Raw genomic sequence first — 57671 nt, 5'->3', positions numbered from 1 at the left:
TCAGGATGCCCTTCTGAGACGGACTCGGACGTAAAAAGGTGTTTTGCCATATTGTGTTTTCACCCTGGAATAATACGGTTGGCTTAGACACTGTGTCAGGATGCCTTCACGGTTGTTCCGCGAGGACGTGCAGGTAGCGACACGGACTGTCTAAGTGTTAATCAGTATAGATGGATTAACATCTGGATGGCTATTCTAGGTTAATTCTTAATCCCATTGCCAGCGTTTTTTGAGTCTCCACAGGTTCTGTCTGAATTGGTTACAGAAATTTTCCCTATGGATGGCGCCAACGTAATTTTTTATTTTGCATTTTCACCCCGTTATCGGTATAAAACGCCGCGCGCGGCTCATATTAAAAGCGCACGGGACTTCTCGTGTTGCCACTTCCAGCCGGGTTAAGCAATTTATGGCTTTGGCTTGTCGCAGGTCGCAAGACGTGTGTGGAGGTGATACGAGATAATGAACCGTTGCTTTCAGCAGAATCCGTTGCGTCGTTCTGACGCGCGTTTATTCCCCGCAACCCGCATTTCAAATCTGCAAACCTGCCGATGTTATACCCATTTCGGCGCTTCTCAGGACTCCCGGGCCGGTATGGCACAGTGATGACTGAACAAGGGCTCTCCTGTTGATTCAGGGGTTTTCTCGTGGTTTCGCCGAACCGTCATATTTCGTTCGGTCACGTGTTTTACAATGTTATGAACAAGAAACCGGTCGCACAGTCGGCGTTTCAGCATCTTATGCTGCATAGCCAGACTGTTTATGGGTTGTTATCGCAACGTAACGTTGTGATAGTAGTTAACTGTTTTACACTTAATACAAAGAGTTGAGGTTCGCTATGTCTGACGACATGTCTTCATTTTCGCCTTCGTCAGCAGGCGAACACGGTGTACTACGTTCCATGCAGGAGGTTGCGATGAGCTCCCAGGAAGCCAGCAAGATGCTTCGTACTTACAATATTGCCTGGTGGGGTAATAACTATTATGACGTCAACGAACTGGGCCATATCAGCGTATGCCCGGATCCTGATGTCCCGGAAGCCCGTGTTGACCTGGCTCAACTGGTAAAAGCCCGTGAGGCGCAAGGCCAGCGTTTACCTGCGCTGTTCTGCTTCCCGCAGATCCTGCAACATCGTCTGCGCTCTATTAACGCCGCCTTTAAACGCGCGCGCGAATCCTATGGCTATAACGGCGATTACTTCCTGGTTTACCCGATTAAAGTAAACCAGCATCGTCGCGTTATTGAGTCGCTGATCCATTCCGGCGAGCCGCTGGGTCTTGAGGCCGGTTCGAAAGCCGAATTAATGGCGGTTCTGGCCCATGCGGGCATGACCCGCTCGGTGATTGTCTGTAACGGCTATAAAGACCGTGAATACATCCGTCTGGCACTTATTGGCGAGAAAATGGGCCACAAGGTCTATCTGGTCATTGAGAAGATGTCGGAAATCGCGATTGTGCTGGAAGAAGCCGAGCGCCTGAATGTGGTGCCGCGCCTGGGTGTGCGTGCGCGTCTGGCGTCGCAGGGCTCCGGTAAATGGCAATCCTCCGGCGGCGAGAAATCCAAATTTGGTCTCGCGGCGACGCAGGTTCTGCAACTGGTGGATATTCTGCGTGATGCCGGTCGTCTGGACAGCCTGCAACTGCTGCATTTCCACCTTGGTTCGCAGATGGCCAACATTCGCGATATCGCCACCGGCGTGCGTGAATCGGCACGTTTTTATGTTGAACTGCATAAGCTGGGTGTCAACATTCAGTGCTTCGACGTGGGCGGCGGTTTGGGTGTGGACTATGAAGGTACGCGTTCCCAGTCAGACTGCTCGGTGAACTATGGCCTGAATGAGTATGCCAATAATATTATCTGGGCGATTGGCGATGCCTGTGAAGAGAATGGTCTGCCGCATCCGACAGTGATTACCGAGTCGGGCCGTGCGGTGACAGCACACCACACTGTGCTGGTGTCTAACATCATCGGCGTGGAGCGTAACGAATATACCGACGCGACACCTCCGCCAGAAGACGCTGCCCGCCCGCTGCAAAGCATGTGGGAAACCTGGCTGGAGATGCATGAGACCGGCAACCGCCGCTCGTTGCGCGAATGGCTGCACGACAGCCAGATGGATCTGCACGATATTCACATCGGTTACTCCTCTGGCACTTTTAATCTTCAGGAGCGCGCCTGGGCAGAGCAACTGTATCTGAACATGTGCCATGAAGTGCAAAAGCAGCTCGACCCGAGCAACCGCGCGCATCGTCCGATTATTGACGAACTGCAGGAGCGTATGGCGGATAAGATTTACGTCAACTTCTCCCTGTTCCAGTCAATGCCGGATGCCTGGGGTATCGATCAACTCTTCCCGGTGCTGCCGCTGGAAGGTTTGAATCACGCGCCGGAACGTCGTGCGGTGTTACTGGATATCACCTGCGATTCCGACGGCGCTATCGATCACTATGTGGATGGCGATGGTATTGCGACCACCATGCCGATGCCGGAGTACGACCCGGAAAACCCGCCGATGCTGGGCTTCTTTATGGTTGGCGCGTACCAGGAAATTCTCGGCAACATGCATAACCTGTTTGGCGATACCGAAGCGGTGGACGTCTTTGTCTTCCCTGACGGCAGCGTGGAAGTTGAACTGTCGGATGAAGGCGATACCGTGGCCGATATGCTGCAATATGTGCAGCTCGATCCGAAAACTTTGCTGATTCAGTTCCGCGATCAGGTGAAACAGACCGATCTGGACGATGCGCTGCAACAGCAGTTCCTCGAAGAGTTTGAAGCAGGGCTGTACGGGTATACCTACCTCGAAGACGAGTAATCAGAACTCACCTTTAACTGACCGGTTTAATCATGTAAATCGGTCAGTTTTTTATTTATAGCGTCCTGGAAAGCATGAAGCGCCTGTTCGGCTTATGGATAGTGTGGAGAAGGATGTGACCGACGCGCGTAACTCGTAGCCCCGGTAAGCGCAGCGCCACCGGGGATGTTATATGTCAAATTACTTAATACCGTCCGCCGCCAGGCGATCGCGGATATGTTGCGCACGTTCAGCCGAGGCCGGGTGATCGTCAAACATAGAACTCTGGCGACCCTCTTCGAGTTTTGCTAATTTTTCGAAGCTGGTGGCCAGCCCAATTGGGCTAATTCCACGTTTGCGCAACAGATCATAGGAATAATCGTCTGCTTCGGACTCCTGACGCTGTGAGAACTGCGAATTCACCAGTTTCTCGCCCAGGTCACCCAACTGAGATTGCGATAAATTGCCTACGACGCCGCCCGCCGATGCGGCCGCGGCACGCACGGCATTGGTGCCAAGCGCCACCTGCATGCCTTTCTTCACGTGACCAAGCGCAACGTGGCCCATTTCATGGCCAATTACCGCCTCGACCTCGTTGTCATTCATCATATCCATCAGACCGCTATAAACACGGATACAGCCATTCGCCATGGCAAAGGCGTTAACATCTTTTGCTACGTAAACCTTGTAGTTCACCGGCTGGCCGTTGATATTATCGCCCAGTGCGGCGGCAATCTTGCTAAGTCTCTGATTATACTGACTGCCCGCAGGGGCTATCGTTGCTTTACTGTCCATCTGCTTACAGGCTTCGTCACTCAGGCTTTTAACCTGAGCGTCGCTCAATGTGTAGGCCTGAAAAGCTTCTGCACCGGAGGTCATAAAACCGTTAGAGTCCATATTCTGGCAACCTGCCAACAGGGTCGCTGTTGTCAGAGCAAGCAAAGCCGGGCGAATTTTCATCTCTTATCTTCCACGCAGGTTAATTCATAATTCTGATAATGCGCCGCGCACAAACGAGCCGGTGCAGTTGCACAAGTATAAAGAATAGAAGGATTACGGGGCGAGTCCATTGCGCAACGACCATGCACCTTCCAGAGATTTCTTAATCCTCAAAAGGATGCTCCATGTACATGACTTGCCGCTTGGGTTACATTGTTGGCACTTTTTTCCGGCGTAGCCCATAACGCGCTGTAGTCAAGTCGTTCCGGGCATGGCCTTTAACAGTCCGATCTGGAGTCAAAATGTCCTCACGTAAAGAGCTTGCCAATGCCATTCGTGCGCTGAGCATGGACGCGGTACAGAAAGCCAAATCCGGTCACCCGGGTGCCCCGATGGGTATGGCTGACATCGCCGAAGTCCTGTGGCGTGATTTCCTGAACCATAACCCGCAGAACCCGGCATGGGCTGACCGCGACCGTTTCGTGCTGTCCAACGGCCACGGTTCAATGCTGATTTACAGCCTGCTGCACCTCACCGGTTACGACCTGCCGATTGACGAGCTGAAAAACTTCCGTCAACTGCATTCAAAAACCCCGGGTCACCCGGAAGTGGGTTACACCGCAGGTGTGGAAACCACCACCGGCCCGCTGGGTCAGGGCATTGCCAACGCTGTGGGCATGGCGATTGCGGAGAAAACCCTGGCGGCGCAGTTTAACCGTCCGGGCCATGACATTGTTGACCACTTCACTTACGCGTTCATGGGCGACGGCTGCATGATGGAAGGTATCTCTCACGAGGTATGCTCCCTGGCAGGTACCCTGAAACTGGGCAAACTGGTTGCGTTCTACGACGACAACGGTATCTCCATTGACGGCCACGTTGAAGGCTGGTTTACCGATGATACCGCCGCACGCTTTGAAGCCTATGGCTGGCACGTAGTACGTGGTGTTGACGGTCATAACGCTGACTCCATCAAACGTGCAGTAGAAGAAGCGCGTGCAGTCACCGACAAACCGTCCCTGCTGATGTGCAAAACCATCATCGGCTTCGGTTCGCCGAACAAACAGGGTACTCACGACTCTCACGGCGCGCCGCTGGGCGACGCGGAAATCGCACTGACCCGCGAAGCGCTGGGCTGGAAACACTCGGCATTTGAAATCCCGTCTGAAATCTATGCTCAGTGGGATGCAAAAGAAGCAGGTCAGGCGAAAGAATCCGCCTGGAACGAGAAGTTCGCAGCCTACGCCAAAGCCTTCCCGCAGGAAGCCGCAGAGTTCACCCGCCGTATGAGCGGTGAGCTGCCGTCTGATTTCGACGCAAAAGCCAACGAATTCATCGCGAAGCTGCAGGCGAACCCGTCCAAAATCGCCAGCCGTAAAGCGTCCCAGAATGCGATTGAAGCCTTCGGCCCGCTGCTGCCTGAGTTCCTCGGCGGCTCCGCAGATCTCGCGCCTTCTAACCTGACCATCTGGTCTGGCTCTAAAGCGATTAACGAAGATACTGCCGGTAACTACATCCACTACGGCGTGCGTGAGTTCGGTATGACCGCTATCGCTAACGGTATCTCCCTGCACGGTGGTTTCCTGCCGTACACCTCCACCTTCCTGATGTTTGTGGAATATGCCCGTAACGCGGTGCGTATGGCGGCCCTGATGAAACAGCGCCAGGTGATGGTCTACACCCACGACTCTATCGGTCTGGGCGAAGATGGCCCGACTCACCAGCCGGTTGAGCAGGTGGCAAGCCTTCGCGTAACCCCGAACATGAGCACATGGCGTCCGTGTGACCAGGTAGAATCTGCGGTGGCATGGAAATACGGCGTTGAGCGTGCCGATGGCCCGACCGCGCTGATTCTGTCCCGTCAGAACCTGGCGCAGCAGGAGCGTACCGCTGAGCAACTGGCAAACGTGGCCCGTGGTGGTTACGTGCTGAAAGATTGCGCTGGTCAGCCAGAGCTTATCTTCATCGCCACCGGTTCTGAGGTTGAACTGGCGGTTGCCGCATGGGAAAAACTGACTGCCGAAGGCGTGAAGGCGCGCGTGGTTTCCATGCCGTCCACCGACGCGTTCGACAAACAGGATGCGGCCTACCGTGAATCCGTACTGCCGAAAGCGGTTTCTGCACGTGTGGCAATTGAAGCGGGTATCGCTGACTACTGGTTCAAATATGTGGGCCTGAACGGCGCTATCGTCGGGATGACCACCTTCGGCGAATCTGCACCGGCAGAGCTGCTGTTTGAAGAGTTCGGCTTTACCGTAGACAACGTAATCGCTAAAGCGAAAGCGCTGCTGTAATTGCTATTGGATTGAGGGCTGATGCCCTCAATCTGCCCCTTTCCCGGTGGGAGAGGGGACGGATACAAAAACGGTAACCGACAGGTTACCGTTTTGTTTTTTACCTCGACGTATTCCCGCAAAAAATGTGACGCAAGTCAGATAAATGGTCGCCAGGGCTGGACATGGATTCCTTTTATTCTGTGTTTCGCTTATTCTAGCTGAAGCGTTTCAGTCGCTTAAATGTTCGACAATTAATCAATCAAACGCAGTTTGTGACAGGCGAGGTTCCCCTGTAAAGGTTGCTGCATTACTCTGTGAGCCACCTCAAATTGGGTAACCTTGCAGGAGATCTATGAGCGTACGCATAGCGATTAATGGCTTCGGTCGCATCGGGCGCAACGTGGTTCGTGCTTTGTATGAATCCGGGCGTCGGGCGGAAGTCACCGTGGTGGCAATCAATGAACTGGCAGATGCGGCAGGCATGGCCCATTTATTGAAATATGACACCAGCCACGGGCGTTTCGCATGGGATGTACATCAGGAGCGCGAGCAGCTGTTTGTCGGTGAAGACGCGATTCGTATTCTTCACCAGCGCGATATTGCCGCGCTTCCCTGGCGTGAGCTGGGCGTTGATGTAGTGCTCGATTGCACTGGCGTGTTTGGCAGCCGTGCCGATGGCGAAGCGCATCTGGCGGCGGGGGCGAAGAAAGTGTTGTTCTCGCATCCCGGCGGTAACGATCTCGACGCGACGGTCGTTTTTGGCGTCAACCAGGATGCCTTAAAAGCTGACGATCGTATTGTGTCCAACGCCTCCTGCACCACGAACTGCATTATTCCGATTATTAAGCTTCTTGACGACGCCTGGGGAATTGAATCGGGTACTGTCACCACGATCCATTCCGCAATGCACGATCAGCAGGTGATTGACGCCTATCATCCTGATTTACGCCGTACGCGTGCAGCCAGCCAGTCTATTATTCCTGTGGACACGAAACTGGCGGCGGGTATCACCCGTATTTTCCCGCAATTTTATGACCGGTTTGAGGCGATTGCGGTACGCGTACCAACCATAAATGTGACGGCCATCGACCTGAGCGTGACGGTGAAAAATCCGGTAAAAGCGTGTGAAGTCAATGCCTTGCTGCAAAAAGCAGCACAGGGAACATTTCATGGTATAGTTGACTATACGGAATTACCGTTGGTCTCAACAGATTTTAACCATGATCCGCACAGTGCCATTGTTGATGGCACGCAAACACGGGTCAGTGGCGCGCACCTTATTAAAACCCTGGTATGGTGCGATAACGAATGGGGCTTTGCTAACCGAATGCTCGACACGACGTTAGAGATGGCCGCAAAAGGTTTCAGGTAGGGCGCACATTGCGTTCGCAAAACTTTATGAATCATTGAGAGGATTCACCATGTCTGTAATTAAGATGACCGATCTGGATTTGGCAGGTAAACGCGTTTTCATCCGTGCGGATCTGAACGTACCGGTTAAAGATGGCAAAGTGACCAGCGATGCGCGTATCCGTGCTTCTCTGCCGACCATCGAGCTGGCGCTGAAACAAGGCGCGAAAGTGATGGTTACCTCCCACCTGGGTCGTCCGACCGAAGGCGAGTACAACGAAGAGTACTCTCTGCTGCCGGTTGTTAATTACCTGAAAGACAAACTGTCCAACCCGGTACGTCTGGTTAAAGACTACCTGGATGGCGTTGAAGTTGCTGCAGGTGAACTGGTTGTTCTGGAAAACGTTCGCTTCAACAAAGGCGAGAAGAAAGACGACGAAGCGCTGTCCAAAAAATATGCTGCACTGTGCGACGTATTTGTGATGGACGCTTTCGGTACTGCTCACCGTGCACAGGCTTCAACTCACGGTATCGGTAAATTCGCAGATGTTGCGTGCGCAGGCCCGCTGCTGGCTGACGAACTGGAAGCGCTGGGTAAAGCACTGAAAGAACCTGCTCGCCCGATGGTCGCTATCGTTGGTGGTTCTAAAGTTTCCACTAAACTGACCGTTCTGGACTCCCTGTCAAAAATCGCTGACCAGCTGATCGTCGGTGGCGGCATCGCCAACACCTTCGTTGCTGCTCAGGGCCACAACGTGGGTAAATCCCTGTACGAAGCTGACCTGGTTGACGAAGCAAAACGCCTGCTGGGCACCTGCGATATTCCGGTTCCGACAGATGTTCGTGTTGCTACTGAGTTCTCCGAAACCGCGACCGCTACCCTGAAATCTGTTTCTGACATCAAAGACGAAGAGCAGATTCTGGACCTGGGCGATGTTTCTGCGCAGAAACTGGCTGATATCCTGAAAAACGCGAAAACCATTCTGTGGAACGGCCCGGTTGGCGTGTTCGAATTCCCGAACTTCCGCAAAGGTACTGAAATCGTTGCTAACGCCATCGCTGACAGCGAAGCGTTCTCCATCGCAGGCGGCGGCGACACTCTGGCGGCTATCGACCTGTTCGGTATCGCTGACAAAATCTCCTACATCTCCACTGGTGGCGGTGCGTTCCTCGAGTTCGTGGAAGGCAAAGTGCTGCCGGCAGTCGCAATGCTCGAAGAGCGCGCTAAGAAGTAAGTATTCAATGGGCAGGGAAACCTGCCCAATTTTCAGCGCGCATCATGCTCGCGAACTTTTTTCCAACGGTCGAAGATACAGATACAGGACTCGAAAACATGTCTAAAATTTTTGATTTCGTAAAACCGGGCGTCATTACCGGTGATGACGTACAGAAAGTGTTCCAGGTAGCGAAAGAAAATAACTTTGCGCTGCCAGCAGTTAACTGCGTGGGCACCGATTCCATTAACGCCGTTCTGGAAACCGCTGCGAAAGTGAAAGCACCGGTTATCGTTCAATTCTCCAACGGTGGTGCTGCATTCATCGCGGGTAAAGGCGTGAAAACCGACATTCCTCAGGGTGCTGCTATCCTGGGTGCGATCTCTGGTGCGCATCACGTACACCAGATGGCAGAGCACTACGGTGTTCCGGTTATTCTGCACACTGACCACTGCGCCAAGAAACTGCTGCCGTGGATCGACGGCCTGCTGGACGCGGGTGAAAAACACTTTGCTGCTACCGGCAAACCGCTGTTCTCTTCTCACATGATCGACCTGTCTGAAGAGTCCCTGGAAGAAAACATCGAGATCTGCTCCAAATATCTGGCGCGCATGTCCAAAATCGGCATGACGCTGGAAATCGAACTGGGTTGCACCGGTGGCGAAGAAGACGGCGTGGACAACAGCCACATGGACGCTTCTGCACTGTACACTCAGCCGGAAGACGTTGATTACGCATACACCAAACTGAACGCAATCAGCCCGCGCTTCACCATCGCCGCTTCCTTCGGTAACGTGCATGGCGTGTACAAACCGGGTAACGTGAAACTGACCCCGACTATCCTGCGCGACTCTCAGGAATATGTTTGCAAGAAACATAACCTGCCGCACAACGCCCTGAACTTCGTATTCCACGGCGGTTCCGGTTCTACTGCTCAGGAAATCAAAGACTCCGTAAGCTACGGCGTTATCAAAATGAACATCGATACCGACACCCAATGGGCGACCTGGGAAGGTATTCTGAACTACTACAAAGCCAACGAAGCGTATCTGCAAGGTCAACTGGGCAACCCGAAAGGCGAAGACCAGCCGAACAAGAAATACTACGATCCGCGCGTATGGCTGCGTGCAGCGCAGTCTTCTATGATCACGCGTCTGGAACAGGCTTTCAAAGAACTGAACGCGGTTGACGTTCTGTAATTTTTGCCTTGTTTCCTGAATCAGGCCCGCTTATGCGGGCCTTTTTTATTTCCGATTCAATAGCCTGCACTCATCATTAAAGGTGATCCATTTGGCAAAATCGTCCCTTATTGTTTACCCTTTAGGTGTCTGTCCGCCACCGTCGGGAAGGATTGTTCTCGTACGGATCAACATAAGGAACAAAGAATGGAAGATCTTCACGTCGTCGATAGCATCAATGACGCAGGCTCCTGGCTGGTGACCAATCAGGCGTTACTGCTGAGTTACGCTGTTAACATCGTTGCCGCCATTGCCATCATTATTGTGGGTATGATCGTTGCCCGCATGATTTCAAACACCGTCAATAAACTGATGCGGGCGCGGCACATTGATGCCACCGTTGCCGATTTTCTCTCTGCGCTGGTGCGCTACGGCGTCATTGCATTTACCCTGATAGCCGCACTGGGGCGCGTGGGGGTACAAACCGCCTCAGTCATCGCTGTACTGGGTGCCGCCGGTCTGGCAATTGGTCTGGCGCTACAAGGGTCACTCTCAAACCTGGCCGCCGGGGTACTGCTGGTGACATTCCGCCCGTTCCGTTCCGGGGAATATGTTGATCTGGGGGGCGTCGCCGGTACCGTTCTGCAGGTGCAGATTTTCTCCACCACGCTGCGCAGCGCCGATGGCCGCATAATCGTGGTTCCCAACGGTAAAATTATCGCCGGGAACATTATCAACTTTTCCCGCGAGCCGATGCGTCGTAACGAATTTATTATTGGCGTTGCGTACGATTCCGACATAGATCTGGTCACGAAACTACTGACCGATATCATCCAGGATGATGATCGTATTCTGAAAGACCGTGAAATGACGGTGCGTCTGAATGAACTCGGGGCGTCTTCCATCAACTTTGTGGTACGCGTCTGGAGTAACAGTAGTGATCTGCAAAACGTTTACTGGGATGTGCTGGAGAAAGTGAAACGCAGCTTTGATGAGCACGGCATCAGTTTCCCTTATCCGCAAATGGATGTGAATTTCAAACGGGTAAAAGAGCCTGTCGAAGAGTAAAGAATCAGGTCGGCACTGCCGGCCTTTTTATTGCTTTCTATTATTAGCTTAGCTTATTACTCATTAAAATATTCAATTTCCGCTAATGATTCTCGCGCGTTATAGTCTGCATCCAGAAAAAGATGAGTGAGAATCTATTGTGATAACCTATTATTTTCAAGGGCTTATATTGGGTGCGGCGTTGATTTTGCCCCTGGGGCCGCAAAATGCCTTTGTCATGAACCAAGGGATCCGTCGCCAGTACCACATCATGACGGCTTTGCTGTGTACGTTGAGCGACTTGCTGCTGATTTGCGCCGGGGTCTTCGGCGGCAGCGCCTTGTTAATGCAATCTCCCTGGCTGCTGGGGCTGGTCACCTGGGGCGGCGTCGCTTTTTTGCTGTGGTATGGCTATGGCGCGCTGAAAACCGCATTCGGCAGTCATATCGAGCTTGCCAGCGCCGAAGCGATGAAGCAGGGACGCTGGAAAATCATCGCGACCATGCTGGCGGTGACCTGGCTTAATCCTCATGTCTATCTGGATACCTTTGTTGTACTCGGCAGTCTCGGCGGGCAACTGGAGGCAGAGCCGAAGCGCTGGTTTGCGATGGGGACGATCAGTGCGTCTGTTATCTGGTTTTTTGGCCTGGCGATGCTGGCGGCCTGGTTTGCCCCGCGTCTGCGTACGGCAAAAGCGCAACGTATCATCAATCTGATCGTCGGGGCGGTAATGTGGGTTATTGCCGCGCAACTGGCAAAAGAGGGCGTGGCCCATATGCAGGCGTTATTAAACTAAGTCTGGTCTGATAGACAAACCAACGGTATCCGCTAAGCTTTTGCCTGGCGTGCCGTTTTGTTACGGACGTAATAAGCAACATGGAGGAGCAACCGTGAAATTCAAAGTGATGGCCCTGGCGGCATTAGTGGGACTGAGTGTCATGTCGGTACAGGCAAGTGAACTGCCTGATGGCCCGCACATTATTACCTCGGGTACGTCGAGCGTGGACGCAGTGCCGGATATTGCCACCCTGGCGATTGAAGTGAACATCCAGGCGAAAGATGCTGCAACCGCCAAGAAACAGGCAGACGACCGCGTCGCCGAGTATCTCTCCTTCCTCGACAAGAATGGCGTAGTGAAGAAAGACATCAACGCCGCCAACTTGCGCACCCAGCCGGATTACGATTACCAAAACGGTAAAAGCGTGCTGAAAGGCTGGCGCGCCGTACGTACGGTGGAAGTAACCCTGCGCGATCTGGAGAAGCTCAATTCTCTGCTGGATGGTGCGCTGAAAGCCGGTCTGAATGAAATCCGTTCCGTTTCGCTGGGCGTTGCGCAACCGGATTCTTACAAGGATAAGGCGCGTAAAGCCGCCATTGATGATGCGGTTCATCAGGCCGAACAACTGGCAGCCGGTTTCCACGCGAAGCTTGGCCCGGTGTATAGCGTGCGTTACCACGTTTCCAATTATCAGCCGAGCCCGATGGTTCGCATGATGAAAGCAGATGCGGCGCCGGTATCCGCACAGGAAACGTATGAACAGCCGACCATTCAGTTTGCCGATCAGGTGGACGTTGTGTTCCAGCTTGAGCCAACGCAGAGCCAGACTCAGCAGCCAGCAACAACGGACAAAACGCAGTAATTTCAAATGAGTGGGATATGTGGCCGCGTCTGGGAAATCCCCAATGCGCCACGCTTACCGGGGGCTACATTTTGCACGATATGTCGCCCCGGTAAGACAATGTTTTAATCTTGCCTTAGCACCTTGTGGCCGTACGCCAGCAGTGCGTCGGTGACGTTGCGCATCATGCGGCTTTCTGGCGCAAACCGGTGCCAGAACAGCATTCGGCGCTGGAAGAGACCCGGCGTCAGATCGATCAGCTCTCCGGCATTCAACTCTCTTTCGATTTGCAGATGCGGGATCATACAGCAGGTCGTTCCCTGCCTTGCCAGTTGCACAAATGCTTCCGACGAGTTAACGATATGGCAGGGTACGCTGCCCGGCGGCAGATCGAAGTTTTGCTGTAAGAAGGCCTGGTGCATATCGTCGAGATGATCAAACGCCACGGCAGGCGCTTTAAGTAACGCCGAGCGGGTTACGCCATTCGGGAAATAACGTTCAGCAAAGGCTTTTGAACCGACAAACAGGTAATCAAGCGCGCCAAGCTGGTCAACGAGGCAACTTGGCAGAGCCTGCGGCTGAATACTTACCGCACCGACCACTTCGCCGCGACGCAGACGCTCCTGAGTGCGGGTTTCGTCTTCAACCTGTAAATTCAGACGAATTGGCGAGTCGGCCAGTACCGGCGCCAGCGCGGGCAGCAGCCATGTTGCCAAGCTGTCGGCGTTCACCGCCAGCGACAGCAGGAGTGGGGTGGAGCCGGTTTGCTCATCACCCAGCCACTCTTCTTCCAGCAGTTCTACCTGACGCAGCAGCGCCAGCAATTTTTGCCCTTGTTCAGTGGGGCGCGGTGGGACGGTGCGCACCAGCAGAGGCTGACCAAACATATTTTCGAGCTGTTTAATACGCTGCGATACGGCGGACTGAGTGATACACAGCTTCTGCGCGGCGCGCTCAAACCCACGTTCCCGAATGACCGCATCGAGCGCCTGTAACGTTCTGTAGTCCGGACGTTTCATCTGACTGACATACTCCTGCAAAATAATTACTCAGCACTATGACATAATTTTTTGTCTCTTACAGACGAAAATGTACCTGCTGGTAATGTGACACAGCTCACAGGGACTTTTCCCCCTTCCATGTTCTATAATGCGCTTCGAATTCCACACCATTCTCACCACAGGCGAACGACGATGACGCAGGACGAATTAAAAAAAGCAGTGGGTTGGGCAGCGCTGAAATATGTTGAACCGGGTACTATCGTAGGTGTTGGTACCGGCTCCACCGCTGCGCACTTTATTGACGCGCTCGGTACCATGAAAGGTCAGATTGAAGGGGCGGTCTCCAGTTCCGACGCCTCGACAGAAAAACTAAAAGGCCTGGGTATCACCGTATTCGATCTGAACGAAGTCGATCGTCTGGGAATTTATGTTGATGGCGCGGATGAAATCAACGGCCAGATGCAGATGATCAAAGGCGGCGGCGCCGCGTTAACGCGCGAAAAGATCATTGCCTCGGTAGCCGATAAATTTATCTGTATTGCCGATGCGTCCAAACAGGTCGAGATCCTCGGTAAATTCCCGCTGCCGGTGGAAGTGATCCCGATGGCACGAAGCGCCGTAGCGCGTGAACTGGTGAAGCTGGGCGGTCGCCCTGAATATCGCCAGAATGTGGTCACCGACAACGGCAACGTGATCCTCGACGTCTTTGGTCTGGAAATTATCGATCCTGTTGCGCTGGAAAATACGATTAATGGCATTCCGGGTGTGGTAACCGTGGGCTTGTTTGCCAACCGCGGCGCGGATGTGGCTTTGATCGGCAGCGCCGATGGCGTCAAAACCATCACAAAATGATCTGTGTGGGGGACGTGTTCCCCCATGAAAAAAATCTCAAAGAGCAAATTTGGTGACATCTGTCACGTTTCTGGATTCGCCCTGATAATCCTCCCGCCTCTGTGGCTATTTCCAGCATATTCCTCTGCCATTTCTTACTGTATGACATTCCTTCACAGGGCCGACGCAAACGTTCATATTGCTGCAATAGTTTTTTTTGATATGTTGACTACAGCGGATGAATATCCACACAACATCAGTTATGACAAAAAACAGGGTCGGGTAAATGGCAAAGGTATCACTGGAGAAAGACAAGATTAAATTTCTGCTCGTCGAAGGGGTGCATCAGAAAGCACTCGATAGCCTTCGTGCAGCAGGTTACACCAACATCGAGTATCACAAAGGCGCGCTCGACAGTGAGCAGCTCAAAGAGTCTATCCGTGATGCCCACTTCATTGGCATTCGATCCCGTACTAACCTGACCGAAGATGTTATTGCCGCCGCTGAAAAACTGGTTGCGATTGGTTGTTTCTGTATTGGTACCAACCAGGTCAATCTGGATGCGGCGGCACAGCGCGGTATCCCGGTATTTAACGCCCCGTTCTCTAACACGCGTTCCGTGGCGGAACTGGTGATTGGCGAGCTGTTACTGCTGATGCGCGGTATTCCGGAAGCGAACGCCAAAGCGCACCGCGGAATCTGGAACAAACTGGCCGTGGGCTCTTACGAAGCGCGCGGTAAAAAATTGGGCATCATTGGCTACGGCCACATCGGTACGCAGCTTGGCATTCTGGCTGAGTCACTCGGTATGCACGTTTATTTCTATGATATTGAAAGCAAACTGCCGCTGGGTAACGCGACCCAGGTTCAGCACCTGTCCGATTTGCTCAATATGAGCGATGTTGTCAGTCTGCACGTGCCGGAAAATGCCTCGACCAAAAACATGATGGGCGCGGAAGAGCTGGCGCTGATGAAGCCGGGATCACTGCTGATCAACGCCGCACGTGGTACGGTTGTTGATATTCCGGCGCTGTGCGATGCGCTTAAACGTAAACACCTGGCGGGCGCGGCAATCGACGTGTTCCCGACTGAGCCTGCAACCAACAGCGATCCGTTTAATTCACCGCTTTGCGAATTCGATAATGTGATTTTGACGCCGCATATTGGCGGTTCAACCCAGGAAGCGCAGGAAAACATCGGTCTGGAAGTAGCGGGTAAGCTGATTAAGTACTCTGATAACGGCTCAACGCTCTCTGCCGTTAACTTCCCGGAAGTATCGCTGCCGCTGCACGGCGGTCGTCGTCTGCTGCATATCCACGAAAACCGTCCAGGCGTGCTGACCGCAATCAACCAGATCTTTGCTGGCGACGGTATCAACATCGCGGCTCAGTATCTGCAAACGACGCCGTATATGGGCTATGTGGTTATCGATATTGAAGCCGAAGAAGATGTGGCGCAAAAAGCGCTGCAGAGCATGAAGGCGATCCCGGGTACGATTCGCGCACGCCTGCTGTACTGATTTTGCAGTACTGGATGGCGAGATAAATGCAAAACGGCAACCTGAGGGTTGCCGTTTTTATGTGTTCTCACTCACCCTGTGGTTTCACCAACTCCACAACCTCGACGGCGTCACCACCGCAGGGAGCGGAATATCCCACTCTTCCACTGGAAGCATATCAACATGCTGGCAATCATGCGCATAACCCACTGGCTGTAACCCGTACTGTTGCCAGTTTTGCAGCGTTCTGTCGTAAAAGCCACCGCCCATTCCCAGCCGTTGCCCCTGGCTGTCAAAGGCAACCAGCGGGGTTATCAGGACATCTAACTGCGCAAGCGGTAAAACATCGCGTACGTCCAGTTTCGGTTCCTGAATTTTCAGGCGATTGATAACCAGCTCGCTATGCGGATGGTATTGCAAAAACAGCAGATTGCCCGGGCTGAACGGATGCAGAACCGGCAGATAAACGCGTTTGCCGTTGCGCCAGAGTTGTTCGATAAGCGGTTGGGTGTCCAGTTCGCCATCGAAGGAGAGAAAAAGGGCGACGGTATGCGCCATCACGACCGGCGGATACGCCATCATGCGCGCTGCCGCTGCAATCGAAAAGTGTTCCTGTTCCCCGGCGGTAAGGGCGCGACGACGCTGCCGTATGATTTTACGGATTTCCTGACGTGATGGGGGAAGAGCAGAAAGTTGTGTCATGGTACCAGGTAGAAAGAAGGGAATCTCCGAGATGCCGCCGCAGGCTGTAACCCTTGAACCCTTGGTTCAAGGTGAATGTGTCGTCATAGTTTTAAGGCTTCTCGGACGGACCGAGCATGCTCACCAACCATGGAGCGCCACATTCTTGTGGTATGAAATATCGGCTCAGGGGACTGGCCCGCTTGCGAACATCTCAGAGAAATTTTTTCTTCACGGTCACTCTACCATAGTTAACCTTGAAGTGTTATTCAAACTTCGGCCCCGGCCTTTCGGATATGCGACCCTGATCAAGCAATGCCTGTTCGATGGTCTGTTGTAACATCCGAATACGCTGTTCCATGCTGGATGCGTAGTCACGGGTTTTTGCCTTTTCCTGAGTCAGTTCATAGCTGATATTCAGCGCTGCGATAAAGACTAACTGCTCAGTATTTGTGACTCTAGTGCGAACTTTCAGATCTTGCAACCGCTGATTTAGATCCTCCGCGGCCTGATTCAGAGCATCTCTCTGTTCAGGCGGGCAATTCACTCGCAGTGAACGGCCAAAAATTTGGATATCGACGGGTTGTGCAGACATGCCACCTTCCTGCTGTTTGACTGCGCTCTGCCTTCACACCCGAGTCCTGGCTGCGAAGGGGCGTCACTATAGCCACCCTGGTGAGAGGATTCAAGCTCTTTGCTATACCTTAATTCACTCATAGCGCATGCAAAGGCATGTAACGTGAAGCATGACGGGTATATCACCAGGGTCCAAAGTGGTAGCATACCATGAATATTCTCCCCAACGACGATGAATGCGCATGTCTATACAGAACGAAATACCTGGTTACAACGATGTAGGCCAGTTGCTCAATCAGCAAGGTGTTGGACTGATTCCTGCGGAAATGCACGGGCTTATCGCGGGGATGCTTTGTGGCGGCAACAACGACAGCTCCTGGCAGCCGCTGTTGCATGACCTGACTAACGAAGGGCTGGCATTCGGCCATGAGCTCGCTCAGGCGCTGCGCAGTATGCATGCCGCCACCAGCGACTCATTGGAAGATGACGGTTTCCTGTTCCAGCTTTATCTGCCGACCGGCGACGACGTGAGCGTGTTTGACCGTGCCGATGCGCTGGCAGGCTGGGTTAACCACTTCCTGCTGGGGCTTGGCGTCACGCAGCCGAAACTCGACAAAGTGACCGGCGAAACCGGTGAAGCGATTGACGATCTGCGTAACATTGCTTTGCTCGGTTATGACGAAGATGAAGATCAGGAAGAGCTTGAGATGTCGCTCGAAGAGATCATCGAATATGTGCGCGTTGCGGCGCTGCTGTGCCATGACACATTTACCCGCCCGCAGCCAACGGCACCCGAAGTGCGTAAGCCAACCCTGCATTAATCTATTCCGCTCAAAGGAGATGTCATGACACAGCTTGAGTTTCTCCGACGCCGTCAGGCGTTGCTGGCGCAAATGGCGCCAGCCAGCGCGGCGCTTATTTTCGCGGCGCCGGAAGCGACCCGCAGTGCCGACAGTGAATACCCGTATCGTCAGAACAGCGACTTTTGGTATTTCACCGGTTTTAATGAGCCGGAAGCGGTACTGGTGCTGATTAAAAGTGATGATACCCATAACCACAGCGTCCTGTTTAACCGGATCCGCGATAAGACGGCGGAAATCTGGTTTGGCCGACGTCTGGGGCAGGAAGCGGCGCCAGAAAAACTGGGTGTGGACAGGGCGCTGGCGTTTCCGGAAATAGGTAAACATCTTTATCAATTGCTCAACGGCCTGGACGCGGTCTATCACGCCCAGGGCGAATACGCTTATGCCGATGAGATTGTCTTTGCCGCACTGGATAAACTGCGTAAAGGCTCTCGACAGAATCTCACGGCCCCGGCCACGGTGACCGACTGGCGGCCCATCGTGCATGAAATGCGTCTGTTCAAGTCAGCCGAAGAAATTGAGGTAATGCGTCGCGCCGGGGAGATTTCGGCGCTGGCACATACCCGCGCCATGCAAACCTGTAAACCCGGGATGTTTGAATACCAGCTCGAAGGGGAAATCCACCACGAGTTCAACCGTCACGGCGCCCGTTTTCCGTCCTATACCACTATCGTCGGTGCCGGGGAGAACGGCTGTATTTTGCATTACACCGAAAACGAAAGCGTGATGCGTGATGGTGATCTGGTGCTGATCGACGCAGGTTGCGAATACATGGGATATGCCGGCGATATTACCCGTACCTTTCCGGTAAACGGCAAGTTCAGCCCGGCGCAGCGTGAAGTGTATGACATTGTACTGGAATCACTGGAAACGGCCCTGCGCCTGTTCCGCCCCGGCACCTCGATTCAGGAAGTGAACGGGGAAGTGGTGCGCATCATGGTCACCGGGCTGGTGAAACTGGGCATTCTTAAGGGCGAGGTTGACACGCTGGTTGCTGAGAATGCGCATCGCCCTTTCTTTATGCATGGTCTGAGCCACTGGTTGGGGCTGGATGTCCATGATGTCGGCGTCTATGGTCAGGATCGCTCGCGCATCCTTGAACCGGGGATGGTATTGACCGTTGAGCCGGGTCTCTATATCGCCCCGGATGCCGACGTACCAGAAGCCTATCGGGGGATTGGCATTCGCGTGGAAGATGACATTGTGATCACCGAAAACGGTAATGAAAACCTCACCGCCAGCGTCGTCAAAAAAGCCGATGACATCGAGGCGCTGATGGCAGCGGCGCGTCGCTTATGAGTGTGATTATTGTTGGTGGCGGTATGGCAGGCGCGACGCTCGCGCTGTCGATTTCGCATTTAACCGGTGGTCGCCTTCCTGTTCATCTGATCGAAGCGACCGAACCGAGTTCTCAGGATCACCCTGGTTTTGATGCGCGCGCTATCGCGCTGGCGGCGGGAACGTGCCAGCAGCTCGCGCGAGTGGGGATCTGGTCACATATCGTCGAGAAAGCCACGCCGATTACCACCGTGCATGTCAGCGATCGCGGCCACGCCGGTTTCGTGACCCTTGATGCTGATGATTATCACATTGAGGCGCTCGGCCAGGTGGTGGAACTGCACGATGTCGGTACCCGTCTTTTTAGTCTTCTGAAAAAAGCGCCTGGCGTGACGCTCCATTGTCCGGCACGGGTGAGCTTCTTCTCCAGGGATGAAGACCGCGTGGCGGTCGCACTGGAAAGTGGGGAGACGATCAACGGAACCCTGCTGGTCGCCGCGGATGGCTCCCGCTCTGCGCTGGGTGCGCAATGTGGCATTAGCTGGCAACAGGCGCCCTATCAGCAGGTTGCGGTGATTGCGAACGTCACGACCTCGGTGGCGCATCAGGGGCGCGCGTTTGAGCGTTTTACCGCTCACGGCCCGCTGGCAATGCTGCCGATGTCGCACGGACGTTGCTCGCTGGTGTGGTGTCACCCGCTCGACAGACAGGAACAGATCCTGAACTGGAGCGATGAGACCTTCTGCCATGAGCTGCAAAAAGCCTTTGGCTGGCGGCTGGGCCGAATCATGCAGGCGGGAGTCCGTAACGCCTATCCGCTTTCTCTCTCCACCGCCTCCTCGCCTATTTCACATCGTACTGTGCTGGTTGGAAATGCCGCGCAGACGCTCCACCCGATTGCCGGGCAGGGCTTTAACCTGGGGATGCGTGATGTGATGAGCCTGGCCGAAACGCTGGCCGATGCCTGGACACAGCAGCAGGATGTTGGCGGTTATGGCGTGCTGACACGCTATCGCGATCGTCGCCGTGATGATAAGTGCGCTACGATTGGCGTGACAGATGGTTTAGTACACCTTTTTGCTAATCGCTGGGCGCCGCTGGTTGTCGGGCGTAACGTCGGTTTGATGGCAATGGAATTATTTACCCCGGCGCGTGATGCGCTGGCGCAGCGTACTCTGGGCTGGGTGGCGCGTTAAGGTCTTCAGGAGCTATTTGTGCAAAATGTTGATGTGGCAATTGTAGGCGGCGGCATGGTGGGACTGGCGCTGGCCTGTGGATTACAGGGCAGTGGCCTGCGAGTGGCGGTGCTGGAACAGCATGCGCCCGTCCCCCTGAAAGAGGATGCCCCTGCACAACTGCGTGTCTCGGCGATCAACGCCGCCAGCGAAAAACTGCTGACGCGCCTGGGCGTCTGGTCATCCATTATTGCCCATCGCGCCAGTTGTTATCACGGCATGGAAGTGTGGGATAAAGACAGCTTTGGCCGCATTGCCTTTGACGATCAGAGTATGGGTTACAGCCATCTCGGTCATATTATTGAAAACAGCGTCATTCATCAGGCGTTGTGGAACAAAGCCCTGCAGTGTTCGGATGTGTCAATCCTGGCACCAGCGGAACTGCAACAGGTGGCCTGGGGTGAGAACGAAGCATTTCTTACCCTCAAAGATGGCAATATGTTAACCGCCCGGCTGGTCGTCGGGGCCGATGGCGCTAACTCATGGTTACGCAATAAAGCCGATATTCCACTGACCTTCTGGGACTATAACCATCATGCGCTGGTGGCGACCATCCGTACCGATGAGCCGCATCAGGCTATTGCGCGGCAGGTTTTCCACGATGAAAGCATCCTCGCGTTTCTGCCGCTGGCCGACCCGCACTTGTGTTCAATCGTCTGGTCGCTGCCGCCTGAGCTGGCTGCGCAAATGCAGCAGGCAGACGAAGAGGCCTTCAACCAGGCGCTGTGCGTCGCGTTTGATAATCGCCTGGGGTTGTGTCACGTGGAAAGCGAGCGGCAGGTCTACCCGCTAACCGGACGTTACGCGCGTCATTTTGCCGGGCATCGTCTGGCATTGATGGGCGATGCGGCGCACACCATCCATCCTCTTGCCGGGCAGGGCGTTAACCTGGGCTTCATGGACGCGGCAGAACTGGTGAGCGAACTCAAGCGGCTGCACGCTCAGGGCAAAGATATTGGTCAGCACATGTATCTGCGCCGCTACGAACGCAGCCGTAAACACAGTGCCGCGCTGATGCTGGCCGGGATGCAGGGTTTCCGGGAATTGTTTTCCGGCACCAACCCGGCAAAAAAACTGTTCCGGGACATTGGCCTGAAACTGGCGGACAGATTGCCTGGGGTAAAACCACAGTTATTGCGTCAGGCGATGGGGCTGAATGACCTCCCTCAGTGGTTGCGTTAACTGCGTCACACTTTCCCTTCCCCCTCGCGGGAAGGGATACCCTGCCTCATTTGAAAAATTCTAATTTCACGTCATTTTTCAGATTAGTTTTTCTCATCTCTCGTTTTTTTGCTGTCGGGAAAATTATCTCTTTTGTGGTGGTAAATATCGCTATTTGCGATACCCGCTATGCGAGAGTGATTCTTTATGCGCCATTTCACGCTTAAGTCTGGTGTAATATTCTGTTGGGGTTTTTGTGAAAAATGGTCATAAGCTAATGTGATGACCCATTTTCTCTTATGGTTAAGTGCCGCTTTCGGTGATAAGTTCAGGCGAAAGTGAACGTTTGCGTCGGCGACCGGGATCGGTGTCGACGTCTTGTCATGCGATGATTTTTTCACCGCTGAAAACGTGAAAGCCCCGCTTATTCGACGAGGAAAAGATGGCCCAGCAGACTCCTTTGTATGAACAACACACGCTGTGCGGCGCACGCATGGTGGATTTCCATGGCTGGATGATGCCGCTGCATTACGGCTCGCAAATCGATGAGCACCACGCGGTGCGTACCGATGCGGGCATGTTCGATGTATCGCACATGACGATTGTCGATTTGCGTGGCAGTCGAACCCGGGAATTCTTGCGCTACCTGCTGGCAAATGACGTAGCGAAACTCACCAAACCCGGCAAGGCGCTATATTCCGGCATGCTCAATGCGTCGGGCGGTGTCATTGATGACCTCATCGTCTACTACTTCACCGAAGACTTCTTCCGCCTCGTTGTAAACTCCGCCACCCGCGAAAAAGACCTCTCCTGGATTACCCAACACGCTGAACCTTTCGCCATTGATATCACCGTCCGTGACGATTTGTCGTTGATTGCCGTCCAGGGGCCAAACGCGCAGGCTAAAGCCGCGACCCTGTTCACTGACGAACAGCGTCAGGCAGTAGAAGGCATGAAGCCCTTCTTTGGCGTTGAGGCCGGCGATCTGTTTATCGCGACCACCGGCTATACCGGCGAAGCGGGTTATGAAATCGCTCTGCCGAACGAACAGGCAGCCGATTTCTGGCAGAAGCTGGTGCAGGCGGGCGTTAAGCCTTGTGGCCTGGGCGCGCGCGACACTTTACGCCTTGAAGCGGGCATGAACTTGTATGGTCAGGAGATGGACGAGGGCGTTTCGCCGCTCGCCGCCAATATGGGCTGGACCATTGCCTGGGAACCGGCGGACCGTGATTTTATCGGTCGCGAAGCGCTCGAATTACAGCGCGAGAAAGGCACCGAACAATTAGTCGGTCTGATCATGACCGAGAAAGGCGTGCTGCGTAACGAATTGCCGGTGCGGTTCACAGATACCCACGGTAACGCGCAAGAAGGCGTGATCACCAGCGGTACGTTCTCGCCGACGCTGGGCTACAGTATTGCACTGGCGCGTGTGCCAGCGGGCGTTGGCGACACGGCAATCGTTCAGATCCGTAATCGTGAAATGCCGGTAAAAGTGACGAAACCTATTTTTGTACGCGCTGGCAAAGCCGTCGCGTGATTCATTCTTATTTGGAGATTTAGTGATGAGCAACGTACCTGCAGAACTGAAATACAGCAAAGAACACGAGTGGCTGCGTAAAGAAGCGGATGGCACGTACACCGTCGGTATCACTGAACATGCTCAGGAACTGCTGGGTGACATGGTGTTTGTTGATCTGCCAGAAGTGGGCGCAACCGTTGCCGCAGGTGATGATTGCGCCGTCGCGGAATCCGTGAAAGCGGCTTCCGATATTTATGCGCCGATCAGCGGCGAAATCGTTGCTGTTAACGAGGCACTGGGCGATGCGCCGGAGCAGGTTAACAGCGAGCCGTACGGCGAAGGCTGGATTTTCAAAATCAAAGCCAGTGATGAATCGGAAGTTGCTGCGTTGCTGGATGCGACCGCTTACGAAGCCTTACTCGAAGACGAATAACGGTTTTCTCCCTCTCCCTCACGGGGAGAGGGGCGGGGTGAAGGAATATTAGCGCTTTCACCCCAAACCTCTTCCTGACGAAGAGGCAATTTTAAAATCACCGCACGTTTCAGGAACCATCGCTCATGACACAGACTTTAAGCCAGCTTGAAAACCGTGGCGCTTTCATTGAACGTCACATTGGGCCGGATGCTCAGCAACAGCAGGAGATGCTGAAAACGGTTGGCGCGGATTCGTTAAACGCACTGATTGCCCAGATCGTGCCGAAAGATATCCAGCTTGCCACGCCGCCGCAGGTGGGTGAAGCCACGACCGAATACGCCGCACTGGCGGAGCTGAAAGCGATTGCTGGTCGCAACAAGCGCTTTAAGTCTTACATTGGCATGGGTTATACCGCCGTGCAATTACCGCCGGTTATTCTGCGTAACATGCTCGAAAACCCAGGCTGGTACACTGCCTATACGCCGTATCAGCCGGAGGTGTCACAAGGGCGCCTTGAAGCCTTACTGAATTTCCAGCAGGTGACGCTCGACCTGACTGGCCTCGACATGGCCTCGGCTTCTCTGCTGGATGAAGCTACCGCCGCTGCCGAAGCAATGGCGATGGCAAAGCGCGTCAGCAAACTGAAAAATGCCAACCGTTTCTTTGTTGCCGCCGACATTCATCCGCAAACGCTCGATGTGGTGCGCACCCGTGCCGAAACCTTTGGTTTTGACGTTATCGTGGATGATGCCAGCAAGGTGCTGGATCATCAGGATGTGTTTGGCGTGCTGTTGCAGCAGGTGGGCACGACCGGCGAAGTACATGACTACAGCGCACTGATTACCGAGCTGAAAGCCCGTAAAATTGTGGTCAGCGTAGCCGCCGATTTTATGGCGCTGGTGTTGTTGACTGCGCCGGGCAAACAAGGGGCAGACATTGTCTTCGGTTCTGCGCAGCGCTTCGGTGTGCCGATGGGCTACGGTGGCCCGCATGCGGCATTCTTTGCCGCAAAAGATGAATTCAAACGCTCAATGCCGGGACGTATCATCGGTGTCTCCAAAGACGCGGCGGGCAATACCGCACTGCGTATGGCGATGCAGACCCGCGAGCAGCATATCCGTCGCGAAAAAGCGAACTCCAACATCTGTACTTCGCAGGTACTGCTGGCCAACATCGCCAGCCTGTACGCGGTGTATCACGGTCCGGTTGGCCTGAAACGTATTGCGAGCCGTATCCATCGTCTGGCCGATATTCTGGCGGCCGGCCTGCAGCAAAAAGGGCTTAAGCTGCGTCACGCGCACTACTTTGACACCCTGTGCGTGGAAGTGGCCGACAAAGCCGCCGTGCTGGCGCGTGCGCAAGCGGCTGAAATCAACCTTCGTAGCGACATTCTGAATGCCGTGGGTATCACGCTCGATGAAACCACCACCCGTGAAGATGTGCAGAAACTTTTTGCCGTCGTGCTGGGCGATGCGCACGGACTGGACATTGACGTGCTGGATAAAGACGTGGCGCTCGACAGCCGCTCTGTGCCTGCCGCCATGCTGCGTGATGATGCGATCCTGAGCCACCCGGTCTTTAATCGCTATCACAGTGAAACCGAGATGATGCGTTACATGCACTCTCTGGAGCGCAAAGATCTGGCGCTCAATCAGGCGATGATCCCACTGGGATCTTGCACCATGAAGCTGAACGCCGCAGCGGAAATGATTCCGATCACCTGGCCTGAATTCGCCGAACTGCATCCGTTCTGCCCGGCAGAACAAGCCGAAGGCTACCACCACATGATCAACCAGCTTTCCGACTGGCTGGTGAAACTGACGGGTTACGATGCCCTTTGTATGCAGCCGAACTCTGGCGCGCAGGGGGAATATGCGGGCCTGTTGGCGATTCGTCACTACCATGAGAGCCGCAACGAAGGCCATCGCGATATCTGTCTGATCCCAAGCTCTGCACACGGTACCAACCCGGCATCCGCACAGATGGCTGGTATGCAGGTGGTGGTTGTGGCCTGTGATAAAAACGGCAACATCGATCTGGCCGATCTGCGCGCGAAAGCGGAACAACATGCGGCAAATCTCTCTTGCATCATGGTGACCTACCCGTCCACCCACGGCGTCTACGAAGAGACTATCCGTGAAGTGTGCGAAATTGTGCATCAATTTGGCGGGCAGGTTTACCTCGACGGCGCGAACATGAATGCTCAGGTGGGGATTACCTCTCCGGGCTTTATCGGTGCGGATGTGTCGCATCTCAACCTGCATAAAACCTTCTGTATTCCGCACGGCGGTGGCGGTCCGGGTATGGGGCCGATTGGCGTGAAAGCGCATCTGGCACCGTTCGTACCGGGCCACAGCGTGGTGCAGATTGAAGGCATGCTGACCCGTCAGGGCGCGGTATCCGCCGCCCCGTTTGGTAGCGCGTCGATTCTGCCAATTAGCTGGATGTACATCCGCATGATGGGCGCCGAAGGGCTGAAACAGGCAAGCCAGGTGGCGATTCTGAATGCCAACTACATCGCCAGCCGTCTGAAAGAGGCATTCCCGGTTCTGTATACGGGTCGCGATGGTCGCGTGGCGCATGAATGTATTCTCGACATTCGCCCGCTGAAAGAAGAGACCGGTATCAGTGAACTGGATATTGCGAAACGCCTGATTGACTACGGTTTCCATGCGCCGACCATGTCTTTCCCGGTTGCGGGTACCCTAATGGTTGAGCCGACGGAGTCAGAAAGCAAAGCGGAACTGGATCGCTTTATTGACGCGATGCTGGCCATTCGTGGCGAGATCAACCGCGTAAAAGCAGGCGAATGGCCGCTTGCCGATAACCCGCTGGTGAATGCACCACATACGCAGAACGAGCTGGTGGCGGAGTGGCATCACGGTTATACCCGTGAGCAGGCTGTCTTCCCGGCGGGTGTAGCGAACAAGTACTGGCCGACGGTAAAACGTCTTGATGACGTTTACGGCGACCGCAACCTGTTCTGCTCTTGCGTGCCGATGAGCGAATACCAGTAATTAGCGCTACGCTTCTACAGGCCGGGTGAACGTTCGCGTTACCCGGCCTTTTTTATCAGGAGGAATATAGATTGGCAATTGCACTGGTCACTGGCGGTAGCCGGGGAATAGGAAAGGCGACAGCGATGCTGCTGGGCGCAGAAGGGTACACGGTCGCGGTCAATTATCAGCACAATGCGCAGGCCGCGCAGTCAGTGGTTGAAACCATTATCGCGGCGGGCGGAAAAGCGTTCGCGGTTCAGGCGGATATTGGCGAAGAAGAGCAGGTCGCCGCGATGTTCGCGCGCATTGATGAGGCGGATGAACCGCTGACCGCGCTGGTGAATAACGCCGGGATCCTGTTTACCCAAAGTCGAGTGGAAGCGATGACGGCGGAGCGCATCAACCAGGTTCTGCGGACTAACGTGACGGGCACCTTTCTCTGCTGTCGGGAGGCCATTAAACGTATGGCGCTGCCGCACGGCGGAAAAGGCGGTGCGATAGTGAATGTCTCTTCGGCCGGGGCGCGTCTGGGTTCGCCCGGCGAGTATGTTGATTATGCCGCGTCAAAAGGGGCGATGGATACGCTTACCACGGGCTTGTCGGTGGAAGTCGCGGCGCAGGGTATTCGGGTTAACAGCGTTCGACCAGGCTTTATCTATACGGAAATGCATGCCTCTGGTGGTGAACCTGGGCGGGTCGAACGGGTGAAGTCGATGCTGCCGATGCAGCGTGGCGGCCAGCCGGAAGAGGTGGCGCAGGCGATAGTCTGGCTGTTGAGCGATAAGGCATCCTACGTGACGGGAAGCTTTATCGAACTGGCGGGGGGTAAGTAAGCGACTCCCTCTCTGCCCGGCCCTTCTCCCCGATGGGAGAAGGGCAGGATGAACAGTATACCGGTTAGATATTCTCGCCGTTGCTGGCGATCACTTCTTTATACCAGCTAAAACTCTTCTTACGGGAACGGGACATGTCGCCGGTGCCGTCATCATGCTTGTTCACGTAGATAAAGCCGTAGCGTTTGCTGTACTGGCCGGTGGTGAAAGAGACGCAGTCGATACAGCCCCACGGTGTGTAACCCATCAGGTCAACACCATCATATGTGACCGCCTCAACCATCTCTTTAACGTGAGCACGCAGATAATCGATACGATAATCGTCGATAATACTGCCATCTTCTTCTACTTTATCGTACGCGCCAAAGCCATTTTCAACAATAAACAGCGGCTTCTGATAACGCTCATACAGTTCGCACAGCGCATAACGCAGACCTACCGGGTCAATCTGCCAGCCCCAGTCGGACGCTTTTACGTGCGGGTTCGGTACGCTGCCCTGGAAGCCGGAAATGGCATCACCAGTGCCGCCTTCGGCTTTTACCGCATTGGTCATGTAATAGCTAAAGCCGAGGTAATCACAGGTCCCTTCACGCAGAGCCTGCTCGTCGCCCGCTTCCATTTTGATGTTGAAACCACGACGTTCCCATTCGTTCAACACGTAAGACGGGTAGTAACCACGCAACTGAACATCGGTAAAGACATAGCGCTCACGCATGGATTCCTGTGCAAACATCACATCTTCTGGCTTACAGGAGAACGGATACAGCGGCACCATGGCCAGCATGCAGCCGATTTTCATTTCCGGATTGATGCGGTGACCTATTTTCACCGCCAGCGCGCTGGCCACGAACTGATGGTGCAAGACCTGATACATGGTCTCTTCCGGATTTTCATGGTCGGTATAGACCACCCCGGAGCAGCAGTAGCCGAACAGTGGCGCGCGCCAGTTACGCTGGTTGTTGATTTCGTTGAAGGTCATCCAGTATTTAACCTTCGCTTTGTAGCGCTCAAACACCACTTCGGCGAAGCGGACAAAGAAATCCACGACCTTACGGTTGGTCCAGCCGCCATACTCCTGCACCAGGTGCAGCGGCATTTCGAAGTGAGACAGGGTAATTACCGGTTCGATGTTATATTTGAGCAGTTCATCAAACATATCATCATAGAATTTCAGGCCTTCTTCGTTAGGCTGCAATTCGTCGCCTTTCGGGAAGATACGTGTCCAGGCGATAGAGGTACGGAAGCATTTGAAGCCCATTTCGGCGAAGAGTTTGATGTCTTCTTTGTAGTGGCCGTAAAAATCGACCGCTTCATGGTTCGGGTAGTATTTTCCTTCGATGACCTGCCGGGTGATTTCGCGTGGAACGCCGTGCGCGCCACCGGTGAGCACGTCACAAATACTTGGGCCTTTTCCGCCCTGATTCCAGCCGCCTTCAACCTGATGTGCGGCAACGGCGCCGCCCCATAAAAAGTCTTTCGGTAAGGTCATTTTTTTCATCGTTGCTACTCTCGCCCTGGTAATAAAATCTGCGCTCGAGTCTAGCAAAGGGAATAAAAATGTCACGATATAACAAATTACCCTTAAGGTGATTTGTTACACCAATAAAACAATATGTTTTTTTATGCTATTTTCTTCGCCAGTTTTCGGCCAAGTGATTCCAGAATATAGATCACCGGTATTTGCGTCGTAATATCATACACACCGGCAATGCGTGTTTGCGGGACATGCCAGGAAAGATTGAAATCCGCCAGTTTTGCCAGGCGCGAATGCTCATGGCTGGTGATGGTCAGGACTTTGCAGTGATGGAGGCTGAACTGGCTGGCGAAACGCAGGATCTCCTCGGTTTCCCCGGAGACAGACAACACGATAGCCAGTGCATTTCTGGCCATGTCATTTGTGACCGGAAAATAAGGGTCATCGATATGATTACTGAATTTTCCGACATTCGAAAAGAAGCGTGCGCCATATTTTGCCAGAGCACCGGATGTGCCTGCACCAACAAAAATAATACGCTCCGACGATAAAATAATGTCGACCGCTTTATCTAATAACGTGTCGAATTCGTCGTTATTCACACTTTTAAAAAAGCTGATAATTTCGCTGGCGCCAAAATTAGCCTGCTGGGGCTCGTTTTGTTCTAAATATAATTTAAAGCGGACGCGAAACTCTGAATAACCTTCACATTGCAGTTTGCGGCAGAAACGCAGCACCGTGGTGGTTGAGACTCCAGCGCCGTCGGCCAGTTCGCGGATGGTCATGTACATCACTTTGTCACGATTTTTGACGACATAGTTGTAGACCATCATCTCAAGATTGTTGAGACTGGCGATAGCGGCGTGGGAGAACATACTCACTGTGTCAACGACTCACTTATCAGATTTATCATCAGGGAATAATAACATGCAGCCGAACGACATCACTTTTTTTCAGCGCTTTCAGGACGACATTCTGGCAGGCCGCAAAACAATTACTATCCGCGATCAAAGTGAATCGCACTTTCACGTCGGGGATATCTTGCGCGTGGGACGTTATGAGGATGACGGCTATTTTTGCACCATCAAGGTGATTGGTACCTCAACGACCACCCTTGACAACCTGACAGAAGAACATGCGCAGCAGGAGAACATGTCCCTGCATGAGCTCAAAAATGTCATTGCCGATATCTACCCCGGACAGAACCAGTTTTATGTGATTGATTTCAAGGTTCTTTAGAAAAACAGTAACGCCTGTTAGTTTAAATTCTTATATAACTAATTGATATTTATCTGTTCATATAAATATCATGATTTATTTAAGCGAACAGGTGTGCACTGGAATCATTCTCAGTTACTCTATAGGCGCGACGTTTTATTTTGAGTTCTCCCGGAGTTAACTATGGTGGATAGACCATTAATCGCACAGGGATATACGCTGGCTGAGGAAATAGCCAACAGCATCAGCCATGGCATCGGGCTGGTGTTTGGTATTGTTGGACTGGTGCTTCTGCTGGTGCAGGCCGTTGACAGTAATGCCGGCACGCTGGCGATCACCAGCTACAGTCTCTATGGCGGCAGCATGATTCTGCTGTTTCTCGCCTCCACGCTTTATCACGCTATACCGCATCAGCGGGCAAAAGTGTGGCTTAAGAAATTCGACCACTGCGCAATCTATCTGTTGATTGCCGGAACCTATACGCCTTTTCTGCTGGTGGGACTGGATTCGCCGCTGGCACGGGGATTGATGGTTGTTATCTGGGGCCTGGCACTGCTGGGGATCCTGTTCAAGTTGACCATTGCCCACCGTTTCAAAGTGCTGTCGCTGGTGACCTACCTCACCATGGGTTGGTTGTCGCTGATTGTGGTTTACCAACTGGCGACCAAACTGTCGATTGGCGGGGTGACGTTACTGGCCGCGGGTGGGGTGGTTTACTCGCTGGGCGTGATATTTTACGTTTGTAAGCGCATTCCCTATAACCATGCTATCTGGCACGGCTTCGTGCTGGGCGGCAGCATATGTCACTTCCTGGCGATTTATCTGTATGTCGGACAGGCTTAAAAGCTGAATCGATAGCCGAAAATTCCCCGGCGACGTGGCGCTTGCCGGGGCTACGGATGCTGGTGTTTGGCAGCCTGGACATCAAACAGGGGGAGCGCAGCAGGCGCTCCTGTCCGTTACTCTTCTTCCAGCGAATAAGGCAGCGGCTCGATAGCCAGAGTGTTCGCATCATCACGCACGCGAAACACGCTGTCTGGCTCCATATCGTTGTTCATCACAACCTGCACCAGCAGTTTGCCGTCATCCAGTTGCGCGGCAGCCAGCACTGTACCGGTACGACGCCAGTTTTCACCCATTTTCAGTTCCAGATCTTCACCGGCTTCCGGCACCCGGCTGGCTTTCCCCGCCAGATACCACAGTGCGCGTTTATTCGCGCCACGGAATTTCGCGCGGGCAACCATCTCCTGGCCGGTGTAACACCCTTTCTTGAAGCTGATACCGCCCAGTGCCTGAATATTTGTGGCCTGGGGAATAAATTGCGCGCTGTTAACGGTGTCAATGACCGGAAGGCCCGCTTCGATATTGAGCGCCAGCCACTGCTGGCTGTTGTTAAGTTGGGCTTCGCCACGCAGGGCTTCTGTTACTTTTTCTGCGGTGGCGACGTCGGTCACCAATAAAAAACGTTCTGCCGGATGGGCAAACCAGAGAAGGGTGGTTTCACCCTCATGAACAAGCTGTTTGTCTGCATCCGGCAGGGCCGAAAACAGATTGGCCAGCGCGGCGCGAGCCTGGAACCCCGCGACACCCAGCAGGACATGTTCGTTGTCTGCTTCGATAGTGACTTTGGAGAACACGGCGTACTTTTTCAATTCTTTAAGCTGAGACTCCGCGACGCTGCGGCGTAAAATCCAGCTAAAACCTTCAGCGGTGCGGAACAGACGCAGGTTGCTCCACATTTTGCCTTTTGCATCGCAGTGCGCAGCCAGCAAATGTTGATCGTCAGTCAGTTTCGCCACATCGGCTGTAACCTGGCCTTGCAGGTATTTCTCACTGTCTGCGCCCTTGATAGTCGCCAGTGACCAGTCATCGAGAGTCATAAGCGTCAGCGGCAGTCTCGCTGATGCGGTCGGCTGGCGCGGAGGAAACGGAGTAAAAGCCATAGTATTGTCCTGATTAGCCTGATGCATATTTTCACTTAATGGTAAAAGAGCCGTTGCCCAATGCAAGCGATAAAAACAGGCGATTTGTGCCTTATAAAGAGTATGGGAAAAAGCACGCAAAATGGCTGTAATGGTTGCAATGCATGGGATTTATTCTGGAAGTCTCCTCGTAAACATAAATATTCCGCCGATGGATGATTAAAAACACGTTACAATGGCAACCCATCGTGGCTATGCAGGTTTCAGAACATGGATATTAACAACAAAGCCCGTATTCATTGGGCATGTCGGCGCGGAATGCGTGAGCTGGATATTTCCATCATGCCTTTCTTTGAACATGAATATGATTCGCTGAGTGATGATGACAAACGTGTGTTTGTGCGTCTTCTGCAGAGCGATGACCCTGATTTATTTAACTGGCTGATGAATCACGGCAAACCTCAGGACGAGGCGTTGCAGCGAATGATCCAGTTAATTCAGACACGGAATCGGGAACGTGGTCCTGTGGCAATCTGATATACGCGTCTCATGGCGCTCACAGTGGCTCTCACTTTTACTCCATGGCTTGATGGCGGCTTTCGTGTTGCTGTTACCCTGGCCATTGAGCTATACGCCGCTTTGGTTACTGCTTTTGTCACTGGTGGTGTTCGACAGCGTACGGAGTCAGCGCCGCATTAATGCCTGTCAGGGAGAGATCAAACTGTTGATGGATGCACGTTTGCGCTGGCAAGGCGTGGAGTGGGAAATCGTCGGAACACCGTGGATGCTGAATATTGGCATGATTCTGCGTTTGCGTCGGGAAAAAGATGGTCGCCGACAGCATCTGTGGCTGGCCGCAGATAGCATGGATGCGCAAGAGTGGCGTGATTTGCGCCGACTGATTTCGCAACAATCGGCGCAGCGTCAGCACTAAGTTCAGGCGAACTGTCCGGCCATTTCTACCAGAATCTGTTCGCACCAGTTCTGGATACGTTCGTCGCTCAGGTCATATTGATTGGTTTCGTCCAGCGCCAGACCCACAAACAACTGTCCATCGGCAATGATCGGTTTGGTGCTGGTGAATTCGTAGCCTTCTGTTGGCCAGTAACCAATGAATTTTACTCCACGCGGAGCCAGCTTATCGTGCAGCATTCCGAGCGCGTCGAGGAACCACTCGCCGTAGCCGAGTTGGTCGCCCATACCGTACAGTGCGACGATTTTTCCGTCGAGATTGAGTGTGTCGAGCTGCTCCCAGATGGCTTCCCAGTCTTCCTGCAATTCACCAAAGTCCCAGGTGGGAATGCCAAGAATCAGAGCATCGTACTGCTCCATTAATACGGGGGCGTCGTCTTTCAGGTTGTGTAACGTCACCAGTTCGGGGCCAATGATGTCGCGGATTTTTTCTGCCGCCATTTCGGTGTAGCAGGTACTGGAACCATAAAACAGGCCGATGTTCATAACGAAAACGTCTCAATTCCGGATGTGTCTTTGCGAGCAGTGTACCAGAATCACACCGCAATCAGGCATAATGCAACGATTCGAAGCAAGGAGGAGCACAGGTGGAACAAGATTTCGCACGTATCGAACAATTTCTTGATGCCCTCTGGCTGGAGCGAAACCTGGCGGAAAATACCCTCAGTGCCTATCGTCGTGATTTGCAGGGGCTTGTGGAATGGCTACATCATCAGGGGCTGTCGCTGGAAAGCGCACAGGCGGATGATTTGCAAAACCTGCTGGCGCAAAGGATGGACGGCGGCTACAAGGCAACCAGCTCAGCACGTTTGCTCAGCGCGATGCGCCGTTTCTTCCAGCATCTGTACCGGGAGAAGTTTCGTCAGGACGATCCCAGCGCATTACTTGCTTCGCCAAAACTGCCACAACGTCTTCCGAAAGATCTCAGTGAAGCGCAGGTTGAGCGGTTATTAGCGTCGCCGGCCATTGACCAGCCGCTGGAGTTACGCGATAAAGCGATGTTGGAAGTGCTTTATGCTACCGGGCTTCGCGTCTCGGAGCTGGTAGGGCTGACGATGAGCGACATCAGCTTGCGCCAGGGGGTTGTGCGCGTCATCGGTAAAGGAAATAAAGAGCGCCTGGTTCCGCTGGGGGAAGAGGCGGTGTACTGGGTAGAAAACTATCTGGAACATGGGCGTCCCTGGCTGTTGAATGGCGTCTCAATCGATGTGCTGTTTCCGAGCCAGCGTGCTCAGCAGATGACTCGGCAAACATTCTGGCATCGCATCAAACATTATGCGCAACTGGCGGGTATCGACAGCGAAAAACTCTCGCCGCACGTTTTGCGTCATGCGTTTGCTACCCATTTACTGAATCACGGTGCAGACTTACGTGTGGTTCAGATGTTGCTTGGCCACAGCGATCTCTCTACGACCCAGATTTATACGCATGTCGCGACGGAGCGGCTGCGACAGCTTCATCAGCAACATCACCCGCGGGCGTGATCGTTGTTTTTTAAAGGATACGTTATGAAAAAAGGTTTTATCATGTTCACCCTGCTGGCGGCGGCGCTGACCAGTACCGCGCATGCGGACGATGCCGCTATCAAGCAATCGCTGGCAAAATTGGGTGTACAGAGTTCCGATATTCAGCCTGCGCCAGTTGCCGGAATGAAAACCGTGCTGACCAATAGCGGCGTGCTGTATGTCACCGATGACGGCAAACACATCATTCAGGGGCCGATGTACGACGTCAGCGGCGCCCAGCCGGTGAATGTCACCAACCAGTTGCTGACAGCGCATCTCAACGCACTGGAAAAAGAGATGATTGTCTATAAAGCGCCGCAGGAAAAGCATGTGATCACCGTCTTCACGGACATCACCTGCGGTTACTGCCACAAACTGCATGAAGAGATGGCAGACTACAACGCGCTGGGTATCACCGTTCGTTATCTGGCTTTCCCGCGCCAGGGGCTGCAGAGTCAGGCCGAGCAGGATATGAAAGCTATCTGGTGTGCGAAAGACCGCAACAAAGCCTTAGATGATGCGATGAGCGGTAAGGGTGTTAAGCCAGCCAGTTGCGATCTTGATATCGCCGATCACTATGCGCTCGGCGTGCAGTTTGGCGTGAACGGTACGCCAGCCGTTGTGTTAAATGATGGCTACCTTGTGCCGGGATATCAGGGGCCGAAAGAGATGAAAGCCTTCCTCGACGAACATCAAAAACAGACTGGCGGTAAGTAATTCACGTGAAAGCCGAAATTCGACTTCGCCGCCGCGAGGCAAACGACGCGGCGGATTTACCTGCCGATCTTCCCCCACTTCTGCGTCGCCTTTATGCCAGCCGCGGTGTTTGTAGCGCGGCGGATCTGGAGCGCGGGGTGAAAGGCATGCTGCCCTGGCAGCGGCTGCATGGCATCGATAAAGCGGTAGAGATCCTTTATAACGCCTTGCGCGAGGGGTTGCGTATTGTGGTTGTCGGTGATTTTGATGCCGACGGCGCAACCAGTACCGCACTGAGTGTGCTGGCCTTACGTGCGCTGGGCGGCACTAATATCGCCTACCTGGTGCCGAACCGTTTTGAAGACGGCTACGGGTTAAGTCCGGAAGTGGTGGATCAGGCACACGCACGCGGCGCGCAACTGATCCTGACCGTGGATAACGGTATTTCGTCACATGCCGGGGTTGAACGGGCACATGCGCTGGGCATTCCGGTGGTGGTCACCGACCACCATCTTCCCGGCGAAACATTGCCCAATGCCGAAGCCATCATCAACCCGAACCTGCGCGAATGCGATTTTCCGTCGAAGTCACTGGCGGGGGTGGGTGTGGCCTTCTATCTGATGCTGGCACTGCGAACTTTTTTACGCGACAAAGGCTGGTTTGATGAGCGCGGGCTGGCTATCCCTAATCTGGCGGAACTGCTTGATTTAGTGGCCTTAGGTACCGTTGCCGATGTCGTGCCGCTGGATGCCAACAACCGCATTCTGACCTGGCAGGGCTTAAGCCGCATTCGTGCCGGAAAGTGCCGTCCTGGCATCAAAGCGCTCCTGGAAGTCGCCAACCGCGACGCACAAAAACTGGCGGCCAGCGATTTAGGTTTTGCGCTTGGCCCACGTCTGAATGCCGCAGGTCGTCTGGACGATATGTCCGTTGGCGTGGCGCTATTGCTCAGTGACAACCTTGGCGAAGCTCGGGTGCTGGCCAGCGAACTTGATGCGCTAAACCAGACGCGCAAAGAGATTGAGCAGGGCATGCAGGCAGAGGCGTTGACGCTGTGCGAGAAGCTGGAACGTAGCCGCGATACCCTGCCGGGTGGTCTTGCTATGTATCATCCCGAATGGCACCAGGGGGTAGTGGGGATTCTGGCGTCGCGTATTAAAGAGCGTTTCCACCGCCCGGTTATCGCGTTTGCGCCTGCCGGGGATGGCACTTTAAAAGGCTCAGGACGCTCAATCCAGGGCCTTCACATGCGCGATGCGCTGGAGCGTCTGGATACACTCTACCCAGGGCTGATGCTCAAATTCGGCGGCCATGCCATGGCGGCGGGGCTGTCGCTTGAGGAGGCTCGCTTCGAGGAGTTCCAGCGCTACTTTGGCGAGCTGGTCACCGAGTGGCTGGATCCGGCACTGTTGCAAGGTGAAATCGTTTCTGATGGCCTGTTAAAACCTGATGAAATGACCCTCGATACAGCCGAAATGTTGCGCGATGCTGGCCCCTGGGGGCAGATGTTCCCGGAACCGCTGTTTGATGGCGAATTTCGTCTTCTGCAACAACGGCTGGTGGGGGAGCGCCATCTTAAAGTGATGGTTGAACCTGTCGGCGGCGGCCCGCTGCTCGACGGTATCGCTTTTAATGTCGACACCACCTGCTGGCCTGATAACGGCGTGCGCGTCGTCAATATCGCTTATAAACTGGATGTGAATGAGTTTCGCGGCAATCGCAGCGTGCAATTAATCATTGATCACCTGTGGCCAATTTAACGCCAGTATTCTCTACTAATAAGGGCTGAAATCCGGTAAAATTCCGCCCTTATGACCGCATTTTGACAAGTCCATCTAAAGAAATCAGACCATGTTTGAAATTAACCCGGTAAAAAATCGCATTCAGGACCTCACGGAGCGCTCCGACGTTCTTAGGGGGTATCTTTGACTATGACGCCAAGAAAGAGCGTCTGGAAGAAGTAAACGCCGAGCTGGAACAGCCGGATGTCTGGAACGAACCTGATCGCGCACAGGCGCTGGGTAAAGAACGTTCCTCCCTCGAAGCCATTGTTGAAACGCTCGACCAAATGAGTCAGGGGCTGGAAGATGTTTCCGGTCTGCTGGAGCTGGCTGTCGAAGCCGATGACGAAGAGACCTTCAACGAAGCTGTCGCTGAACTCGATACGCTGGAAGAGAAGCTGGCACAGCTTGAATTCCGCCGTATGTTCTCTGGTGAATACGACAACGCCGATTGCTACCTGGATATTCAGGCTGGTTCCGGCGGCACCGAGGCGCAGGACTGGGCGAGCATGCTGGAGCGTATGTATCTGCGCTGGGCAGAAGCGCGCGGCTTTAAGACCGAAATCATCGAAGAATCCGAAGGTGAAGTGGCGGGTATCAAATCCGTTACCATCAAGATTTCCGGCGATTACGCCTATGGCTGGCTGCGTACCGAAACCGGCGTTCACCGCCTGGTGCGTAAGAGCCCGTTCGATTCCGGTGGCCGTCGCCACACCTCATTCAGCTCTGCGTTCGTGTACCCGGAAGTGGATGACGATATTGATATCGAAATCAACCCGGCGGATCTGCGTATCGACGTTTATCGCGCATCCGGCGCGGGTGGTCAGCACGTTAACCGTACGGAATCTGCGGTACGTATTACCCACATTCCGACCAACACGGTAACTCAGTGCCAGAATGACCGTTCACAGCACAAGAACAAAGACCAGGCCATGAAGCAGATGAAAGCGAAGCTTTATGAACTGGAAATGCAGAAGAAGAACGCTGAGAAACAGGCGATGGAAGACAACAAGTCCGACATCGGTTGGGGTAGCCAGATCCGTTCGTATGTCCTTGATGATTCTCGCATCAAAGACCTGCGCACCGGAGTTGAAACCCGTAACACGCAGGCGGTGCTGGATGGCAGCCTGGATCAATTTATCGAAGCAAGTTTGAAAGCAGGGTTATGAGGAACCAACATGTCTGAACAACAAGCACAGGGCGCTGACGCGGCAGTCGATCTTAATAATGAACTGAAAACTCGCCGCGAAAAGCTGGCATTGCTGCGTGAACAAGGCGTGCCGTTCCCGAACGATTTTCGTCGTGACCACACCTCAGACCTTCTGCACGCTGACTTCGATGCAAAAGAAAACGAAGAGCTGGAAGCGCTGAACATTGAAGTGGCTGTCGCTGGCCGTATGATGACCCGCCGCATTATGGGTAAAGCGTCTTTCGTCACCCTGCAGGATGTGGGGGGCCGTATTCAGCTTTATGTTGCCCGTGACGATCTGCCGGAAGGCGTTTACAACGAGCAGTTCAAAAAATGGGACCTGGGCGATATCCTGGGCGCGAAAGGTAAGCTGTTCAAAACCAAGACTGGCGAGCTGTCCATTCACTGTACTGAGCTGCGTCTGTTGACCAAAGCCCTGCGCCCGTTGCCGGACAAATTCCACGGCCTGCAGGATCAGGAAGCCCGCTATCGTCAGCGTTATCTGGATCTGATCTCTAACGAAGATTCCCGCAACACATTTAAAGTGCGTTCCAAAATCATGGCCGGCATTCGCCAGTTCATGGTGAATCGCGACTTTATGGAAGTGGAAACCCCGATGATGCAGGTGATTCCTGGCGGTGCGTCTGCACGTCCATTTATAACCCACCACAATGCGCTGGACCTGGACATGTACCTGCGTATCGCGCCGGAACTGTATCTGAAACGTCTTGTGGTTGGCGGCTTCGATCGCGTATTCGAAATCAACCGTAACTTCCGTAACGAAGGTATCTCTGTTCGCCACAACCCTGAGTTCACCATGATGGAACTCTACATGGCGTACGCGGATTACAAAGATCTGATCGAACTGACTGAATCCCTGTTCCGTACCCTGGCGCAGGATATTCTGGGTAAAACTGAAGTGCCTTATGGCGATGAAGTGTTCGATTTCGGCAAGCCGTTCGAAAAACTGACCATGCGCGAAGCAATTCAGAAATACCGCCCGGAAACGAACATGGCGGATCTGGATAACTTCGACTCAGCGAAAGCCATCGCAGAAAGCATTGGCATCAAAGTTGAGAAGAGCTGGGGCCTGGGCCGCATCGTGACCGAGATCTTCGAAGAAGTGGCCGAAGCACATCTGATTCAGCCGACCTTCATCACCGAATATCCGGCTGAGGTGTCTCCGCTGGCGCGCCGTAATGACGTGAACCCGGAAATCACTGACCGCTTCGAGTTCTTTATCGGTGGTCGTGAAATCGGTAACGGCTTTAGCGAGCTGAACGATGCTGAAGATCAGGCGCAGCGCTTCCAGGATCAGGTTAACGCCAAAGATGCAGGCGATGACGAAGCGATGTTCTATGACGAAGACTATGTGACCGCGCTGGAACACGGTCTGCCGCCGACTGCGGGTCTGGGCATTGGTATCGACCGTATGGTTATGCTGTTTACCAACAGCCACACCATTCGCGACGTGATCCTGTTCCCGGCGATGCGTCCGGTAAAATAAGTCGCTAAGAAGTCAAAAAGCCCCGGTGTGCAAACACGGGGCTTTTTTATTGCCTGACGCTGGCGGCAAACTCTCTGAGTTGCGCGTTTGCGTTTTCTGCCTCCAGCACCATCCAAGGACTAAATGCCCAGGGTGTTGCCACCAGCGAATGGCAGAGGGCATCAAGTTCTACCCACTGATACGCCATGACTTCCTCTGCATTGATATTCAATGGCGTGATGATTTGTGCGGCGAAGACCGGGCAAATTTCGTTTTCGACAATCCCGGATGGATCGGTCTCGCGGTAGCGGAAACCCGGAGCAATAGACGTGATGTCGATAATATCCGCCCCTATTTCATAGCGACAGCGACGAACCATTGCCTGCTCAGGCGTTTCCCCCTCTTGCGGATGCCCGCAAACGGAGTTGGTCCACACGCCCGGCCAGGCTTTTTTGCTCATGGCCCGGCGGGTCACCAGACATTCGCCGCGTGAATTGAAAAGCCAGGAAGAGAAGGCGAGATGTAGCGGAGTGTTATGGTGATGAGCGGTATACTTTTCTTCCATGCCGATGGGTGAGCCGTGCTCATCCAGTAAAATGACATGTTCTTGCATGCTTATGATTTCTCCGGATCGATATAAAACCGTATGACGCGACGCCAGTGTGACTACGGCGCAACTCCGTAGCCGGACCGGTGGCGTCGCGCCAACGGTTAAACATTATACCCGTTCTCAGGCAAACAGTTTGGCCCAGAGGGCGGAAAAGGGCATTACCAGCAAAAGGCCGGGTAGCATATTGGCGACCGGAAACGGTTTTATATTGCAGATACGCAACCCCGTTGCCACCATAATAAGGCCACCCGCACAGGAGAAATCCGCCATCATATCGGGGGTGATCATATGCAGAATGTAAACGGCAATTGTCGCCAGTGCGACCTGCACAATGATCAGCGGAGCGCCAATGGTCATTACCGAAAAACCGAGCATGGTGGCAAAAATCGCAGCGGTGAAAAGATCCAGTACTGTTTTGATATACAGAATAGACGGATCACCGGTCATCCCTTCATGCATCGCTCCAAAGATCCCCGTGCCACTGGCGCAGAAGAGCACCAGAATGGCGACGAATTTTTCCGTAAACTCGTCATGCGTTAGCCCTTGTACCGGTGGGAAAACACGGTTGATCAAACCGCGCGTTGTGCCAGCCGCTTTGCCAATTTGTTTTTCCAGGAAGAAGACCTCCCCAATAACCGCGCCCAATACCATGGCCAGTACGACGGCGGGCATAAATTTCACTTTAATAACCAGATTGATGCCCAGGCCAATTGAGCACAAACCAAAGGTCAGCGGTAGCGCGACTTTGACGCGATCCGGAATACGGCTGCCAACAAGGGAACCGAGCAGGCCGCCGATAACGACAGCCGCGCCATTAACATAAGGTCCAATTAACATAGAAATTCCTGCGAAATTAAGCGCGATAAAGCAATTTTCCTTCGCCCCAGCGCGGGATGTTTTTAACATCGATATCGAACAGATCCAACGCGCGGCTGACACTATGTGTGATGATTTCGTCGGTCGTTTGCGGGCGCTGATAGAGTGCGGGAAGCGGCGGGAAAATAATCCCGCCCATCTCCGTAACAACCTGCATATTGCGAATGTGGCCCAGGTTCAGTGGCGTTTCGCGTGCCAACAGTACCAGGCGGCGACGCTCTTTAAGCACCACATCGGCCGCTCGGGTCAGCAGATTATCGGTGAGACAGTGCGCGATGGAGCCCAGGGATCGCATTGAACATGGGGCGACTATCATCCCCAGCGTCTTAAACGACCCGCTGGAAATAGAAGCCCCAAGGTTTCCGATCGGATGCACCACATCCGCCAGCGCCATTACCTCATCCAACTGATAATCCGTTTCCAGTTCGCAGGTTTTTTCCGCCCCTTTTGTCACGACCAGATGGACTTCGAGATCCTGCCCACGTAAAAGCTCCAGCGCTTTCACGCCATACTGAAAACCGGAAGCACCGCTGATGCCGACAATGATGCGTCGTGATATGGTCACCTTCATCCCCTTATTCGAAGTCTGGCAGAAAACGTTTCACATCCACCTCTTTGAACTTCGAACGTTCAAAGTGGCTTTTCAGATGGAACGGTACAGTACAGTCGAAGATCGTTTTGCAGGATGTGCCCTGTTGCAGAATGCTCGGGCTGTATTCCGGGATCTGTGACGGATCGAGCGGGTGGCAGCGAACGCCGGGGATAGTAATCGTATCCACATCGCCCTGGTAGCGGGTTTGCATCGCCCACAGCACGTCGTCACTGTCGAAGATGTCCACGTCTTCATCCACCAGAATCACATGTTTCAGCTCAGGGAACGCAGCGAACGCGAGCAGTGCAGCCTGGCGCTGACGGCCTTCATCCACTGCAACCGCTTTCTTAAATTGCATCACGGCCAGTAGCTTGCCGCCGCCTGCGGAGTGCGCAAACACATTCAGTAATTTGCCCGGCATTGCGCGGCCCACCATATCCAGGATGCTGGCTTCGGTCGGGATGCCCGCCATGTTGACGTGTTCTTCGCCTGGCCCTACGGTAGTGCGCCAGATAGGGTTGTAGCGATGGGTGACGGCTTTCACTTTGATAACCGGCAGGGCGTTTTTGGCTTCGCCGGTATAGCCCGGGAATTCAGGCATCGCTTTACCGGTATTGGTATTCTGGTCTTCGCGAAGACGCACGTTTGGCAGCAGTTCGCCTTCAATGACGATTTCTGCATGGGCGATGGCTTTTTCGTTGATGGTTTTACACTGCACCATATCCACTGCATGGCCACGCAACGCACCCGCAACACTCAGTTCGTCATAGCCCAATGGGGTTGTTGGCGGCTCGAAGCAAGCCGCGATTTCGATGGCCGGGTCGACGCCAATGCTGATAGATATTGGCAGTGGTTGGCCTGCGGCTTCTGCTTTCATGCGGAACGCATCGATATGACGGCCCGGGGTCAACCACATAGATAACTCATCACGGCTCTGTACACACAGGCGGTGAATGGTAATGTCGGATTCTCGGGTTTCCGGATCGGAGGCATAGCACAGCCCCATCGTGATGTACGGGCCTGCATCCTCTTCGGTATTGGTTGGTGCAGGTAATAATTTGCGCAGATCGAAATCAGCGTCGCTGGCGAGATGTACAACCTGCTGGCAGACGGCATCATCCTGGCTCAGTACCGGCGGAATCGGGTTTTGCACGGAGTCTTTCAGCAGGTGGCCAAGTTTTTCCTGCGGGCAGTTGAGAAAGTGGCTGACGCGTTTGCGTGAACCATTGAGACCAATTGCCACACTGATATCGTGAAAGCCTTTAATTTTGTTAAATACCATAACCGGGCCGTTTTTACGCGTCGGGCGCTGGCAGGTACCGCCCGCACCAACGTAGCGATACACGCCGGACAGCTCGGCATGTGGATCTACCTCAGTATCAGTTTCCACATATTCGCCGGGTAAGGTTTTTAATAATTCAAGCGCTGAACGTAAATCGTGAACGTTGCTGGTAGGTTTTTTTTCTCTATTTGACATAGCCTGTTCCATCTCAGGAAAGATAATTAAGGTCTGCACCTACCTTATTTTCCTGATGCTTTTTAAACAAATACCGTTTTCCTGATTCTCTCCATATCAAAAAAGTACTCTTTACACAGATGTTAAATATTTAAGTCAAAAGTGAAATAATTAACGCGCTTTTCCTTTGGTTCGCTAAGTGTGATACTGAGTGCCTGAATGCTGCGGAGTATAATTGTATGGATTTGAAAAGATTGCGTTATTTTTGTCGCGTGGTGGAACAAGGCTCCGTAAGCCAGGCTGCAAAAGTATTGAATATGGCACAACCCCCGCTCAGTAAACGTATACAGGAACTTGAAGAAGAACTTAATGTGTCATTGTTTACACGGCAGGGAAATCGCATTGAACCCACTGATGCAGGTTATTTTCTTTATCGTAAAGCTTGTGAGATATTACGCCAGGTAGAAGATACTGCCCGAGAAACAGTGGCGATTGCTAATAAAGAAAAATTCCAATTAAGAATCGGCTTAACTCATCTTTTTCAATCCTATTTTAAACCTCTGCTTCTCGAGTTATATAAGCGTCATCCGCAGGCTGAAATAAATATCTCTGTTACCGATTCCAGCCATTTAGAGACGATGCTCAATGAGGGGACTATCGATCTGGCGCTGATTCAACGTCCTTATCGTAGCGAAGGGTTCGATTTTGTCTCTTTCGACCCGGTCAGGCTGGTGGCGGTGATCAGTAAAAAATGTCTGCCGCTGGTACCGCAAAGTCCCTTTGATTATCAGGCACTGGAGACATTCCCGCTGGTGCTGTTGCACCGGGCGAAAGATTCCGGCACCTATGAAATGTTGATTGATTTATTCCGCAAAGCCGGGGGTAACCCGAAGGTCATCATGCATATCACCCAGCCGGGAGTCATCCTGGAATGGCTGGAGTCCGGGCTGACGGCGGCAACGTTACTACCCTCCTCGGAGGTGGACGCATCGAAGCTGACAAACTGTCACGTGGTGGATGTTTTTCCCTCGCCGCAGGTCTTTTACCCGGCGCTGGTGAAAATCCCGGCCACGAACTGGCTACCTGAAATCATGGAGATTATTGCTCACGGCTACCCCTTTATCGCCAGTGAGCGGTAAGTGGTTGGCATCCTGGCGTTGCCTGCCTAGAATAAGGGGTCATTCATTTTTACAGAGGATCTGTTTTGCGTGCAGGAAGCCTGACAAGAAACCCATTCCACATTGTCATTTGCCTGGCCGTGGCGTTATTGCTGGCGGGGTGTTCTGGCAGCAAATCGTCTGATAGCGGCAATGTTTACACGGTAAAACGTGGGGATACGCTATACAAAATTTCGCGCCAGACGGGCACTAGCGTGAATGACCTTGCCCGGCTTAACGGGATTTCCCCGCCGTACACCATTGAGGTCGGTCAACGTCTGAAACTGAATGGCGCGTCGAAATCGTCCTCTGCAAAAGGCGGCACCCAAACGGCTAAAGTCGTGCCTTCTTCGGCTGTGCCGCTCTCTTCCTGGCCGCCCGTTGGGCAGCGCTGCTGGCGCTGGCCGACCACTGGCAAGGTGATCAGACCCTATTCCACATCCGAAGGCGGTAACAAGGGGATTGATATCGCAGGCTCTCGCGGGCAGGCGGTTTACGCCGCCGGAGCAGGGAAGGTGGTCTATGCCGGGAACCAATTGCGCGGTTATGGCAACCTGATCATGATTAAGCACAGCGACGAGTACATCACGGCCTATGCGCACAACGACACTATCCTCGTTAATAACGGGCAGAGCGTGAAGATTGGGCAAAAAATTGCCACGATGGGCAGCACTGATGCAGACGGAGTACAGTTGCACTTCCAGATCCGTTATAAGGCAACAGCTATTGATCCGCTGCGTTATCTGCCGCCACAGGGTAGCCCACCTAAGTGTTAAGATTTGCGCTAAGCGATTAATTTATGGTCAGTTAGTCGTTTAGCGTCTTGCCAGTCGGTGTTTAAGGTTTATAATGCCTGTCACACCACAAGGCGGGTGTAGTTCAATGGTAGAACGAGAGCTTCCCAAGCTCTATACGAGGGTTCGATTCCCTTCACCCGCTCCATAAGTTGCATTTACACTTTCAGTTTGCTCAAGCGCAGCTAATCCTTGAATTTATTTCTGTTTTACTGTCTTCCGCTATCTTGCCTGCTCCGTCTATTTCCCTTTTGATACGCAACCTGACTATGCGGTCGCAAGCGGGCTGGACGCAAATTGAGTTTATTAGTGGAACAGGGAAAACGATTCGCGGCTGGGTTAACAATAAGGAGATTCAGCCTCTTACACCTCCCGCTTCCTGACGTGATATTACCCGGCGTTTATTCTGGCAAGTCTGCTGTCGCCGGTGCATGAGAAACATGGTCCGTTGAATGTAGCGTGATGTCGGGCCGTGAAAATAACAGGCAATAAAAAACCGGGGTGCATATACAAACCCCGGTAAAAGGTGGATCGATTATCAGGCTACACGTGCTCCCGATTAGTTTCTTATTGCTTTAAATTGCCTTGTGGTCTCAGTTAATGCTATTTCAGTCGGCAGGCGCTCCATAGAGCTGGCGCCATAGAAGCCGTTACATTCCGGGCAGTTCTCTAAAATGAATTTCGCATCTTCCGGTGTCGCAATAGGGCCGCCGTGACAAAGGACGATAACATCCGGACGCACTGCTTTTGCCGCTTTCGCCCAGTCATTAATTAATGGCACGCAGTCTTTCAGGGTGAGAGCCGTTTCCGCGCCGATATTCCCTCCGGTGGTTAACCCCATATGCGGCACAATAATGTCTGCACCAGCTTCGGTCATCGCAATGGCATCATCGCGGCTAAAGACATAAGGCGTCGTGAACAGGCCTTTTTCATGCGCCAGACGAATCATATCCACTTCTAAAGCGTATCCCATTCCGGTCTCTTCGAGGTTGGCACGGAAATTACCGTCGATCAGCCCCACGGTTGGGAAGTTTTGTACGCCTGCAAAGCCAATCGCTTTAATATCATCCAGAAACTTATCAAACTGGCAGAAGGGATCGGTACCGTTCACACCCGCCAGGACTGGCGTTTTCTTGGTGACCGGCAGCACTTCTTTTGCCATATCCATAACAATTTCATTGGCGTTGCCGTAAGCCAGCAGACCGGCTAATGAACCACGGCCCGCCATGCGATAACGACCAGAGTTATAGATAACAATCAGATCGATGCCCCCGGCCTCTTCGCATTTTGCCGACAAACCTGTGCCCGCTCCGCCGCCGATGATGGGTTCCCCCCGGGCAATCATCTGATGAAATTTTTGCAATAATCCTTCACGCGTATGTTTCATGGCTTTAATTCCGTCTTTAGTGGATTAATTCTTTATGTAAATTTATAAGTAGCTGATTAAATTCGGCAGAATTGATGTGGTGTGGGCTGACGATCAGTTTACGGTGCGGCGTTTCGATAAATGTTGCCTTAAACGCATCGAGAAAAGCCCGATCTGCTTCTGGATCCCAGAAATCCCCGCCAACGTTGTCCAGGGCAGAAAAACCGCCCATGGGGATAGCAAATCTGACTTCTCCCTCACATCGATTTAAACGCTCGGCAATCCATGTCCCCATCTTGCCGTTTTCCTCTGGTGTTGTGCGCATCAATGTTACTTGTGGGTTGTGCTGATAAAGCCGACGACCCCGATAGTGCTCGGGTACCGAAGATCGGGACCCAAAATTAACCATATCAAGTGCCCCGCAAGAGCCGATATACGGGATTTTAGAGCGGGCGATCGCGCCGAAGCGGTCATCACTACAGGCCAGAACGCCGCCAAATAAGAAGTCGCATACTTCGGTGGTGCTGATATCCAGTACGCTGTGTAATAAGTGGCTATCTGCCAGCTTTTCCATTGCCTTACCCCCGCTACCGGTGGCATGGAAAACCAGACAGTCATAATCGTTTTCTAATTTTTGTGTGATTTGCTGTACGCAGGGCGTGGTGACGCCGAACATCGTCAGACCAATGGCGGGTTTATCCGTGACGGCTTCGCTGTCGTCCTGATAGAACACCACCGCACCGGCAATCTGGTTAGCTGCGCTTTTTAATACTTTGCGGGAAATTCGGTTTAAGCCTGAAATATCGGTGACGGAGTTCATAATGGCGATATCGCTGGCACCGATATAACCGGACACGTCTCCGGATGCCATAGTTGACACCATCAGTTTGGGAACGCCAATTGGCAGGGCCTGCATGGCTGGCGTAATTAACGCGGTATTGCCAGACCCTCCTAAGCCGATTATCCCAAGCACATCTTCACGGCTTTTTAAGAACAGTTCAAAGGCGAGAGACATTGCGGTGATAGCTTTCCCTCTGTCACCACAAAAGACAGCACTTTCTCCCTCGGGGTGAAAGCGGGCCACGGTAGTTGCTGAAATATCCGCACCCCTTGCGGAGCTATCAGCCACTGTCGTCAGGTCAACGATAAGGGCATCGGCGCCTGTTTTTTTTATTAACGACTTAACGTAAAAAGCTTCCGTGCTTTTCGTGTCAAGAGTTGTTACGACGTATATGTAGCCATTGTCTTTGCTCACGTGTTCTCCTTAACTAAACTCACTTTTGTAACGAACGAGTATTTCAGATTCGGAAGAGTGAAATGCATTTGGTGTGACAACGATTGAGACTGCCGTCTCAAAAAATGTAGCAGTGATTGAGACGGTCGTCTCAAAAAAACTAGCATAAATGAGACGGTTGTCTCAAATAATTTTCAGTGTTAAAATTAACCACATGTTTTTAAAGGTAATTAATTTCTTAGCCGATCATGATTTTGCATTTCGCACCGCCTGGATGGGCGAGTGTTGATTTGCTATGTTTGTGTTACAACGGGTGTGGTTGGGAAAGTCATGATGTATGGAGAGGAAGCTTTGGAGCCATCTGTAACACGCAAGAAAACGTATGATTTGCTAATGAATAAGGCGTTATTTTTGTTTGAAAAAGGGGAGATCCCCTCCATTTCAAGACTAGCCACCGAAGCAGGTGTTTCACGGGCGACGGCTTACCGTTACTTCCCCACGCAAAGCGATCTTATTGCCGCTGCCGTTGGTGCGAGCCTGGAAACTATTCGGGAATGGAAACCCAAAAGCAATGATAAAGTCGGTGAGCGTATTGCCGAGTTGTTTGATTTCGCGTTCCCGGAAATGTTTCGCCATGAAGGTGCCTTGCGCGCTGCGCTGCTTGTTTCATTGCAGCAATGGGCGCTTGAGCGTCACTCCCCGGATAAAATGGAAAAAAAGCTGGTCCGTGGTAATCGTAAAGCGACGCTCGCTCGCGTAATGGAACCGGTGAAGGACAAATATTCCCCCGAGATGTATCGCAAAGTTATTGCCGCCTTTTCGTTATTGTACGGTTCGGAAGTCTTTCTGGTGATGAAAGATATCTGGGGCATGGACAATCAACAAGTCATTGATAACGTGCAATGGATGGCTAAAGCTATTATAAATCAAGCCAATAGCGAATCCTCCCATGAGGATCATGCCGGGTAAAACTGGTTTATCTCGCCGCCTGCCTTATAAGTAAGGGAGCAATAGCCCCCTTACTTAACCAAAATAACCCACCGTTAATTGAAGCGTATATAAAAATGCAATTCAGCCTCTCTAAAATATCAATTTAAAATAAGCATTATAATTTGCATTAAGGTTTGATTTTATTTTCTTCAGGTCTGGGTGCTTCTGTTAATTGATGCTAAGAATGATAAGCAAGCTTAGTTTTTTTTAAATGAAAATAATTGTCGTAGATTATAGAAGTGGCGTTTTGTGGTGATAAAATCTGTTTGTGAACTATGCTGAGATCAATGGCTATTTTATTTCAATAGCATAATTTTATTGCGTTTATCTCGATTCTTTCAACATAACGACAGGCCTTCAATATAAATTAAACTCTCTTAAGCTTTATGGGGAATACATTCTATGCGTGAGAATCACCCTGTAACACAGCAAGAACGCATTTTTGATAATGATGCGACGTTAATGTCTACAACAGATCCTGAGAGTTATATTAATTACGCTAATGATGCCTTTATTGAGGTGTCTGGTTTTTCGCTCAGTGAACTTGAGGGGCAACCGCATAATCTGGTTCGTCATCCTGATATGCCGCCGCACGCATTCGCAGATATGTGGTTTACCCTTAAGCAGGGAGAACCATGGAGCGGACTGGTAAAAAACCGCTGCAAAAATGGCGATCATTATTGGGTTCGCGCCAACGCAATCCCGATCATCCGCAAAGGGAATGTGAAGGGATATATGTCGGTACGCACCAGGCCTGATGCCGACGAAGTCGCCAGTGCAGAAACGCTGTATCGTCAGTTTCGTGAGAGCGGGACAAACAGTAAGCGCCTTTTCAAAGGGTTGATCATTCGTAAAGGATTTATGCGCTGGCGCTCGTTGTTTGTGACTATGCCATTACGCTGGCGGCTTCGATCGGCGTTAATGACGACCTTTTTATTGAGTATTCTCGTCGGGATGTTATGTCAGTTAGCGCCTGGACAAATGGGCATGTTTACCGGGGTGATGGCTGTCCTGCTTCTGGCGTTGATGGCATGGCTGGAAATGCAAATTGTGCGCCCCGTCGAGCGTTTGTGTCATCAGGCCCTGCAGGTGGCAACGGGGGAAACGCAGCAGGTTGAACAACCGAAACGCATCGACGAAGTCGGCGTTACTCTGCGGGCTATTGGCCAGCTTGGGCTGATGTTCCGATGGCTGATCAACGATGTCAGTAGTCAGGCCGTGAGCGTGCTGAATGCAGCGGATGCCTTATGTAAAGGAAACGATAGCCTGAGTCGCCAGACGGATCAGGCGGCGGCGAATGTGCAGCAAACAGCCGCGACAATGAACGAACTGGCGGCCACCGTAAAAAGCAATACCCTTACCGCTGCCGAAGCCAGTGCCTTATCGCAGGGGGCGCGTGAAGCGGCGGAGCAGGGCGGCAAAGTGATGAGCGGCATGATAGAAATGATGGGCAACATTGGCTCCAGCTCCGATCAAATCGCCAGTATTACCAGCATCATCGACAGTATCGCCTTCCAGACCAACATCCTCGCACTGAATGCCGCAGTGGAAGCCGCCCGCGCGGGGGAGCAGGGAAAAGGTTTCGCGGTGGTGGCCGGTGAAGTACGTATTCTCGCCCAGCGTAGCGCCAGCGCAGCCAGCGAAATCAAAGCGCTGATAGAGTCCAGCGTGACGCAGGTTCGCTCCGGTAGTCAATTGGCCGATGACGCAGGGAAAGCAATGCAGGAGATTGTCGGTAAGGTTAAACATGTCACCCAGTTGATCGAGCATATCAGTCAGGCGACATCTGAACAGGCGTCGGCAATAAGCCAAATGAGCCTGGCGGTAGAAGAGCTCGATAAACTCACCCACCAAAATGCCGACCGTGTTCAGGAGGGCGCAGAAGCGTCAGATCGGTTGAACAGTCAGGTGACACGCCTGGCGGAAGCCATTTCTGTATTCCGCTAATAACCACAATGTCGCCCCGTCAGGTGAGGCGGGGCTTTTAAACGCAAGATCAAAACTGGCACTCATCTGTCGAAATTAGCGTAACGAACGGGCCGCTGAGCGTTCTGTTGTGATGATCAGGATTGTGTTGCCGCATTAAACATTTCATACAGCGACGTTATAAAAATTTGCTAGCGCATTAACGGGATAAGTATTAAAGACCCAGGGAAACTCAGAGACGGAGAAGGTCATCTGCCGCAAGGGGCGCTATCCTTCTACGCCACCTTTGCGACAGAGGTCAGGCAAAGACTGCCAGGTGTTCCAGCAAAATGGAGCAGCCGATGCCGATCAGCACTATGCCACCCATCACTTCGGCCCACTTACCCATCGCGGCCCCCAGATAACGGCCCAGCAGCATCCCTGTCGTGGCCATAATGGTGGTGGCAAGACCTATCAGCAAGGCGGTGGTGACAATGTTCACCTCCAGAAAAGCCAGCCCCACGCCGACAGCCATAGCGTCCAGGCTGGTGGCGATAGCGGTGGTGACCAGTAACCAAAAGCCGTGCCGTCTGGGCGCATTTACCGGTTCCCGCCCGTCTTTTTTCATCCCCTCAACTACCATACGCACGCCGAGCAGCATCAGCAGAGCAAAGGCAATCCAGTGATCCCAGCGCATAACGTATTGGCTGGCGGCCAGGCCAATCCCCCAGCCAATCACCGGAGTGATGGCTTCGACCACGCCAAAGATGATGCCAGTGCGCAGCGCTTCTCTCAGCGGCGGGCGATAAAGTGCCGCCCCTTTACCGATGGATGCCGCGAAGGCATCCATAGACATCCCAAATGCCAGAATGAGGAGTGCGTAGAAACTCATGTGCGTACCTTTCAATACCCGTTTGTGTCGAAACGGGTCAAATGCATCAAATATCAGAGAGTGTCATGCTGCCATGTAAATATCATAAATGCAAAAAATATCTTATAAATCAACTATATATAGTATTGGCTATGTTTTATTGCACTGGCTATGTTTGGTTTTATCGTCGCAGAATGAAGGCGTTGCGCTGGGCTGACGTGACGTAAGCTCGTGGTGTCGTGCCGCTGCGTTTATGTGGATGCATTCGGGATATGAATGTTCCTTTCTTGCCTCCCGGCAAAAAACGTTGAACAATGCATGCAAGGTGATGGCGTTCCACCTTACCCAACCGCTTCCCAGCGAAGCTGATGACGCCTGGTATGACTCTTTTAATGGAGGCATGTCGGGCGCTTATCTTTTTCCCTCCTGCATGCCTCGGACACTTTTATTATTGTTGAGGAAAACATGCTGAAATCTCTCATGGCCGTCATTATCGGTGGTTCGGCTGGTTGCGTGATCCGCTGGCTGCTCTCAGTGCGCCTGAATGCGCTCTTTCCGAATCTACCGCCTGGCACGTTGCTGGTGAACCTGACTGGCGGGTTTATTATTGGCGGGGCGCTGGCGTTCTTTACGCGACAGCCACATCTGGATCCGACCTGGCGATTACTGATTACCACCGGGCTGTGCGGGGGAATGACCACGTTTTCAACATTTTCGCTGGAAATTTTTTCCCAGCTACAGGTAGGCAATTATCTGTGGGCCATCACGTCGGTGATGGTGCATGTGTTTGGCTCATTGTTGATGACCGCACTGGGCTTCTTTGTCATCAACATGCTGTAAAAAAGCCCGCAGGTTTACGCCTGCGGGCCTTGTATCAATCACTATGGGTTAACGCACCATGCAGGGACGTTTGTTGTCGAACGTCCAGCCGGGGATAAGGTACTGCATCCCCATTGCATCGTCGCGCGCGCCCAGACCGTGTTTCTGATACAGCTCGTGCGCCTTCATCACCTGATCCATATCCAGCTCCACGCCCAGACCCGGCGTTGTCGGCACCTGCACCATCCCGCCTTTAATCTCAAACGGCTCTCGGGTCAGACGCTGGTTGCCTTCCTGCCAGATCCAGTGGGTGTCGATGGCGGTGATTTTACCCGGCGCCGCTGCCGCCACATGGGTGAACATCGCCAGCGAGATGTCGAAGTGGTTGTTGGAGTGGGAGCCCCAGGTCAGGCCGAACTCGTGGCACATCTGCGCCACACGCACGGAGCCCTGCATGGTCCAGAAGTGCGGGTCCGCCAGCGGGATATCCACCGACTGCAGGGAGAGCGTGTGCCCCATCTGACGCCAGTCGGTGGCAATCATGTTGGTGGCGGTCGGCAGGCCGGTGGCACGGCGGAACTCCGCCATCACTTCACGCCCGGAGAAGCCCTGCTCCGCGCCACACGGGTCTTCCGCGTAGGCCAGCGAACCTTTCAGGTACTTACCGATGCTGATGGCTTCGTTCAGGGACCAGGCGCCGTTCGGGTCGAGGGTGACGCGGGCCTGCGGGAAGCGCTTCGCCAGGGCGACAATGGATTCCGCCTCTTCTTCACCGGCCAGCACGCCGCCTTTCAGTTTGAAGTCATTGAAGCCGTATTTTTCATACGCGGCTTCCGCCAGACGCACCACGGCATCCGGGGTCATCGCCTCGTCATGACGCAGGCGGTACCAGTCGCATTTGTCATCCGGCTGGCTCTGATAGGGCAGCGGCGTCGCCTTACGGTTGCCGACGAAGAACAGGTAGCCGAGCATTTCCACTTCGCTGCGCTGCTGGCCGTCACCGAGCAGGGAGGCGACGTTGACGCCCAGGTGTTTGCCCAGCAGGTCGAGCATGGCGGATTCAATGGCGGTAACCACGTGGATGGTGGTGCGCAGGTCAAAAGTCTGCAGACCCCGGCCCGCGGCGTCACGGTCAGCAAAGGCGCTGCGCACCTCATTGAGGACATTTTTGTAGGCGCCGAGGGTTTTGCCGACAATCAGCGGCGTCGCGTCTTCCAGAGTCTGGCGGATTTTTTCGCCGCCGGGGACTTCGCCGACGCCGGTGTTGCCGGCGTTGTCGGTGATGATAACGATGTTACGGGTGAAGAACGGCGCATGCGCACCGCTCAGGTTCATCAGCATGCTGTCATGCCCGGCGACCGGGATCACTTTGACGGATGTTACGACTGGAGTTGAAGACTGGCCTGACATAATTCCTCCTGCGGATAGATGGTAACCGAATACCGACGTCATAAACGGTCATCTGCCATGGATATAAAACGTGGCGCTGAATTGCGTGTTGCCAGGATTCTATGACTTTCATTCCAACAAAAACAGACTGACTGAGTGCTTTATTAATTCAATAATTGAATCAATAGAAATGAAGTAATTCTTTAATTATTAGATAGTTACATTGTTTTCAAACTATGTGGCGTCATTAAAATATGATCATGTGCAGGCAGGAAAAGAACTGAAAATGAACGTGGTTGAGGGGATAAAATTTGCCGCAAAACATCGGCACATTACCCAAATTATAGGTATTTTTATGCGCTTTTTCGCTGTGCTTTTGCCTGTTTTTATACCCTTGAATAAAGGTGTTTTTCTGTCATTTGTCCAGTTTAGCGCGACGGTATTCACGAAATAAAACGCCAAAGTAACATTTGCGTTAAAACAGGCGCTGGTGAGCCCCTCAGGTCATTCACAAATGGTCATAGATGCTTTGGGTTATCTTCTTGATGAAAATCTGAAAGCAGAGCTTTCCCGCCGTGTACATGGCCAAAATAGCAGGGCTTATAAAAGCTGCCATTTTGGAAAACAAATGCGAAAGGAGTCACGAATTTTTCGTTTTGGGAGGCTGGTTGCCCGGAAAGGTATACATGGGGAGCGGTAGTCTACCCGGTAATCCCTTTCACCTCGCGACTGCTACTGGCGAGCCTTATCTATTTCTTAGCGCTGTCCGTCGATTTGATCTTTTCGATAGCAGTAATATTTTCTGACATCGCCTCGTTAAGAACTTCAACCGCCGTGGTGGCATCGCGGTTTTTGATCGACATATAAACTTTGATATGGGCTTCCACACTTTCTAGAGTGATCCCCAGCGCACGGTTAAGCTCTTCAAGATAGTAGTAATAGATATCTTTAATAGAGTTCATCACGTTATAAAACACGCTGTTGTGTGATGCCCTGACAATCGCAAGATGGAACTCGTAGTCCGCTGCCGAGTACTTTTTGTAGTCGCCCTTGTTGATCAGCATATTATTAAGCGCTTCTTCAAGCTGGCGGATGTCGTCATCAGTCGCGTGTGTGACCGCGAGCTCCACGCATTTGAACTCCACGGTCTGACGGAAAATCATCATATCGTGAAACTCTTCGCGGCTGAGGTGCATGATTGGGCGCGGATCGTTACTCAACATTTGCGGGGTGAAATTTTCGCTCACGTAACTGCCACTGCCCTGGCGTGTCACCACAATCCCAAGATCGCGAAAGCGCTGAACCGCGCTGCGTACGCTGACCCGGCTGACATTAAATGAAGTGGTCAGCTCCGCTTCTGAAGGCAAACGGCTACCCGGTGCCCAACTGCCATCCAGCAGTTTTGCGCTTATCTGATCATAAATTTCATTTACAACATTCTGTTTTTGAATGGATTTTATGCTCAAGATGGGTATCCGCAGTCAGTTTAGAAACGTCATACTTTATATCATTTTTAAAATCAAAGCGCCCAGGCGGGCGCCCGATCTTAACAAGTTTGTACTTTTGCTTGCGCGGATTCTTTTGTGCTAAACGAGGTGAGTGAGGTGAGCAACACCGCCACTACCAGTGAGGCTCCCATAAAGACATAAGAAGCACCAGGTCCGCCTGTTAAGCCATTCAGATAACCAACAATCCATGAGCCGACGAATGAGCCCAGAGCGCCGAAACTAACGATAAATGCCATCGCGCCTGCCATCACATTACGTGGGATCATTTCCGGTATTGCGGCAAAGAACGGTCCGTAAGGGGTATACATCGCGCCACCGGCAACCATCAACAAGACATACGAGAGCCAGAAATTGGATGCCCCAACAGTAAACGATCCAATAAAGCAGATTGCGCCCAATCCTAAAAACAGAAGAACAATGATTTTACGGTTCAGAAATTTATCTGAATACCAGGATGCACTCAGCATAAGTGGCACAGCTAATAAGTAAGGGGCTGCGGATAGCCAGCCTGTTGCTACGATGCTCAATCCAGATGCTGATTTCAAAATAGAGGGTAGCCACATAATGAAACCATACATCCCAATATTCCAGAAGAAATGAATAAAGGAGAGTGATAAGACTTTGCCAGAACGAAATGCTTCGCTGTAGTTTTTAATTTCTTTAATATTGGTTTGTTCTGCTGCTAGTGCCGCTTCAATATCTTCTTTTTCTTGCTCTGTTAACCATTTAGCATCCGTGGGGCGGTCAACAAAGATAAACCACCAGATAGCCGCCCAGATGATAGCTGGGACGCCTTCGATAATAAACATACCGCGCCAGCCAAAAGCATCCACGAGATAGCCTGACAGCACTGACATCCAGAGTACGGTGATGGGGTTGCCAAGAAAAAGGAATGTGTTGGCTTTTGACCTTTCTTTCTTAGTAAACCAATGGCTTAAGAATACAAGCATGGCAGGCATCACAACACTTTCAGCCACGCCAAGCAGGAAGCGAATGACTGCCAGGACCTTAACGTCGTGGACCATACCGGTCGCTGTTGCTAATATTCCCCACAGGATTAAGCTCCAAAAAATAAGCTTCTTGGCACTTCTTTTTTCAGCGTAAATACCTCCCGGTACCTGAAAGAAAAAATACCCAAGGAAGAACAGTGCACCGAGTAAAGAGGAGATCCCAGGTGTGATATTGAGATCCTCAGCCAGACCGGAAGCTGCGCCAAATCCATAGTTAGCTCGATCGAGATAGGCAAGACTATAGGTAATAAATGCCAGCGGAATTAATTTACGCCAGCGAATCGGTGCTAACTTTTTTTGTATGTTTTGAATCATGATATTTTCCCGTTTAATTACTGCCGTTCGCTTAACGAATGGCAGTAGATGTTAATTACAACACTGCGAGCCAACCACCATCGACGTAAATAATTTGCCCGTTGATATAATCTGATGCTTTGGATGATAAGAAGACGGCGGTGCCGATGAGCTCTTCCGGACGCCCCCAACGCTGAGAAGGGTTGCTGCTTTTCACCCAACTGTCGAACTGCTTGTCTTCGATAAGCGCGGTGTTCATGTCGGTAAGGATATAGCCGGGCCCAATGGCATTGGTCTGGATATTAAACTGCGCCCATTCTGCGGCCATCGAGCAGGTGAGCATTTTGATGCCACCTTTTGCCGCCGTGTACGGGGCAACGGTAGGGCGGGCCGCCTGGCTGGTGAGCGAACCGATATTAATGATTTTACCGCCGCTGTTGCGCGCAATCATCCGTTTTGCTGCTGCGCGGGAGACCAGAAAAGCGCTGGTGAGGTTGGTGTCGATCACCTTTTGCCAGTTTTCCAGTTCCAGTTCGACCATCGGTTTGCGGTACTGAATACCGGCATTATTGATCAGGATATCAACGCTGATCCCTTCTGCATCGAGCTTGCTAAAAGCCGCCTCAATGGCCTGTTCATCGGTGACGTCGAAAGCCACACCGTGTGCGTCGTAGCCTTTGCTTGTCAGCGTATCCACGGATTCGGCAAGCAGCGTGTCGCGAATATCATTGAGGATAACCCGCGCGCCCGCAGCGGCAAGGCCCTCTGCGTAGGCAAAGCCCAGTCCACGCGCAGAGCCCGTTACCAGTGCCGTTTTCCCGGTTAAATCAAATAAAGCGGTCATGTTGTTTCCTCTCTCGTTTAATTTGTATGACGACTATCTTTTTAGAGGTTGAATTTTCACCCTGATAAAATCAACAGTTCACCTATAAATTTGCAACAAGGATCACAAACAGTTCCGAATGACGATCGTTTAAATGATATTAAGTGATTGAATTTAAATTATTTGTTTGTATTCTGCTAAATGCGATTTGATCGCTGTCACAGAATGGAACTCACAATGTTCCTCTGTAAAAGAAGCGTGATATAACAATGCCAAGTTGTAGGACAACTTACAAATATGCGTCATGTCATCCACAACGGTATGACATGCGGTAAATTCGCTGAGTTGAGGAGTGAAAGTGAGTAATCTGAAAATCACCAACGTGAAAACGATTCTGACGGCGCCAGGTGGCATTGATTTGGCGGTTGTT

Annotated in this window: 55 protein-coding genes, 1 tRNA gene, 1 other RNA gene and 1 riboswitch (2 of these 58 running past the window's edge); of the genes, 36 read left to right on the top strand and 21 right to left on the bottom strand. The window is 52.7% G+C overall.

From position 1 onward, the window contains the following. On the bottom strand, positions 1 to 50 hold the 5' end (the start) of the coding sequence (gene metK, locus ABIB59_RS12745; protein ID WP_039078000.1) for a methionine adenosyltransferase. Its footprint begins 1105 nt before the window's first position; 50 of the gene's 1155 nt are visible here — the first part of the coding sequence; its start codon is at positions 48 to 50; its stop codon lies off the left edge, out of view. A gap of 409 nt (positions 51 to 459) precedes the next feature. Here metK and yqgG point away from each other — a divergent pair, with 409 nt between their 5' ends. The 3 genes from yqgG (at position 460) to speA (ending at position 2812) form a co-directional block, all read left to right on the top strand. Next, a complete protein-coding gene (gene yqgG / locus ABIB59_RS26390) occupies positions 460 to 603 on the top strand; it encodes a small protein YqgG (protein ID WP_418904020.1) in 144 nt (47 codons plus the stop codon). Positions 604 to 695: 92 nt separating this feature from the next. Beyond that, a complete protein-coding gene (gene yqgB, locus ABIB59_RS12740) occupies positions 696 to 827 on the top strand; it encodes an acid stress response protein YqgB (protein WP_132438713.1) in 132 nt (43 codons plus the stop codon). 8 nt (positions 828 to 835) lie between these two features. Beyond that, positions 836 to 2812 carry a biosynthetic arginine decarboxylase gene (gene speA, locus ABIB59_RS12735; protein ID WP_072039714.1) on the top strand — a complete coding sequence of 659 codons (1977 nt, stop codon included), beginning with the start codon at positions 836 to 838 and terminating at the stop codon, positions 2810 to 2812. A 180-nt stretch (positions 2813 to 2992) separates the two neighbouring features. On the opposite strand, the gene loiP is transcribed toward speA, so the two are convergent. Beyond that, positions 2993 to 3751 (bottom strand): metalloprotease LoiP, encoded by a 759-nt coding sequence (loiP, locus tag ABIB59_RS12730; protein WP_039077998.1) that lies wholly within the window; start codon positions 3749 to 3751, stop codon positions 2993 to 2995. Between the two features lie 281 nt (positions 3752 to 4032). Between loiP and tkt the strand changes: the two genes are divergently transcribed. From tkt to ABIB59_RS12695, 7 genes are all read left to right on the top strand, one after another. Beyond that, complete coding sequence (tkt, locus tag ABIB59_RS12725) at positions 4033 to 6024, top strand: transketolase (protein WP_354035666.1); 1992 nt, start codon at positions 4033 to 4035, stop codon at positions 6022 to 6024. Between the two features lie 334 nt (positions 6025 to 6358). Then, the gene (epd, locus tag ABIB59_RS12720) at positions 6359 to 7378 is read left to right on the top strand and encodes an erythrose-4-phosphate dehydrogenase (protein WP_165158018.1); all 1020 of its coding nucleotides are present in this window, start codon (positions 6359 to 6361) and stop codon (positions 7376 to 7378) included. A gap of 49 nt (positions 7379 to 7427) precedes the next feature. Beyond that, on the top strand, positions 7428 to 8591 hold the full coding sequence (gene pgk, locus ABIB59_RS12715; RefSeq protein ID WP_039077995.1) for a phosphoglycerate kinase: 1164 nt from the start codon (positions 7428 to 7430) through the stop codon (positions 8589 to 8591). Positions 8592 to 8689: 98 nt separating this feature from the next. After that, positions 8690 to 9769 (top strand): class II fructose-bisphosphate aldolase, encoded by a 1080-nt coding sequence (gene fbaA / locus ABIB59_RS12710; RefSeq protein WP_039078179.1) that lies wholly within the window; start codon positions 8690 to 8692, stop codon positions 9767 to 9769. 186 nt (positions 9770 to 9955) lie between these two features. Next, positions 9956 to 10816, top strand: coding sequence for a small-conductance mechanosensitive channel MscS (locus ABIB59_RS12705; protein WP_354035663.1), 861 nt, complete (start codon positions 9956 to 9958; stop codon positions 10814 to 10816). A gap of 139 nt (positions 10817 to 10955) precedes the next feature. Continuing rightward, entirely contained in the window at positions 10956 to 11591 is a 636-nt protein-coding gene (gene argO / locus ABIB59_RS12700) for an arginine exporter ArgO (RefSeq protein WP_039077993.1), read from the top strand. 94 nt (positions 11592 to 11685) lie between these two features. Further along, positions 11686 to 12435 (top strand): oxidative stress defense protein, encoded by a 750-nt coding sequence (locus ABIB59_RS12695; protein ID WP_039077992.1) that lies wholly within the window; start codon positions 11686 to 11688, stop codon positions 12433 to 12435. Positions 12436 to 12539: 104 nt separating this feature from the next. Here the strand turns inward: ABIB59_RS12695 and argP are convergent, their stop codons facing one another. Further along, on the bottom strand, positions 12540 to 13433 hold the full coding sequence (argP, locus tag ABIB59_RS12690) for a DNA-binding transcriptional regulator ArgP (protein WP_039077991.1): 894 nt from the start codon (positions 13431 to 13433) through the stop codon (positions 12540 to 12542). A 174-nt stretch (positions 13434 to 13607) separates the two neighbouring features. Between argP and rpiA the strand changes: the two genes are divergently transcribed. Together rpiA and serA are read left to right on the top strand one after the other, a co-directional pair. Further along, positions 13608 to 14267 (top strand): ribose-5-phosphate isomerase RpiA, encoded by a 660-nt coding sequence (gene rpiA / locus ABIB59_RS12685; protein WP_039077990.1) that lies wholly within the window; start codon positions 13608 to 13610, stop codon positions 14265 to 14267. A gap of 265 nt (positions 14268 to 14532) precedes the next feature. Continuing rightward, positions 14533 to 15765 carry a phosphoglycerate dehydrogenase gene (gene serA / locus ABIB59_RS12680; RefSeq protein WP_039077989.1) on the top strand — a complete coding sequence of 411 codons (1233 nt, stop codon included), beginning with the start codon at positions 14533 to 14535 and terminating at the stop codon, positions 15763 to 15765. A gap of 84 nt (positions 15766 to 15849) precedes the next feature. On the opposite strand, the gene ABIB59_RS12675 is transcribed toward serA, so the two are convergent. The 3 genes from ABIB59_RS12675 to zapA form a co-directional block, all read right to left on the bottom strand. Continuing rightward, positions 15850 to 16446 (bottom strand): 5-formyltetrahydrofolate cyclo-ligase, encoded by a 597-nt coding sequence (locus ABIB59_RS12675; protein WP_354035660.1) that lies wholly within the window; start codon positions 16444 to 16446, stop codon positions 15850 to 15852. 19 nt (positions 16447 to 16465) lie between these two features. Further along, positions 16466 to 16649, bottom strand: a non-coding RNA gene (gene ssrS, locus ABIB59_RS12670) — 6S RNA. A 41-nt stretch (positions 16650 to 16690) separates the two neighbouring features. Continuing rightward, entirely contained in the window at positions 16691 to 17020 is a 330-nt protein-coding gene (gene zapA / locus ABIB59_RS12665; RefSeq protein WP_039077987.1) for a cell division protein ZapA, read from the bottom strand. Positions 17021 to 17243: 223 nt separating this feature from the next. On the opposite strand from zapA, the gene ABIB59_RS12660 reads away from it, so the two are divergent. The 8 genes from ABIB59_RS12660 to ABIB59_RS12625 all read left to right on the top strand — a co-directional run bounded on the left by ABIB59_RS12660 (position 17244) and on the right by ABIB59_RS12625 (position 27304). After that, positions 17244 to 17822, top strand: a complete 579-nt coding sequence (locus ABIB59_RS12660) for a YecA/YgfB family protein (RefSeq protein ID WP_125123904.1) — start codon at positions 17244 to 17246, stop codon at positions 17820 to 17822. A 24-nt stretch (positions 17823 to 17846) separates the two neighbouring features. Continuing rightward, entirely contained in the window at positions 17847 to 19163 is a 1317-nt protein-coding gene (gene pepP / locus ABIB59_RS12655) for a Xaa-Pro aminopeptidase (RefSeq protein WP_039077985.1), read from the top strand. Next, on the top strand, positions 19160 to 20338 hold the full coding sequence (gene ubiH / locus ABIB59_RS12650; RefSeq protein ID WP_039077984.1) for a 2-octaprenyl-6-methoxyphenyl hydroxylase: 1179 nt from the start codon (positions 19160 to 19162) through the stop codon (positions 20336 to 20338). Before pepP ends, ubiH begins: the two co-directional genes overlap by 4 nt. An 18-nt stretch (positions 20339 to 20356) precedes the next feature. Next, positions 20357 to 21559, top strand: coding sequence for an FAD-dependent 2-octaprenylphenol hydroxylase (ubiI, locus tag ABIB59_RS12645; RefSeq protein WP_108700655.1), 1203 nt, complete (start codon positions 20357 to 20359; stop codon positions 21557 to 21559). A 421-nt stretch (positions 21560 to 21980) separates the two neighbouring features. Continuing rightward, positions 21981 to 23075, top strand: a complete 1095-nt coding sequence (gene gcvT, locus ABIB59_RS12640; RefSeq protein ID WP_354035657.1) for a glycine cleavage system aminomethyltransferase GcvT — start codon at positions 21981 to 21983, stop codon at positions 23073 to 23075. Between the two features lie 25 nt (positions 23076 to 23100). After that, on the top strand, positions 23101 to 23490 hold the full coding sequence (gene gcvH / locus ABIB59_RS12635) for a glycine cleavage system protein GcvH (protein ID WP_039077981.1): 390 nt from the start codon (positions 23101 to 23103) through the stop codon (positions 23488 to 23490). Between the two features lie 125 nt (positions 23491 to 23615). Then, positions 23616 to 26489: an aminomethyl-transferring glycine dehydrogenase gene (gene gcvP / locus ABIB59_RS12630; RefSeq protein ID WP_335256269.1), complete on the top strand. Its 2874-nt coding sequence runs from the start codon at positions 23616 to 23618 to the stop codon at positions 26487 to 26489. 71 nt (positions 26490 to 26560) lie between these two features. Further along, positions 26561 to 27304 (top strand): SDR family oxidoreductase, encoded by a 744-nt coding sequence (locus ABIB59_RS12625; RefSeq protein ID WP_354035655.1) that lies wholly within the window; start codon positions 26561 to 26563, stop codon positions 27302 to 27304. A gap of 64 nt (positions 27305 to 27368) precedes the next feature. Here the strand turns inward: ABIB59_RS12625 and ABIB59_RS12620 are convergent, their stop codons facing one another. Together ABIB59_RS12620 and ABIB59_RS12615 are read right to left on the bottom strand one after the other, a co-directional pair. Next, entirely contained in the window at positions 27369 to 28802 is a 1434-nt protein-coding gene (locus ABIB59_RS12620) for a 6-phospho-beta-glucosidase (RefSeq protein ID WP_354035653.1), read from the bottom strand. 122 nt (positions 28803 to 28924) lie between these two features. Further along, positions 28925 to 29653, bottom strand: coding sequence for a MurR/RpiR family transcriptional regulator (locus tag ABIB59_RS12615; protein ID WP_039077977.1), 729 nt, complete (start codon positions 29651 to 29653; stop codon positions 28925 to 28927). Between the two features lie 52 nt (positions 29654 to 29705). Here ABIB59_RS12615 and yqfB point away from each other — a divergent pair, with 52 nt between their 5' ends. After that, positions 29706 to 30017: a N(4)-acetylcytidine aminohydrolase gene (yqfB, locus tag ABIB59_RS12610; protein WP_354035651.1), complete on the top strand. Its 312-nt coding sequence runs from the start codon at positions 29706 to 29708 to the stop codon at positions 30015 to 30017. A gap of 162 nt (positions 30018 to 30179) precedes the next feature. Next, the gene (trhA, locus tag ABIB59_RS12605; protein ID WP_039077975.1) at positions 30180 to 30839 is read left to right on the top strand and encodes a PAQR family membrane homeostasis protein TrhA; all 660 of its coding nucleotides are present in this window, start codon (positions 30180 to 30182) and stop codon (positions 30837 to 30839) included. A gap of 116 nt (positions 30840 to 30955) precedes the next feature. Here the strand turns inward: trhA and ygfZ are convergent, their stop codons facing one another. Next, complete coding sequence (gene ygfZ / locus ABIB59_RS12600; protein WP_071196007.1) at positions 30956 to 31939, bottom strand: tRNA-modifying protein YgfZ; 984 nt, start codon at positions 31937 to 31939, stop codon at positions 30956 to 30958. A gap of 249 nt (positions 31940 to 32188) precedes the next feature. Between ygfZ and sdhE the strand changes: the two genes are divergently transcribed. Beyond that, positions 32189 to 32455, top strand: coding sequence for an FAD assembly factor SdhE (sdhE, locus tag ABIB59_RS12595; protein ID WP_039077973.1), 267 nt, complete (start codon positions 32189 to 32191; stop codon positions 32453 to 32455). After that, complete coding sequence (locus ABIB59_RS12590; protein WP_039077972.1) at positions 32436 to 32852, top strand: protein YgfX; 417 nt, start codon at positions 32436 to 32438, stop codon at positions 32850 to 32852. Before sdhE ends, ABIB59_RS12590 begins: the two co-directional genes overlap by 20 nt. A gap of 2 nt (positions 32853 to 32854) precedes the next feature. Here the strand turns inward: ABIB59_RS12590 and fldB are convergent, their stop codons facing one another. After that, positions 32855 to 33376: a flavodoxin FldB gene (fldB, locus tag ABIB59_RS12585; RefSeq protein ID WP_039077971.1), complete on the bottom strand. Its 522-nt coding sequence runs from the start codon at positions 33374 to 33376 to the stop codon at positions 32855 to 32857. Positions 33377 to 33477: 101 nt separating this feature from the next. Between fldB and xerD the strand changes: the two genes are divergently transcribed. From xerD to lysS, 5 genes are all read left to right on the top strand, one after another. Further along, on the top strand, positions 33478 to 34374 hold the full coding sequence (gene xerD, locus ABIB59_RS12580) for a site-specific tyrosine recombinase XerD (RefSeq protein ID WP_039077970.1): 897 nt from the start codon (positions 33478 to 33480) through the stop codon (positions 34372 to 34374). Positions 34375 to 34398: 24 nt separating this feature from the next. Beyond that, positions 34399 to 35112, top strand: a complete 714-nt coding sequence (gene dsbC, locus ABIB59_RS12575; protein ID WP_039077969.1) for a bifunctional protein-disulfide isomerase/oxidoreductase DsbC — start codon at positions 34399 to 34401, stop codon at positions 35110 to 35112. Between the two features lie 5 nt (positions 35113 to 35117). Beyond that, positions 35118 to 36851: a single-stranded-DNA-specific exonuclease RecJ gene (recJ, locus tag ABIB59_RS12570; protein ID WP_039077968.1), complete on the top strand. Its 1734-nt coding sequence runs from the start codon at positions 35118 to 35120 to the stop codon at positions 36849 to 36851. Positions 36852 to 36942: 91 nt separating this feature from the next. After that, positions 36943 to 38041, top strand: a protein-coding gene (prfB, locus tag ABIB59_RS12565; protein WP_103245268.1) for a peptide chain release factor 2 whose coding sequence is annotated in 2 segments (ribosomal slippage) — positions 36943 to 37017 and positions 37019 to 38041 — 1098 coding nt in all. Because the reading frame shifts where the segments join, the coding sequence is not laid out codon by codon here. A 9-nt stretch (positions 38042 to 38050) separates the two neighbouring features. Further along, the gene (gene lysS / locus ABIB59_RS12560) at positions 38051 to 39568 is read left to right on the top strand and encodes a lysine--tRNA ligase (RefSeq protein ID WP_039077966.1); all 1518 of its coding nucleotides are present in this window, start codon (positions 38051 to 38053) and stop codon (positions 39566 to 39568) included. Between the two features lie 46 nt (positions 39569 to 39614). Here lysS and idi read toward each other — a convergent pair whose 3' ends face one another. The 4 genes from idi to ABIB59_RS12540 all read right to left on the bottom strand — a co-directional run bounded on the left by idi (position 39615) and on the right by ABIB59_RS12540 (position 43102). After that, positions 39615 to 40160, bottom strand: a complete 546-nt coding sequence (idi, locus tag ABIB59_RS12555) for an isopentenyl-diphosphate Delta-isomerase (RefSeq protein WP_039077965.1) — start codon at positions 40158 to 40160, stop codon at positions 39615 to 39617. Between the two features lie 117 nt (positions 40161 to 40277). Next, positions 40278 to 40994 carry a DUF554 domain-containing protein gene (locus ABIB59_RS12550; RefSeq protein ID WP_071196011.1) on the bottom strand — a complete coding sequence of 239 codons (717 nt, stop codon included), beginning with the start codon at positions 40992 to 40994 and terminating at the stop codon, positions 40278 to 40280. Positions 40995 to 41010: 16 nt separating this feature from the next. Then, positions 41011 to 41604 (bottom strand): UbiX family flavin prenyltransferase, encoded by a 594-nt coding sequence (locus ABIB59_RS12545; RefSeq protein ID WP_075203668.1) that lies wholly within the window; start codon positions 41602 to 41604, stop codon positions 41011 to 41013. A 4-nt stretch (positions 41605 to 41608) separates the two neighbouring features. Further along, positions 41609 to 43102 (bottom strand): UbiD family decarboxylase, encoded by a 1494-nt coding sequence (locus tag ABIB59_RS12540; RefSeq protein WP_071196032.1) that lies wholly within the window; start codon positions 43100 to 43102, stop codon positions 41609 to 41611. A gap of 218 nt (positions 43103 to 43320) precedes the next feature. On the opposite strand from ABIB59_RS12540, the gene ABIB59_RS12535 reads away from it, so the two are divergent. The 3 genes from ABIB59_RS12535 to ABIB59_RS12525 all read left to right on the top strand — a co-directional run bounded on the left by ABIB59_RS12535 (position 43321) and on the right by ABIB59_RS12525 (position 45180). Then, positions 43321 to 44220 carry a LysR family transcriptional regulator gene (locus tag ABIB59_RS12535; RefSeq protein WP_103245270.1) on the top strand — a complete coding sequence of 300 codons (900 nt, stop codon included), beginning with the start codon at positions 43321 to 43323 and terminating at the stop codon, positions 44218 to 44220. Between the two features lie 65 nt (positions 44221 to 44285). After that, positions 44286 to 45014 (top strand): amidase activator ActS, encoded by a 729-nt coding sequence (gene actS / locus ABIB59_RS12530; RefSeq protein WP_110296567.1) that lies wholly within the window; start codon positions 44286 to 44288, stop codon positions 45012 to 45014. 92 nt (positions 45015 to 45106) lie between these two features. Further along, positions 45107 to 45180 (top strand) — tRNA-Gly (locus ABIB59_RS12525). Positions 45181 to 45591: 411 nt separating this feature from the next. On the opposite strand, the gene ABIB59_RS12520 is transcribed toward ABIB59_RS12525, so the two are convergent. Beyond that, positions 45592 to 46419: a phosphoenolpyruvate hydrolase family protein gene (locus ABIB59_RS12520; protein WP_039077962.1), complete on the bottom strand. Its 828-nt coding sequence runs from the start codon at positions 46417 to 46419 to the stop codon at positions 45592 to 45594. Positions 46420 to 46435: 16 nt separating this feature from the next. After that, a complete protein-coding gene (locus tag ABIB59_RS12515) occupies positions 46436 to 47653 on the bottom strand; it encodes a Tm-1-like ATP-binding domain-containing protein (RefSeq protein WP_071196025.1) in 1218 nt (405 codons plus the stop codon). A 309-nt stretch (positions 47654 to 47962) separates the two neighbouring features. Here ABIB59_RS12515 and ABIB59_RS12510 point away from each other — a divergent pair, with 309 nt between their 5' ends. Next, positions 47963 to 48601, top strand: coding sequence for a TetR/AcrR family transcriptional regulator (locus tag ABIB59_RS12510; protein ID WP_354035909.1), 639 nt, complete (start codon positions 47963 to 47965; stop codon positions 48599 to 48601). 423 nt (positions 48602 to 49024) lie between these two features. Continuing rightward, complete coding sequence (locus ABIB59_RS12505; protein WP_039077960.1) at positions 49025 to 50569, top strand: methyl-accepting chemotaxis protein; 1545 nt, start codon at positions 49025 to 49027, stop codon at positions 50567 to 50569. A 277-nt stretch (positions 50570 to 50846) separates the two neighbouring features. On the opposite strand, the gene mntP is transcribed toward ABIB59_RS12505, so the two are convergent. Then, on the bottom strand, positions 50847 to 51419 hold the full coding sequence (mntP, locus tag ABIB59_RS12500; RefSeq protein ID WP_354035644.1) for a manganese efflux pump MntP: 573 nt from the start codon (positions 51417 to 51419) through the stop codon (positions 50847 to 50849). 294 nt (positions 51420 to 51713) lie between these two features. Beyond that, positions 51714 to 51783, top strand: a riboswitch (Fluoride riboswitch). A gap of 80 nt (positions 51784 to 51863) precedes the next feature. On the opposite strand from mntP, the gene crcB reads away from it, so the two are divergent. After that, complete coding sequence (crcB, locus tag ABIB59_RS12495; protein WP_354035642.1) at positions 51864 to 52238, top strand: fluoride efflux transporter CrcB; 375 nt, start codon at positions 51864 to 51866, stop codon at positions 52236 to 52238. 48 nt (positions 52239 to 52286) lie between these two features. Here crcB and gudD read toward each other — a convergent pair whose 3' ends face one another. From gudD to ABIB59_RS12475, 4 genes are all read right to left on the bottom strand, one after another. Next, positions 52287 to 53627 (bottom strand): glucarate dehydratase, encoded by a 1341-nt coding sequence (gene gudD, locus ABIB59_RS12490; protein ID WP_165158028.1) that lies wholly within the window; start codon positions 53625 to 53627, stop codon positions 52287 to 52289. A gap of 728 nt (positions 53628 to 54355) precedes the next feature. Next, positions 54356 to 55072 (bottom strand): FadR/GntR family transcriptional regulator, encoded by a 717-nt coding sequence (locus tag ABIB59_RS12485; protein ID WP_039077150.1) that lies wholly within the window; start codon positions 55070 to 55072, stop codon positions 54356 to 54358. Between the two features lie 80 nt (positions 55073 to 55152). After that, entirely contained in the window at positions 55153 to 56439 is a 1287-nt protein-coding gene (locus tag ABIB59_RS12480) for an MFS transporter (protein ID WP_108700680.1), read from the bottom strand. Between the two features lie 55 nt (positions 56440 to 56494). After that, positions 56495 to 57262, bottom strand: coding sequence for an SDR family oxidoreductase (locus ABIB59_RS12475; RefSeq protein ID WP_039077148.1), 768 nt, complete (start codon positions 57260 to 57262; stop codon positions 56495 to 56497). Between the two features lie 337 nt (positions 57263 to 57599). Here ABIB59_RS12475 and ABIB59_RS12470 point away from each other — a divergent pair, with 337 nt between their 5' ends. Next, a protein-coding gene (locus ABIB59_RS12470; RefSeq protein ID WP_039077147.1) for an enolase C-terminal domain-like protein crosses the window boundary here: on the top strand, positions 57600 to 57671 show its 5' end (the start). Its footprint extends 1182 nt past the window's final position; the window shows 72 of its 1254 coding nt (coding positions 1–72); it begins with the start codon at positions 57600 to 57602; the stop codon falls past the right edge of the window.

The organism is Citrobacter sp. UYEF32 (assembly GCF_040546205.1).
Classification (GTDB): domain Bacteria; phylum Pseudomonadota; class Gammaproteobacteria; order Enterobacterales; family Enterobacteriaceae; genus Phytobacter; species Phytobacter diazotrophicus.
This window is presented reverse-complemented; position numbering and strand designations above follow the sequence as displayed.

Bases quoted from the DNA above. Each gene is read 5' to 3' on its own strand.
- fbaA (WP_039078179.1), top strand. From the start codon at position 8,690: ATGTCTAAAATTTTTGATTTCGTAAAACCGGGCGTCATTACCGGTGAT.
- serA (WP_039077989.1), top strand. From the start codon at position 14,533: ATGGCAAAGGTATCACTGGAGAAAGACAAGATTAAATTTCTGCTCGTC.
- lysS (WP_039077966.1), top strand. From the start codon at position 38,051: ATGTCTGAACAACAAGCACAGGGCGCTGACGCGGCAGTCGATCTTAAT.
- tkt (WP_354035666.1), top strand. From the start codon at position 4,033: ATGTCCTCACGTAAAGAGCTTGCCAATGCCATTCGTGCGCTGAGCATG.
- idi (WP_039077965.1), bottom strand. From the start codon at position 40,160: ATGCAAGAACATGTCATTTTACTGGATGAGCACGGCTCACCCATCGGC.
- ABIB59_RS12510 (WP_354035909.1), top strand. From the start codon at position 47,963: ATGATGTATGGAGAGGAAGCTTTGGAGCCATCTGTAACACGCAAGAAA.
- ABIB59_RS12620 (WP_354035653.1), bottom strand. From the start codon at position 28,802: ATGAAAAAAATGACCTTACCGAAAGACTTTTTATGGGGCGGCGCCGTT.
- yqfB (WP_354035651.1), top strand. From the start codon at position 29,706: ATGCAGCCGAACGACATCACTTTTTTTCAGCGCTTTCAGGACGACATT.
- ABIB59_RS12535 (WP_103245270.1), top strand. From the start codon at position 43,321: ATGGATTTGAAAAGATTGCGTTATTTTTGTCGCGTGGTGGAACAAGGC.
- pepP (WP_039077985.1), top strand. From the start codon at position 17,847: ATGACACAGCTTGAGTTTCTCCGACGCCGTCAGGCGTTGCTGGCGCAA.
- yqgB (WP_132438713.1), top strand. From the start codon at position 696: ATGAACAAGAAACCGGTCGCACAGTCGGCGTTTCAGCATCTTATGCTG.
- zapA (WP_039077987.1), bottom strand. From the start codon at position 17,020: ATGTCTGCACAACCCGTCGATATCCAAATTTTTGGCCGTTCACTGCGA.
- gcvP (WP_335256269.1), top strand. From the start codon at position 23,616: ATGACACAGACTTTAAGCCAGCTTGAAAACCGTGGCGCTTTCATTGAA.
- ABIB59_RS12615 (WP_039077977.1), bottom strand. From the start codon at position 29,653: ATGTTCTCCCACGCCGCTATCGCCAGTCTCAACAATCTTGAGATGATG.
- yqgG (WP_418904020.1), top strand. From the start codon at position 460: ATGAACCGTTGCTTTCAGCAGAATCCGTTGCGTCGTTCTGACGCGCGT.
- ABIB59_RS12475 (WP_039077148.1), bottom strand. From the start codon at position 57,262: ATGACCGCTTTATTTGATTTAACCGGGAAAACGGCACTGGTAACGGGC.
- mntP (WP_354035644.1), bottom strand. From the start codon at position 51,419: ATGAGTTTCTACGCACTCCTCATTCTGGCATTTGGGATGTCTATGGAT.
- sdhE (WP_039077973.1), top strand. From the start codon at position 32,189: ATGGATATTAACAACAAAGCCCGTATTCATTGGGCATGTCGGCGCGGA.
- epd (WP_165158018.1), top strand. From the start codon at position 6,359: ATGAGCGTACGCATAGCGATTAATGGCTTCGGTCGCATCGGGCGCAAC.
- ABIB59_RS12550 (WP_071196011.1), bottom strand. From the start codon at position 40,994: ATGTTAATTGGACCTTATGTTAATGGCGCGGCTGTCGTTATCGGCGGC.
- argP (WP_039077991.1), bottom strand. From the start codon at position 13,433: ATGAAACGTCCGGACTACAGAACGTTACAGGCGCTCGATGCGGTCATT.
- trhA (WP_039077975.1), top strand. From the start codon at position 30,180: ATGGTGGATAGACCATTAATCGCACAGGGATATACGCTGGCTGAGGAA.
- ABIB59_RS12520 (WP_039077962.1), bottom strand. From the start codon at position 46,419: ATGAAACATACGCGTGAAGGATTATTGCAAAAATTTCATCAGATGATT.
- ABIB59_RS12705 (WP_354035663.1), top strand. From the start codon at position 9,956: ATGGAAGATCTTCACGTCGTCGATAGCATCAATGACGCAGGCTCCTGG.
- gudD (WP_165158028.1), bottom strand. From the start codon at position 53,627: ATGTCAGGCCAGTCTTCAACTCCAGTCGTAACATCCGTCAAAGTGATC.
- ubiH (WP_039077984.1), top strand. From the start codon at position 19,160: ATGAGTGTGATTATTGTTGGTGGCGGTATGGCAGGCGCGACGCTCGCG.
- crcB (WP_354035642.1), top strand. From the start codon at position 51,864: ATGCTGAAATCTCTCATGGCCGTCATTATCGGTGGTTCGGCTGGTTGC.
- loiP (WP_039077998.1), bottom strand. From the start codon at position 3,751: ATGAAAATTCGCCCGGCTTTGCTTGCTCTGACAACAGCGACCCTGTTG.
- ABIB59_RS12480 (WP_108700680.1), bottom strand. From the start codon at position 56,439: ATGATTCAAAACATACAAAAAAAGTTAGCACCGATTCGCTGGCGTAAA.
- gcvH (WP_039077981.1), top strand. From the start codon at position 23,101: ATGAGCAACGTACCTGCAGAACTGAAATACAGCAAAGAACACGAGTGG.
- ABIB59_RS12505 (WP_039077960.1), top strand. From the start codon at position 49,025: ATGCGTGAGAATCACCCTGTAACACAGCAAGAACGCATTTTTGATAAT.
- speA (WP_072039714.1), top strand. From the start codon at position 836: ATGTCTGACGACATGTCTTCATTTTCGCCTTCGTCAGCAGGCGAACAC.
- ABIB59_RS12545 (WP_075203668.1), bottom strand. From the start codon at position 41,604: ATGAAGGTGACCATATCACGACGCATCATTGTCGGCATCAGCGGTGCT.
- gcvT (WP_354035657.1), top strand. From the start codon at position 21,981: ATGGCCCAGCAGACTCCTTTGTATGAACAACACACGCTGTGCGGCGCA.
- ABIB59_RS12675 (WP_354035660.1), bottom strand. From the start codon at position 16,446: ATGACACAACTTTCTGCTCTTCCCCCATCACGTCAGGAAATCCGTAAA.
- fldB (WP_039077971.1), bottom strand. From the start codon at position 33,376: ATGAACATCGGCCTGTTTTATGGTTCCAGTACCTGCTACACCGAAATG.
- ygfZ (WP_071196007.1), bottom strand. From the start codon at position 31,939: ATGGCTTTTACTCCGTTTCCTCCGCGCCAGCCGACCGCATCAGCGAGA.
- dsbC (WP_039077969.1), top strand. From the start codon at position 34,399: ATGAAAAAAGGTTTTATCATGTTCACCCTGCTGGCGGCGGCGCTGACC.
- ABIB59_RS12660 (WP_125123904.1), top strand. From the start codon at position 17,244: ATGTCTATACAGAACGAAATACCTGGTTACAACGATGTAGGCCAGTTG.
- rpiA (WP_039077990.1), top strand. From the start codon at position 13,608: ATGACGCAGGACGAATTAAAAAAAGCAGTGGGTTGGGCAGCGCTGAAA.
- ABIB59_RS12540 (WP_071196032.1), bottom strand. From the start codon at position 43,102: ATGTCAAATAGAGAAAAAAAACCTACCAGCAACGTTCACGATTTACGT.
- pgk (WP_039077995.1), top strand. From the start codon at position 7,428: ATGTCTGTAATTAAGATGACCGATCTGGATTTGGCAGGTAAACGCGTT.